Source organism: Bradyrhizobium sp. 61, from assembly GCF_023073075.1.
In the GTDB taxonomy this organism is placed as follows: Bacteria; Pseudomonadota; Alphaproteobacteria; order Rhizobiales; family Xanthobacteraceae; genus Bradyrhizobium; species Bradyrhizobium barranii.
In genome coordinates this window covers 56,942-114,202 of sequence record NZ_JADPIU010000093.1, presented here as the reverse complement: position 1 = coordinate 114,202, position 57,261 = coordinate 56,942, and the positions used below count along the sequence as shown (strand labels likewise).

The following is a 57,261-nucleotide window of genomic DNA, read 5'->3' as shown; positions in this document are numbered from 1 at the left end:
CGCCTGCAGGTCGCGCCGCGCGTACCTGGTTCGCGGTAGAAAGCATCATGATGCTGACCGACACACCGACTGCCGCACACCTGTCGCAGGTCATTTCGCAGGTGACGGCGCCAGCGTTTCTCCTTGGCGCAGTTGCAGCTTTCGTTTCGGTTCTGATCGGACGGATGAACCGCATCGTCGACAGGCTACAGGCACTGCACGCTACAATCGACGACGACATTTCCGCAGTTCACCCCGACGTGCCGCATCTCCAGCGCCGGGCCGTGCTTTTGAACAAAGCGATAATTCTCTCGTCGATCAGCGCCATCGTCACCTCGCTGCTGGTGATCCTGGCGTTTGTTTGCAGCTTCTTCCAGTTTCGGCATGAATACGGGGTCGCCCTGCTCTTCGTTATTGCACTCAGCTTCTTCACGATCTCGCTGGTGGATCTGGTCCGCGAGGCTCGCCTTTCACTGCATGACCTCAGCCACCACAAACAAAGGCAACACCGGCCCAAGGCATCAAATGCTTAGCAAAGGACCGCGTTAGAACTCCAGTGCCCGACCTCGGTCAGTTGACTCCGACCATCCGTGATCCCCCACGATAGCCGAAATCTATCGGTGACCGGATGCGGCGACACTCGACGAAAGCTGGCCCTTTTGTCACATTGATCAGAGGTTGTGCGTGATATTAATCGTAGTTTACTCTTGAAGACGGCGTTACGTTCCAAACGATCTCTCTAACAAAATCTAAATTTTGCGGGAGTAGCAAGTGTTTTGGATTAGGACGATGAGGATCGAAGATCCCCAGCTTTGCCCGAGTGCCGTTCGAGGATGCGAGCTCAACATATTTCCGACAAAGCGTGGCGAGTTTGATCTGAAGATAGAGCAGATTGGATTGAATCGGCTTTGGATGAGTCGATACGAGGTAAATCTGCCTCAAGTTAACAAACTAGCCGTCCGGCCAGGCCGCAGGTCAATCAGCTTTCTGACGCAATTGGAAGGCCCTCCAATTCAACACTGCGGCATGGACGTCTCGCCGGGTGATATCATCATCGACAAGTTCGACGTGTCGCATAAGCGTTCCGGCGCGAACCTTCGCCAGGGCGGGATGTCTCTCTCCGAGGAGGATATGAATGCAACCCTCGCGACCGTCATCGGAGCTGATTTTCTGGAGAAATTGACAACCCGCGTGGTTCGGCCTCGCCCGGAGTTGATGTCACGCCTGTTGAAGATGCATCAGACCGTCGGCGAGTTGGCCCACACACCGGACGCTCTGGACTCGCTGGAGCTGCGTCGCGGGTTCGAACAACAATTGTCTCATCTGATGGTTCGATGCCTAGCCGAGGGCGCCGGCATCGAGATTACCGCCGGCAGGCGGCGTCACGACGCGATTATCGCGCGGCTCGAGGATTATCTGGCTGAAAACCCGGACCGCGCCATCTATCTGACTGAACTCTGCGCTGCGACCGGCGTTTCCGAGCGGACGCTGCGATCAGCTTGCGAAGAACATCTTGGCATGGCTCCCATCCGCTATCTCACGCTGCGAAGAATGCATCTGGTCCGGCGCGCGCTGCTGCGCGCCGACGCATCCAAGGCCACCGTTACCCATATCGTGACCAACTACGGGTTCTGGGAGCTCGGGCGCTTCTCGGTCGCCTATCGCACGCTGTTCGGAGAGTTACCGTCGGAAACACTGCGACGGCCCGCGCAGGATCCCCATGTCCATCTCATGCGTCCCACAACACTGCCAGTCGATGTCATCGTGGGACGGCTTCACTAAAGCGCAATGAGATTGGGATGAATCGTCATCGCGCTTCAGGTTGTTGTTTGAGCATGATCTCCGCGCAAACGCGTTCCGCGTTTGTCGCGAGGGAAAACCGCTGCACACTTTGCACTAACGCGGCCCTTCGGGTCCGGATCATGCTCTAGCGCAGCATTTGCCTTACCTGATCGCGCAAATCGACCGGCCGATTGCGCCAGCGAAGCTTGCGATCGAAATATCCTTCTGCGCTCTTTGAAGCGCCCATTTTTCTCATGGCGCCGGAATTGCATAGTCGAATCTTATCGATTGCCTGATGGTGCCTCATCGACGGGCCCCGTGAGCTTCAAATGGTCGCAAGAGCCATCCGCCCGTCCGATGGGACAAGGGGACATGGCTGAACGCTCCATTTCAAGGTTTGACGATCCCGGAGCGTACGAGGCCGGATTTGGCGATATCGGTGTCACTCTCACGATCACTGGTCCCGGGGATTTCGAAGCGGAGTTGCTGCGGCTGAAACTGGACCATCTCGTCATCATGCGGCTGCGCGAATCGCTGCCGCGCATTGCCTGCATTTCGCTCGCAGCCGATAGGGTCTTTTTGTCTTTTCCGATTGGCCGGACGAGCCTGGAATGCGACGGGTTTGCTTTCCAAAGCGACCAGATCGCGTTTCATGGCCCAGGCCAGCAGATGCACCAGCTATCGAGCGGGAAATGCCAATGGGGCCTGATATCCCTGCCCCTGGATCAACTCGCAAGCAGTGGTGCGGCGTTGACCGGTCTGCCGATCCTGCCCCCGCGCTCCACCAGACTTCTCCATCCTTTCGGCGCGGACCTGTCTCGTTTTCAATGCCTGTTCCGACACGCCTGCTACCTGGCGACTCCCGCAAACAAACTGATTGAACAGCCCGACGTGGCAAGGGCGCTCGAACAGAACATGATTCACGCCGTGATCCATTGCCTCACCTGCGACGGGACGGAAAACAGTTCCAGGACGCGCTCCAACCACACAGCCTTGATGACCCGCTTCGAAACAGCGCTGCGCAAATCCGTCGACCGGAAGATTACGTTGCCCGATCTTTGCGCCGAAATCGGCGTAGCCGAACGCACATTGCGGATGTGCTGTCACGAGTTTCTCGGCGTCAGCCCGATGCGATATCTCCTGTTGCGCAGGCTGAACAAGGCCCGCGCCGCGTTACGGCGCGCCGATGCCTCCACTGCGAGTGTCGCCAGCATCGCGCGGGAGCATCAATTCGTTGAACTCGGACGCTTTGCTGCGACCTACCGTGCAGCTTTCGGAGAAACGCCGCTGACGACGCTTCAGCGCAAGGCTCAGCTGTGTTCGGAAGAGCTGCTCGATGACAGCAGGCGGAGCGCGAGGACGAGTTATCCGAGATCGAGACCGGATTGATGACACCTCGAGCAACTAGCGCCTTAAAATTGCAGGTAGGGACGAGGATGAAACCGACATGGCGACGTCGAACGTTGCCGCGAGCAGGGTCGAGAGCATGCGCCGGGCCGTGCTGACAGCTGCACGTTTTGCCGATTTTGCATAGGCGGCCGGTTTTGGGGTGCCTACGGTCCGTACCTACCAACGTGCCGGAAGCCCCCGGCGGATCGCAAGGAGAACGAGATGCGAAACAAGAAGACCGTGCACATTTGTATGGCATTGCTGGCGGCGACGTTGCTGCTCGACACCGGGACTGCGCGGGCTCAGAGCGCGCCCAACGGACAACTGAAGACGATCGGCGCGCCCTCCTCTGCACACGCTCAAATTGTGCCATCGCTCATCGTTCTCAATTCCCGTAGCGCAACATTGCAAGGCGACAGCCTCGTGCTGACCGGCGTCACGCCGAACTCGATCATATTCGCAGACCGGCCCGTGCGCGCCGCCGGCCATCAGCTCACGGCTGACATTATCGCCGACTGGAGCACGGGCAAGGACAGCTTTGCCAGTGATCCTCCGAACGCGACTGTTTCGGCCTTCAACGCCAAGGATGGCTCCGTCAAGGATGCCGTGGTCGTCCTGAAAAATCCGAAGCTGGATGGGGACAAGCTGATCTTCACCGTCCAGACACTCGAGGGCGATCTCACCGGTGCCGATGGCGCAGCCTCGATCTTCATCGATATTATCGGGCGCCCCTTTACACCGCTTTCCTTTGCGGGCGTCGCGCGGCGCACTGCATATCGGGGCGCGATGTATGCCGGGGCCGCCGCCGTCGGAGCTGCCGCCATCGGAGCCGCCTACGCCCGGCCCTATTGCGGCTATTATCCCTATCCTCCTTGTTATTGAATGCGTCTCGTGCCGGGCGGCACGTAGCTGCCGCCCGTTCCGGTCCGGCCCTTGCAGCAGCCTTGGTCGATCAGGTGTAGTACCTGTATCTTCCACTCGTCCCGTCCTCAGCGTCAACGCGCCACGGAGCGCGAGCGTGATTGCCGCCGCCCACAGCATGCGGCCGCGCGCCGAAGTGGCGCAGTTATGGTAGCTGATCGTCGTGCGCGTTCCTGACTCGCTCGACGCCGACAGTTCGGCTCGAGGCTAGCAGAAACATGGGTTTTCTCGCGTCAGAAGCGTGGATCACGGACTGGCTGTGGGGACTCCCCTTGATCGTCCTTGCATCCGTCATGCATGTCATCGGTCTCGGAGCGATTGAACTTGGCATTGAGCGAAGTTTAAGGCGCGCGAAAAGAGTTCGTGGCCATCTGGCGACGTTTGTAGCGGTGGCGGGAGCGACCGTGCTGTCGGCCACCGCCTTGCACGCCATAGGGGCCGCTGTCTGGGCCGGAGCCTACCTCTGGCTCGGCGCTCTTCCAGACGAGCGCTCGGCGATGCTGTATTCAATTGGTGCGATGACGACCTTCGGCCATGCAAGCCTCCATCTTTCTGACCGTTGGTAGACGTTGGGGGCGCTCGAAGCTCTCAACGGCATGCTGCTGTTTGGGCTGACCACGGCCTTCCTCTACGCCACCATACGCAGCGTTCATGCTGCCATGTTGGGCACGCCGGCTTCCGCTGCAGAGAACGTCGAAGAATTGCTAGCTGGGCAGACTAGCCGCCGAAACAATCAGGCGTCCTGAGGTAGAATGAGAAAATCGCAGCCTATCGCGGATTTGGAGATCGGAGCGCGCAGAGGGCTGGCGGCTTCATAGCGCCACCGCGAACCAATAGTGCTCATCTCCATCGGCCGAGGCGCGCCATCCTCCGCAGATGCAAAAGCCGCTGGTCCACCGGAGGCGCTTCACACGATTGCCCCGTTACGCCTCTCGTCGAGATTCGTGCTTCTGCACCGTCGCTCACCTTTCTTGTTGGCGACGGTGCAGTTGGATCACGAAGCCATTCGGCCATGCCGGCCCACCCGAGGGCCGGCATGCGTTCGAGTTTTCTCAAGTGACCTTCTTGGCGGCCGGAACCGTCCAGGTACCGTTGATGATCGACGGGTCGGTTTCCTGCGGCCAGTACATGCGCAGCATGAGGATGAAATCTCCCTCAGGTGCGGGAAGCCAGTTTGCCTCCTTGTCTTTGCCCGGAGAGTCCTTCTGAATATAGAGATCGGTGGACCCGTCCGGATTTTGCTTGAGGTCTTGCCGCGCGCTGATCGAGTAGCGATTGAGCGGATTGTTCACAAAGAAGTAGCCGCTATCGTACATCGTGAGCGACCAGAAGCCCTCCGCTGGGGGCAGATGCCCCTTAGGGAATCGCATGACGTACTTGTTCGCGCCATTGTACTTTCGGTCATCCGCGTCCTTTTGCGAGGTCGGATAAACCGCGTCTTGCGGACGATTGGCGCCGAGCCCGATCGCGGTGATAAGGGCCCGCATCAGATAGTCGGTGCCGTAGATGCCGGTTCTCGTTGTGAAGGCAAAGCCGTTCTCGTCCTTAACGGCCTTGTTGACCTTGAACTGAAGCATGATCCTGTCGAACGACACCTCCGGTACACGCTTCAGGAAGTCCGCCTTGAGCTTGCTCTCGTCAAAATCCTGCCCGGGGACGATGCCGATGCGGGCCAATTTGGCAAGTTGCGGGGCGTCCGCTTCGTATGGCGGATTGGTTTTCATGAGCTCGCAGAGCAGCTTGAAATACGACACCGCGTCCATGCGATCGACCTGTTCGCGGACAGCCGTCTTCATGTCGATCGAGGGATCGACCTTGCCCGCAGGTGGCGTGTACGGCTTGCCATAGGCGCTGAGCGGAACGAGCTTGCACTCGTCCTGCAGCTTGTGGACGGCCGCGTAGTCCTCTGGCGTGCCAGTGCAATAGATCCGGCCGAGCAGCCACACGATGTTGGTCTGCGACTTGTACTCCTTCACGCCATCCGGCAGTGTGCCTTTCCAGCCAGGTCCGGTGATTGCGTAGGTCTGTGCGCCGGTGCCGGTGGTGCGCTTGCCCGGCACCTGGAACACCGTAGTCCAGCCGTCCAGCATCGGCATCAGGAAGTAGCGTCCCTTCATGTCCGGAATGCTGAGAACCCACGGTTCTTTCCCGACATCCAGAAAGGAAGTCGTGTAGAGCGTGTCCGCGTTCGGTGCCGTGACATCCTTGAACGAGGCATCCGGATATTGGCGCATCTTGATGATCTGCCCCATCGGCGCCTTCGTGCCCACGGGCTCGGCGACGTTGGTGAGAACCCGGCGGGTCATCTCCATCGTCACCAACGGATAGCCGAAAACGTAGGCGTCGCTCGCGAGCCAAAACTCCTCCAGGCCCTGCCCCACGCCAAAGAAGGAATCCTGCGCAAGGGCTGATCGTGTTGCAGCCGCACCTGCCAGCAGACCCATGCCTCCCAGCGCAAGATTACGACGAGTGATCTCCATTTTTTTCTCTCCTTGGCACCTGATTGAAACGACTTCAAACGATTGGCGAGTGGGGCCGACAACGATTTAACTTCCAGGATCCGACCGAAGAAGTTCGCGCTTCATCAGCGCGTACGCTCTGGATCAATCGCTTTTGCATCAAATGCTCACTAGCCATTGTTGAGCGAGCTGGCATACCAGCCACTTCTCGTCCGCTTACCAACTTACGGAGGACTCGGCGGCACGCTATGCGAATTCGGCAACCGCGAGCTTTGGTCGCGGACCAATGGACGATGGATCAGCTTCGGTGCGACTGCGAGGGACTTCTCACGACTTGCTGCCAACGGAATCCGCGCCTGGGCAGAAATTGCATAGCGGATCGGTGAAAGTGCTCTCTAATAACATCCATTGCGCGCGTTCGCCCCGAGGCCTGAGGGCGTGGCGGCGCACTTGGTCGGTTCGCGAGGAAAGCATTCAATGCAGATTGATACTCCGTCAGCCCCGCACCTGTCGCAGGTCATTTCGCAGGTCATCTCGCCGGTGACCGCACGCGAGGCGCGCCTATCGCCGCGTGAGATCACACATCATAAGCAAAGCCAAAAGTCGGTTCACCGCGTCGAATGGGGCTTGATATTCCTGTAACTCTGAGGCGGCGCCAGCGCTCGAACAGCTTCATGCCGTGATCCATTACCTGCCCCGCGACAGAACGGAATACAATTCAGAGACAAGACACGGCTGTGTCAGAGAGGTGCCGTTGATCACGCTTCAGCGCAAGCCTTAGCTTTAGTCGGAGAATTACGCGATGAGCGCCGTCAGACTACCGGCCTGGCTTCGTATCGTGATGGTGAGCGGCGCATTCCTGCTGGCCATTGGCGCGGGGCTGTTCGCCTATCTCTGGTACATCCGACCGGTCACGCTGACCGCTGCAGTTGGATCGCTTGATGGCGAAGCCGCTAAGGTCCTGTCGGCCATCGCAGGTCGCCTGACCACCACGTCAGCGCCGGTGAGGCTGCGGATCGTCAATCAATCGGGTGCGCTCGAAGCCGCCGATGCCTTTTCATCCGGCAAGGCCGACCTCGCCGTCGTCCGCGGCGACGTCGGTGACCTGTCGCAAGCCCAGGCAGTCCTGGTGCTTGCACACGCGGTCGTGCTGATTGTGGCCCCTCCCGGTTCGCCGCTGACCGACATGGCGAGCCTGAAAGGCCACCGCGTTGGCGTGGTCGGCGGAGAGATCAACAGAGCCGTCGTTAACGCACTGCGTCAGCAATATGATCTCGACCGCGCAAACGTGAAATTCAAGGATGTCTCGTTGCCTGAGGCACGCCAGGCAGTCGACTCCGGAAGCGTGGACGCGCTTCTGCTCGTCATTCCCCTGACCCCCAAATACCTGTCGCTCGCGCGCAGCCTCTTCCCGCAAAATCCGAAATCCCTGCCGGTGCTCATTCCCGTTGAAGCAGCCGGCGCGATTGCGGAAGGTCATCGCGCCTACGAAAGCTTCGACGTGCCGAAAGGCACGCTCCGCGGTTCGCCGGCAGTCCCGGATGACGACCTGACGACACTGCGGGTGTCTTTCTACCTGGTCGCGCAGAAAAAGCTCAATCCCGACACCATAGCCGACCTGACAAGATCGCTTCTCGCCGCGCGCCGGGACCTCATCGGCGAATTGCCGATCCTGGCGCAGGTCACCGCCCCTGATACGGATCCAGACGCCTTCCTGCCGGTCCACGCTGGTGCAGCGGAATACTTCAACGGCACCCAAGAAAGCGTTTTGGACGAATGGAGCAATGCGATCTACCTGACGCCGATGATCCTTGGCGGACTGGCTTCGGTCCTTGCCGCAGCCTGGAGGTTTATCGGCTTGCGGACGTCGAAACCTGATGAATCGGCGCTCGACGCGCTCTATGCCCTGGCTCGCCGGGTTCGCAAGGCCCAGCACGAGGATGAATTATCCGACATTGAGAGCCGGATCGATGACATCTTGAGCGACCAGCGGCTCAAGATTGCAAGCGGAGACCAAGATGCCGCCGATATGGCGACATTGAACGTTGCCGCGAACAGGGTCGAGAGTCTGATCCATGCGCGCCGGGCCAAACTGAATACGTCATAGTTGCAGGATTGGCTCGGAAGAGGTGGTAGCCGACGAGCAACCCAACGGGCGGCTTCCGATAGAAGGCAAGGTGTAGTCCGGCCGGTTACTCAATTTGAGCAGGATCAATCGGGAGCCCGGCGCGTTGAAAATTCGACGCTTCTATGCGGGCTCATGAATCGCTCCAATCCATCATGAGGGCGCAACAAAATTTCCAACAGAATCAAAATAGCTATCACATTGTGAAAGGTCAGGGGTGCGATGTGATCGGTTTGATTGGACCTGCTGACCGGCGCGAATCCACCTTCTCAGAACTCGTGGAGAGCCTCGCTGCCGCCGTGGCATTCTGGCTTTAGTCGTGCGCGGTTTCCGCTTTTGGGACAACATGGCGAGCGTGTCGGCACCCGGATGACGACGGGAAACCATGAAGGGGAGCTTGGAATGAGCTCGCAGCGAGTGTGGGGAACCGCCGCGCAACGAACCATTGCCGTCCTGGGCTCGGCGGTTTTCTTCGTGGTCGCCCCATGTACGCTGGCGGGGCTCGTTCCATGGTCGATCACGGGTTGGCAACTCCGGCCGCCGTTCCTTGGTCTGGAGCTGACGCGCGGCATCGGCGCGATAATGATTCTCGCAGGCGTGCCTGGGCTCGTTGACGCATTTGCGCGTTTCGCGCTGCAGGGTCTCGGCACCCCCGCGCCCATCGCGCCGACCCGGAATCTCGTGGTGACCGGTCTCTACCGTTATGTATGTAATCCAATATACGTCGCGGTCGTTGCCATCATCCTGGGTCAAGCGGTGCTGATGGGCGATTGGCGCCTCATCGTCTACGGCGCGCTGTTGTGGCTCGCCTTCCACGTCTTCGTCGTGGCGTACGAAGAACCCACGCTCGAGCGGACGTTTGGGAGAGAGTACGAGGCGTTCCGCGCCGCCGTCCCGCGCTGGATACCGCGGATGACCCCATGGCGGTCGGAATGATCGGTGGCCCGCGGTTGTGCGAGCCTAACGCGTTACTGCGGGAGTGTCGCGCATTTCCGGAACAGGAGAGACAACGGCGCCACACCGAAGAAACCCTTCGATATTCTGCAGCAGGAGCTTGGTCGAGACGGTGTGCACTTCCGGTGCGAACGCCGCCACATGCGGCGTAAGGATCACATTGCTGAGTTCCCTCAATGCCGACGGGATCGACGGTTCCTCCTCAAAGACATCCAGCGCCGCACCCGCGATCCCACCGGCCTTCAGCCTTCGTACAAGCGCATCGGTATCCACGAGACTTCCGCGGCTGACGTTGACCAGAAAGCCGTTCGGCCCCAATGCCGACAGCACTTCATCATCGATGATATGGAATGTATCCGTACCGCCAGGCGCAGCTACGATGAGGCAGTCCACATCTCTCGCCAGGTCGACGACGGAGGAATAATACCGCCAACTAAACTCCGGCTTTTCGCTGCGGGAATGATAGCCAATGTCCATGTCGAAGGCCTCCAGCCTCCGCGCGATGCGCTGCCCGATCGCTCCGAGGCCGATCACGCCCGCGCGCTTGCCAGTCGGGATCGGACGCGGCCCAAGATTGCCGCGCCAGAGATCCTGCTTTGCCACCATGTTGAACATGTAGATGTTGCGCATGATCGCGAGCAGTATCGCCACCGCATGATCGGCGACCGCGGAAGCGTTCGCCCCGGCGCCATGGGTCACGATCACACCGCGTCGGCGTGCAGCCGGAATGTCGACATTCTCGTATCCGGTGCCAATGCAACAGATCAGCGACAGGTTCGGCATCATGCGAATCTCGTCCTCCGATGCACCGGCGAAGCCAGTCGTCACCAGGACCTTTGCCTTCGCCAGGACCTCCCCGCTCACAGGCGGCCGGCCGGCCATCATGTCGTGGATGCTGTACCTCCCCCTCAAGACCTCGCGATATTCCCGCGCCTCAATTTTGAACACCACGTCGTTGAGTAGCGAAGAATCCATTGCTTCCGTCCTGTTGTCATGGGCGCCGGACGACACTGCCGCCGCTTCGGCTGCTTCACGTGACCTTGTTGCATAAGCCCCCAGCCTGAGCGCACTTACGCATGCCGCGATGATCGCGCCGCCCGCGCCGAAGAAGAGGCAGATCGAGGGCGCGCCGTTCGGGCCGAACTCCGTGAGCATGATCGCGACGATGGCGGCCCCGAGCGACTGCCCGACCAGCCGCGCCGAATTCAGGCTGCCGCTGGCCGCCCCGCTCCTCGCCGGAGGCGCGGCGCTGATCAGCGCCCAGTTGTTGGGTGACTGGAACAGGCCGAAACCGACACCGCAGACGGCCATGCTGCAAGCGATGCGGATGGGTGACGCACCAACCTCCAGAACCGCCAGCGAGGCGAGGCCGGCCGCAAGCAACAACAGTCCGCCGGTGCAGAGCTGCGCGGCCGAAAAGCGATCGACCAGATTTCCGGCTACCAACGCGGTGACGATAACCGCCGCGGGCCATGGCGTAGTCAGCAGACCGATGACGGCCGGATCATGATAGCCAATATGCTCGATGAAAAACGGCAGAACCAGGATAGCCGACATCTGCGCGATGAAGGAGCAGATCGACGTCAGCACCGCCATTCGGAAGAGCGGCAGCCGGATCAGATCGATCGGAAGGAGCGGCGTCGGCTTCTGCCCCTCGCGCTGCAGATATGCCCACCAGAACAGCACCGTGCCGAAGACCAAAGCGGCCATCAACCACCAGGACTGCTCGTGACCAAACCCGTTGAACGTGAACAGCAGCAGGCCGAACGCGGCCGAATAGAGAAAAGCGCCGCCAAGATCGAAAGACCGCGCGAACACCGGGGTCTTGGGAATCGAATAGAGCGCGACCAGAAACGCGATGATGCCGGTCGGAACGTTGACCGCAAACAGACCATGCCAGCCGAAATATTTGATGATCAACGACCCGACGGGCGCACCCGCGGTAAAGGCAGAAGCTGCCACGAACGAATTGATGCCGATGCCCTTGCCGAGCTCGTGCTTGGGATAGACGAACCTGATGAGCGCGATGTTGACGCTCAGGATGCCCGCGGCGCCGAGCCCCTGCATGCACCTCGCCAACATTATGGTCAGGAAGCTGTTGGACGCGGCCACCGCGGCCGACGAGATGGTGAACAGCGTCAATCCGCAGAGATAGACCCGGCGATAGCCGAAGATCTCGCCGAGATTCGAGAGCGGCAGCAGCGTCACCGCAAGTGCGATCTGGTAGATGCTCACCAGCCAGATCGCGCTTGCCGGCGGGATGTTCAGGTCGCGCGCGACCGCCGGGACGGCGACATTGACCATGCTGTTGTCGAGGCTGCTCATGGTCACCGCCAGCGTGATCGTGGCGATCGACAAATACCTGAGCGGCGTGGGTACCCCATCGCTGAGATCCACGCGATTCATCCAACCCGGCGTCACTTTTCTTGTCTTTCGTATCTTTGCCGCTAGCGATCAGGAGTCGAGCACGATCCGCGCGCGGTCCGCAGACCAGCTCGCGATCACGTCGGTGCCAGCCGTGAGGCTCGGCACCAGCCGCGCGGCTTCCGTTCCGGAGAGATTGGACAGCAGAATCGCGCCGTCACGCATCTTCATGTGCACGTGGGTGGTCTGGCCCTTGAACACGACGTGCTCGACCGTGGCAATGATCTCGTTCAAGCCAGGGGTCTCGCTGGGCGTGGCCACCCGGAGCATCACGGACTCCGGTCGGATCGAGAGAAGCCGTTCGCCGTCACTCACGCCGGTCTCGGACACCAGCGCCTCAGTTCCGCACGCCATACGCATTTTCGTACCTGTCGAATCTGCCGCGACAACAGACCCCTGAATGAAGTTGGAGAAGCCGATAAAGCTCGCTACAAACCGGCTGACAGGGCCGTCATAAACTTCCTTGGGCGTCCCGACCTGCTCGAGCCGCCCTCCCCGCATCACCACGACACGGTCAGCCATGGTCATGGCCTCCTCCTGATCGTGGGTTACGAGCACGGCGGTGATGCCGAGACGCTGCTGGATCTGGCGAAGCTCGAACTGCATGTTCTCGCGCAAATTCTTGTCCAGCGCGCCCATGGGTTCGTCGAGCAGCAGCAGCGCCGGCTCGATCACCACGGCCCTTGCCAACGCGACCCGCTGTTGCTGTCCTCCGGACAGTTCCGACGGAAGTCGGTCCGCATATTCGCTGAGCCGCACCATGGCGAGCGCCGTGTCGACCTTCTGACGCAATTCCGATTGCCGCAGACGCCGCATCTGCAATCCGAAAGCAACGTTTTGCGCGACCGTCATATGCGGGAACAGCGCATAATTTTGAAACAGCATCCCGATGTTCCGCCTGTGCACGGGCACATGGGTGATGCGGGATCCTCCGATCAGCACCTCGCCGGACGTCGGCTGCACCAAGCCTGCGATCATCCGCAGGGTCGTCGTCTTCCCGCATCCACTCGGACCTAGCAGCGCCACCAACTCCCCGGCCGCGATCCGCAGCGTCACATTATCTACCGCAGTGGACTCGCCAAAGGTCTTGACGAGGCCGGACAGCGCCAGATCGGTTGATGGCGGTCGCATGGCTCAGGCTCCAAAGGTCTGGTTGTACTTCTCGATGATCGCGCCGCGCTGCGGGTTGATCTTCTCCCAGTCGAGCAGGATCAGGTTCTTGACCCGGTCCTCGCCATACGGGATCGCCGCGGCGACCTCCTTCTTCAGGTCAACGTTCTTGATCGAGGGAGCGCCATACGTCTCTTCCGCCAGGATTTTCTGGACCTCGGGTGACAGGAGACGATTGATGAAGGCCGCGCCGAGATCGGGCTCTGGCGCGCCCTTGACGAGGGTGACGCAATTCACGCCGGCAAACGATCCCTCCTTCGGGCGCGACTGCACGATCGGCGCACCCTTGAGGATGTAGGGCTGAACGACCTTGGAGAAATCCGGACCGCCCGCGTCCGCCTGTCCCTGCGCCGCCTGCAACAACGCGGCGCCCGTCGTATCGTAGACGGTCTGGACGTTCGGCTTCAGCTCCGCCATCTTCGCCCAGCCCTTGTCCAGCTCATACTGGGCTTCCAGGATCGGCTTCCCCGTCGCGAGCGAGGCGGCCAGGACGAGCAGCTGCACGCTCTGCGACTGCTTTGGCGTGATCAGCATGAAGCGCCCCTTGAACCGGTCGCTCCACATGTCGGTCCAGCTCTCGATCGGAGGTGACAGCGAGCTCACATACCAGGGCGAAATCTCCGAGATCGCGAACGCGACGCCATGGTCGTCGTTGTAGATGAAGCGCGAGAACGCGTTCTCCAGGTTAGGGATCTTATCCCGCGGCAGCTTGTCGATCAGGCCCTCCCCCTTGGCGATCGGAATACCGAGATCGTCCATCATCATGACGGAATAGTTGGGGTTGGCCTTCTGCGTCCTGAGAATCGCGATGTTGCCGAGCGTGACGTTTTCGGTCTGAAACACCTTGCAGTCGAAATCCGCCTGGAATTTTGGGATGACCTTCTCCTTGATGACCTGCCCCTGGATCGAGGTGTAGGTGCCAATGAAGAGGCTTTTGCCGGCCGCCCATGCGTTCTTCACGAAGAAATTCGGGCTCGCGAGGCCGACAGCTGCCGCGCCCAACAGCGTGCGACGCGAGACCGGACGGATGATCTTATTTGTCATGGCTCATACCCCTTTTGATCAGACACCCATTGCACGTCGAAGTCCGACGATCTTTTCCAGGCCAACGACGGCCAGAATTCCGGTGAGAATCATCAAGCTCGACGTCGCGGCAATCGACGGGTCGAAGATCCTCGTAAGGCTGTCATGCAGATAGACAGGCAGCGGCATATATTCGGCATCACCGAGCCACATCGAAATCGGATAATCGTCGAACGAAATCATGAAGGCGAACAGGCAGCCAGCCGCGATGCCGGGGATGAGCTGCGGCACGGTCACCCGCAGGAAGGCACGCACGGGCGATGCACCGAGCGTGAGCGCTGCTTCCTCGAGGGTCCGGTCGACCAGCTCGAGGCTCACCGTGATGGTGCGAACGACATAGGGCAGCGTGACCAGAATGTGGCCGACGAGCAGATTGATGCTCGCATCGCGCATCTTGGCCTGCGAGAACAGTTTCAGAAGGGCGAGGCCGGTGATCAGGATCGGCAGGATCATCGGCGACAGCAGCATCGTCCGGATCACGCTCGCACTCGGCACCTTCCAGCGATCCAGCGCGTAGGCCGCGGGAAGGCCCAGGCACAGCGAAATCGTCGTCGCGCCGAGGGCGATGAGAATGCTGACGACGAAGGAATGCCGGAAGGCGGCGTCAGACAGCACCTTGCCATACCAAGCGAAAGTAAAGCCCTTTGGCGGAAAGGTCGCGAAGTTGAGCTCCGACACCGACAGCGCCACGATAACCAGGAGCGGCGCAACGATGAACAACAGGATCGCCATCGCCGCCGTATAGGTGACGAAGCCGCCCCCACGGGAAAGCCTGCCGGTCGTCATCTGTGACCTCCCGGCCGCCTGTTTCGTGTCAACAGCCCGATGATCCAGGTCGATGCCGCATTCGAGCAAAGCGCGATCGCGACCATCACCGAGGCGATCGCGCCGGTCATGGGCCAATCGAACACCGTCATGGCCTGCTGCTCCAGCAATATCCCGAGCATCGAGGCATTGGTGCCGCCGAGCATTTGCGGCGTCACGAACGACGACGCCGTCAGCGCGAACACGATGGTGACGCCGGCGGTGAGTCCGGGCACGCTGAGCGGCAGGGTGACACGCAGGAACGTCCGCCAGGCCGGCGCGCCCAGCATGCGGGCCGCCTCGACGAGAGACGGATTAATACGAGCCAGCGACGTTGCAATCGGAAGCACGATCAGCGGCAGGAACACATGCACGGAAGCGATGATCACCGCCCATTCCGTGTACATCAGCTTGATCGTTGGGGGATTCCGGCTCAGCGAAGCGAGCAGCCAGTTCAGCACGCCGGCCTTGTTGTTGCCGAGCAGGAGCTGCCAGCCATAGCAACGCACGATCACGCTGACGACGAGCGGCGCGACCACCAGGATCATCGTCAGACGGCTTAGCGACGGCCGGCCATAGGCGATGACCATGGCCAGCGGGTACGCCAACACGATCGAGATGAGCGAGGTCCAGACCGAGATGCTCAGAGTTCGCAGCACGACCTTCTGGTAGGCGGGGCTGAACAGCAGCCGATCGTAGTTGGCGAAGGTCACGGGCAAACCGATATCGCCAGAGCCGGATTGCGTCAGGACGCTCGCGCTCAGAAGCGATAACGAGGGAACGATGAGGAATATGAGCAGGAAGCCGAGCGCCGGGAGCAACAGGGTCGTCCCGATCGAAACCCGCAGCGCCTTGCGGCCCCGGTGCGGCTGCGCATTAGCCATGCTCTGGTCTGCGGTCGATGCCAGCGTCATAGGCTGCGCTCCGTCGTCCCGGCGGCTCGCTGTCGCAACAATTTCTCCAGGAAGTGAATATCGATCCCGCCGCGGACGAAATCGGCATCGTCGAGGACCACCTGGTGCAACTCGCTATTGGTGCTGACGCCCTCGACACGAAACTGGCCGAGTGCGGCCTTGAGGCGTTCGATGCATTGCGTCCGGTCGTCGGCGCGGACGATCAGCTTGCCGATCAGCGAGTCGTAATAGCTGGGCACGATCGCGCCGGGGCGCATGTGGCTGTCCATGCGGATGCCCTCGCCCGTTGGCACCTCCCAGCCTGTTACCGTTCCTGCTGACGGAACGGACTCGAAGGGGCGTTCGGCATTGATGCGACATTCGATGGCGTGTCCCGTGAACCCGATGTCCTTCTGGCGAAGGCCGAGCGTCAGGCCTCCAGCGACCTTGATCTGCTCGTAGACGATGTCCACGCCCGAGATCTCCTCGGTCACGGGATGCTCGACCTGGACACGAGTGTTCATCTCGATGAAAGCGAAAGCGCCGTCCTGGTAGAGGAACTCGAAGGTCCCTACGCCGCGGTAGCCGAGCTCGCGGCACACGCCGGCGCAGCGCTGGCCCAGTTCCGCAATCAGCACACGATCGATGCCGACGGCGGGCGCCTCCTCGATCACCTTCTGATGCCGCCGCTGCACCGAGCAGTCCCGCTCGCCGAGCCAGATGCAATTGCCGAACTCGTCGCAGAGCACCTGGATCTCGATATGCCGGGGGCGCTCGAGGAATTTTTCGATGTAGAGGTTTCCGTCACCAAAGGCCTTTGCCGCAACCGTGCGCGTGCTGGAGATGGCGGGCGCGAGCTCGGACTTGCTCCGAACGATACTGATGCCGCGGCCGCCGCCCCCGCCAGCAGCCTTCACGATCACGGGATAGCCGATCTTGTCGGCGATAGCCTCGCAAGCCACCATGTCCGCGGGCAGTGCGCCGTCACTGCCGGGAACGCAGGGGATGCCCGCGCGCAGCATGGCTTCTTTTGCCGCGATCTTGTCGCCCATCAGCCGGATCGACTGGGAGCTGGGGCCGATCAAGGTCAGGCCGGCGGCTTCGACCGCTTCCGCGAAGTCGCCGTTCTCCGATAGGAATCCGTAGCCCGGGTGAATCGCTTCCGCGCCGGTCGCTTCCGCCGCGAGCAGAATGGCGCCGATGTCCAGATAGCTCGCGGCGGCCGCGGCAGGACCGATGCACACCGCCCGATCGGCAAGTTCGAGGTAGCTAGCGCCGCGGTCAGCCTCCGAATGGATGGCGACCGTTCTCAAGCCCAACCGCTTGCAGGCGCGGATGATGCGCAAAGCGATCTCTCCGCGGTTGGCTATGAGAACGGTCTTGAACCGCATCGCAATGGGCTCCGCTGTCAGTTCGCCAGTTCCGTCAAGGGGACGATCTTGCCGCCACCCTTCTCGACAGTGGCGCGAACCGCCTTGGCGATCTCGAGCGCGCCAGCGGTGTCGCTGTGAACGAGCACGCAGGCCGCGTCCATCTTGATGCGCTTGCCGGACATCGCCGTGATCGTGCTGTCGTTCATGAACTGGTCGATGCGCTGAACGACCACCGCAAGAGCGGTGATCATTGCGCCCGGAAGCTTGCGGCTGACGAGATGACCTTCGTCGTCGTAGGCGCGGTCGGCAAAAATCTTGCCGACGGTCCTCAAGCCCAGCTTGCGCGCGTATTGCATCGCGCTGCCGTTGGGCTGAAGGGCAACGATCAGGTTCTTGTCGAAGGCTGCAAAGACGTCGAGCATCAGCTCGCGATATTCGGCATTGCGCTTGGACATGTCGCCGAGCGCGCCGTGAGAACTCGCATGCGTCACCTCATAGCCGCCGACCTTGGCGATCGCCGCGAGCGCGCCGAGCTGATACAGCGCGTGCTTCTGCCAGTCCCGCGGATTGATATCCATCGCAACGCGGCCGAAGCCGAGCAGATCCGGTAATCCCGCATGCGCACCGAGCGCGACCTTGTTTTCCTTTGCGGCTTCCGTCATGCGCGTCATGATCACGGCGTCGCCGGCATGGTAGCCGCAGGCAACGTTGGCAGACGAGATCACCTTCATCAGGGCCTCGTCGTCCCCACTCTTCCAGCGGCCAAAGCCTTCGCCCAGGTCGGAATTGAGATCAATCTTCATGATGTTTCACTCCATGGCATCAGACGGCCTCGCCACGCTTCAGAAGGAACAACGGGCGCGCGTGATCGACAACGTCACCCGGACTGGCCAGCCGCTTTACGATCGCACCTGTGAATGGCGCGACGACGGGCCGGTAGATCCTGCCGCTCTGAATCAGAGCGACGCATTCGCCTTCCTGCCTGGTCTCACCGATTGCCACGAAATCTCCGGACATCGCCGGATGCCTCGCAACAAACGTGCCAACTCCCGGTGACAGGATCTCAACCAGGCCGGCTTCAGCATGTGTTGAAGGCGCCAGACCATCATGAGCATCTGCGTTGACGATCGGCTCGAACGAGAGCTTGATGGTCCCGTCAGGGCTCGACAGCTCGAACGTGTCGATCCCATGCCTGCGCATCAGGTCGACAACTGCCGTGATCCTGTGCAGCTTCTCGCTCATCGCGTCACCTGCATTCGGCAATAGCTGCTGAAGCGCGCGACGTCGTCGAGGTACCGCGACACCTGTTTCCGCGCGTGGCCGGCGTCATCGAGCGACACCAGCGAGAAGCGCAGCTTGCGGCCCGGCGTTGATTGCGCCAGACGCCACAAGTCGGACTGAAGGATATAAGCGATCTTGGGATATCCGCCGGCCGAATTGCCATCCGCCAGTTGCACGATCGGTTGCCCAGATGGTGGCACCTGGACCACGCCCTGAACGATCGCCTGCGACCGCATCTCGGTCGGATCCGGTCGCGTCAGTGTCGGGCCCGCGAGCCGATACCCCATGCGGTTGCTCTGCGCGGTGACCGTCCAGGACGCCGTTTTGAAGGCTTTGAGCGAGGCGTCATCGAATTGAGGCGCCTCGGATGCGAGGATGACGCGCAGGACGACATCGCTGTCCGCGGCCCAATCATGCAAATTCGGTTCGATTGCGGCCTCAGGCGGCTCGATGCCGAAGCCAAAGGGGTCCCGGAAGCGACACGGCGCATGCGGCCCCGCGGCAAGAACATCGCCCGCACTCAGCGGTTTTCCCGACAGCCCGCCGAACCCATCGCGCATCTGCGTGCTGCGGGAGCCGAGCACCTCCGGCACATTGATGCCTCCACCGACGCAGAGATAAGTGCGCGCACCGCGCAGGGGCGCGGAGAGCTTCAAGGTCTGCCCTGCCTTCACCGGCAGCACCCACCAGGGCGGAATGGCCTTGCCGTCCAACGTCGCTACGCAGTCAGCGCCAGTCAGCGCAATGGCCCCGTCCTCGCGAAGGCGGATGGTCACGGGAAACAGCTGGAACTCGACGCCCGCTGCGCCTGGCGCGTTTCCGAGCGCGCGATTTCCGGCCGCCAGAGCCAGACGATCCATCGCGCCGGCGGTGCCGATGCCATAGCGCCGGTAGCCGAACCGCCCGAGATCCTGGACCGTATTGAGCGGAGCTGTTTGAGAGATTTCGATCATCGCTCGATCCGCTCCACGCGAAAGCGAACGCGATCGCCCAGCGACACGATGCTCATCGGATCGCGTGCAAGATCGAACGGCTCCGGCACATCGTGTGCCCGTCCAATGACGTACCATCCGGTCGGCGAGACGTCCGCGCCGTTCGGTTTCCTTGGCACCCCCAGCATCGCCTGCGCCCCGGCAAGCGAGACCACACCGCCCACTTTTCGCATCACCGGAATATTCCGGCGCGGAATGAAAAGACGACGGTTGAGCCCGAACAGGTATCCGAAGCCGGGACCAGTGCCAGGCGCGAAGATCGTGTACTCCGCGTCTGAGTGCAATTGGACGACGTCCTCGATGTCGATGCCGTGATGCCGGGCGACATCGGGCAGGTCGAGCCCACCCTCGCCGCCATAGATGACGCCGACTTCAAGCAACTTGCCCTTCCGGGCAACGCTTCGACACTCCTTCCAAGCGCGAAGCAGCCTGTCCGCGCTTTCGACTAGATCGCTCTCATCCGGATTGAGCAGCACCAGCAGGCTGTTCATGCCCGGCTGCGTATCCAGCACGCCTGGCCATTCAAGGACGCGGTCGTTCAGCGCCCAGATTCGCTCCTGGGTCGGCAGCGCCAAATCACCTTCTGCCTCAAGCAGCAATCCCTGGTCACCGCAATGCGTGACCCGCGGCTCGGCGAGAACGTTGATCCTGCCGCTCAAACGCGCTCTCCCGTGCGGGAGAGCCCGACGGTCATGAGCGCCTGTCCGACAGAGACGTCGGCGGCGTTCTCGACGTGGATCTGCACGATCGTCCCGTCAATCGGCGAGACGACCGGCATGAATACCTTCATCGCCTCGAGAATGCCGATCTGCTGATCTTTCGTGACCTTCGCGCCGATTTCGACGAACGGTTTCTCGCTGGGCGCGGGCGCGCGGTGAAACACGCCGTGCATGAAGGCGGGAACAACTTCTTCGGCCTTCGTCGTCGCGAGCGGTGCACCGGTCAGCGCGTTTGATGGCGCCGGAGCGGACGTGCTTGCGGCGGGCGAGACGATCGCGAGCCCTGCCGAGGCGTCCCGTCGAAGCTTGACGCTGACGTCGCCGTCCCTGAACTCGAACTCCGTCGCGCCCGACCTGTTGAAGAGATCGATGACGCCTTCGAGGAAGCTGATCGATGGGACGGTCATGGTGCTTCCCTCGGTTACCTCAGAGCCGAAATCGCCGAGGTGATGCGGCGGCAGGCCTCTTCAAGTCGCTCGAGCGATGTGGCAATCGAAATCCGGAAGTGAGGCGAGAGACCGTAGGCCCCGCCGTTGACGACCATGACCTTTGCGTATTCGACCAGGAATTCGGCAACATCCGTGTCGGCGGCTAAGACCTTACCGTCCGGGGTGCGGCGACCCAGCAGATCCGCGCAGCCGACGAAGAGATAGAAGGCGCCCTGCGGACGGCTGCAAGAAAGACCAGGCACCCAGTTCAGCATGGAAATGACGCGGTCACGCCGGGCCTGGAACGCGGCGGAGCGCTCCAGGAGGAATTCCTGCGGCCCCGTCAGGGCTGCCGCTGCGGCCGCCTGGCTGATCGACGAGCTGCTGCCAAGTGATTGAGACTGAACACGCCGCATCGATTCGATCAGCTCGACCGGTCCGCCGGCGAATCCGGTCCGCCAGCCGGTCATGGCGTAGGCTTTCGACACGCCGTTGATGGTCAGCGTCCGGCTCTTGAGATCGGGTGCAATGGCCGCAAAGCTGTGAAACTTGAGTCCGTCGAAAATGATGTGCTCGTAGATCTCGTCGGTCATCACATGCAGGCGCGGATGGCGCCGGACCACCTCAGCCAGTGCCTCGAGCTCTTCCTTGCTGCAGATCGCGCCGGTCGGGTTGTTCGGCGAGTTGAGGAGAAGCCATTTCGTTCTCGGCGTGATCGCCTTCTCCAGGCTCTCGGCGTCGAGCTTGTAACCATTGTTGTGCGAGCAGCTGACGACGACCGGCGTGCCGCCGACCAGCACCGTCATGTCGGTGTACGACACCCAGTGTGGCGCCGGCACGATCACTTCATCGCCGGCGTCGAGGCTTGCCATCAAGGCCAGAAACACGACGTTCTTGGCTCCCGAGCTCGCAAGGATCTCGTTAGGCGCATATTCAATGTTGTTGTCGCGCACAAATTTCGTCGCGATCGCGCGCTTGAGCTGGACAGTTCCGTCCGACGAGGTGTAGCGCGTCTGGCCGCCGCGCATCGCTGCGATCGCGGCTTCGATGACATGATCGGGCGTATCGAAATCCGGCTCGCCGGTCGCAAGCGAAATCAGGTCCACACCCGCCGAAATCAACTCGCGCGCTTTTCGTGATGCAGCTTCCGAGGCGGATGCTTTGACGCGAGACAGGCGAGCGGCAGTGACTTGCATAAGACAGCTCCGGGATTCGTCGCCTTCACGAAGGCGCCGACAAGATCTCCTCCCGTGCCGTTTCCTGCTCTGATATCGCGGTCACTTCGTTGTGGCTCGCCATGACGAAATGATGCATCGTTCGCGCGCCGGACCGCCAATTTATTCATTCCGTCATGCGATAAGTTCCTGCTAACACCCTGCTTCGATGCGACACATCCGCCTAAAAGAGGATCATCCTCTGCCTAATCTTCGACACGTGCGCCTATTGACGCTCGTCTCTGAAGGGTTGAGCCTGCGCAAGGCCGCACAGCGTCTGCGGCTGAGCCAACCTGCTGTGACGCTTGGGCTTCGTGCGCTCGAGGAGCACTATGGCGTGCACCTGTTCGAGCGCCGCGCAACCGGGCTGGTCGAGACGGAGTTTGGCGCAGCGCTGGTCAGACGCGCAGGGCGCTGTATTTTTTACCTCACGCGCGCGTTGTCGAAATTCTGCCCGGATCCGGACCGGCCTTCGGTCGCGCGCCTGGAACGCCTGCTCAATCTGTTGACAGTGTCACAGGTCCGCGCGCTGACGGCGATGGACGAGTTTGACGGCTTTCGCAATGCCGCCGAACACATCGGCCTGAGCGTTCCGTCGGTCCATCGCGCCATCGGCGGGCTCGAAGCTGTCCTCGGAGCCAAGCTGGTTCATCGGCAGAAATACGGCGGCTCACTCAACGATCTCGGCCACGAGATCGCGATCCTGTTCAGCCTGGCGCTACGAGAGCTTCGCTTTGCGAAAGCCGACATGAGCGCGCTCAATGGGCAGCTCCGAGGCACGATCGCGGTCGGCTGCGTTCGCGTCTCGGCATCCGTGCTCCTGCCGGCCACCATCCAGAAATGCGTCCATGCATTTCCCGGCATCAGCTTCGTGGTCGAGCAGGATCATTACGAAGACATGCTCGAGCATCTGCGCGCGGGGCGCCTGGATTACCTGTGCACCACCGTACGGCCTGACATTCCGCGCGAGTTCAAGTCCGAGAAGCTGTTTGCGAGCGAGCTGTGTGTCGTTTGCGGACCTGACCATCCATTGGCCCGCGAAACCCACCTCGATGGAAAGACGCTTGCATCATATCCCTGGATCGGTGCCCAGCCTGGCACCGGCGCGGCCGCAAGGATGGCGACGATGTTCGAGCTCGAGGGCATGGCCCCGCCGCCTGCGGCGGTGACGACGCTGGAATTCTCGCTCGTTCGCTCGTTACTGTTTCAGACCAACTTCCTTGCGCTCACCACCCGCAGTACCCATGGGATCGACGATGCCCTGACCGGCCTCTGTATCCTCCCAAAGGCAGTGCCCAACTCGCACCGCGATGTCTGGCTGTTGTCGCGACGCGATCTGGAGCCAACAGCGATCCAGGCCGAGTTTGTACGGATCCTGCGCGCAACTGTGCATGAAACTCAGTTGCAGCCGGACGCCGCCGTCGGATCTCCCTGACAAAACGGCCCAGCGGTCGCACTTCGTCTCTAACGAGGAACGTCAACCACGCGCTCCAGCTTCTGCAAGCAACGTGTCGCACGGACCACAGCCGGCATGTCTTCGTCCGGAAAATTCGTCTTCCAGTCGGTAACGCCGACCTCGCCGACGTAGAGGTTGCCCGTGGAATCCAGCGCGATGCCGTGCGGCGCCAGGAATTTTCCGCTCGCAAGACCGGGGCCGTCCTCGCCGCCGAGCCGCGCGATGCGCTGGCCCTTGGCGTCCACGAATGACAGTCGGGGGCCGAGATTGGGGACCTTGCGATTGACGGGCAGGGCGGGCCCAAGTTCACCGACGATGAAGTTCGGCTGCTTGCCGCCACAGCAACAGAGCGCGCAAGGGCGGTGCAAATTGTTCCACTGCGTCTCGTACCTGCCGTTACCGTCGAACACCTGCACGCGGTGGTTTTCGCGGTCGGCGACATAGACGAAGCCGTCGGCGTCCGTCGCGATATTGTGAACGATGTTGAACTGGCCGGGATCGGTGCCGGGTCCGCCCCAGCTCTTGATCAGCTTGCCATCGGGCGTGAATTTATGAACACGCGCGTTGCCGTAGCCGTCCGAGACGTAGATCTCGCCCTTCGGGGACAGCGCCGTGTGGGTGCAGCGGTGGAAGGGATCGCCGCTCATGAACGGCGAAGGTTTTTCGGGGACCCCGATCGTCAGCAGCACCTTGCCGTCGGTCGTGCATTTGCGCACCGTATGGTCGCCGTCGTCGGTGCAATAGAGATTGTCGTCGGCGTCAATGTGCAGGCCGTGGGCGCGGGAGAACAGCCCCTCACCCCAGCTCCGCAGGAAATTGCCGTCGCGGTCGAGCACCACCATCGGATGGGCGCCGCGATTGAAGACGTAGATGCGGTCCTTACTGTCGACCGCGACGGAGGCAACGTCGGTGAGCTGCCAGCCATCCGGCAGCTTCGCCCAATTGTCGGCGACGTGGTACCGATGCTCACCCGAGCCGAGAATGGCCGCCACTGAATTTCCTGTCATTGCGCGCTTGCGTGTGACCGCTCAGGCGAAGGTACAGCCCTTGGACTCCAGCACCTTGCCGATGCCGGACAGCTCGAGAATATCCTCGCCGGCCTTGAGCGCTTTCATCACGGCGGCTTCCTTGTCCTCGCGCGCCGCCGACTTGACGCAGACGTCGGCAATGTTCTCCTTGGGCACAATCACGACGCCGTCGTCATCGGCGCTCACGATATCGCCGGGACGAACAGCAATCCCGCCGATCACGATGGGCTGGTTGATGGTGCCGAGCGTCTCCTTGACCGTGCCCTTCATGCAGAGGCCGTAGGAGAAGACATTGAAGCCGGTGTCGCGCACGGCCGGACCGTCGCGAACACCGGCATCCGTGACCAGGCCAACGATGCCCTTGGCGACGCAGGCCGTCGAGAGCACCTCACCAAAGCCGCCCTGCTCGGGATGATCACCTGCACTTGCCACGAGCACATCGCCCGGCTTGGCCAGCGAAATCGCGGTAATGAGCATCATGTTGTCGCCCGGATGGCAGCTGACCGTCAACGCCGGTCCGCAGGCGCGCATGCCGGGATAGATGGGCTTGATGCGGGAGGTCAGCGCACCCGACCGCCCCTGCGCCTCGTGCAAAGTGGACGGAGGAAACTGCTTGATGCGATCGACAAGTCCGGCGGCTGGCCGATCGAATGTCCTGATCACGTGCACCATGGCAACCTCCTTGCGGACCGATCTCCGTTACACCTCCATAATCAACCGCCCTAGGGCGGCAAATTCGTATTTCAGGATTGCCGCATCGCGTTTCGTTATAGGTCGCCCGCATCACTGCGTATCGCGATCAATGCTCTTCCTGGGATGCCGGGGCGAGAGGTCGCCGGAAGAGCCCGCCCGACGAGCCGCCCCACGTCTCGCCGATGATCTCCAGCAGCACCTTGTAGACGGCAAAGGCCGCGTCCGACAAAGCCGCATTGTCCGAAATGCAGAGTGACATTTGCAGCGACGCGGCCCGCGCATCGATCCGCCGGATGCTGAGCTGGTCCTGGTTCGGCAGCGCATTCGCGATGGAGAGGGGCAGCACGGTCGCGCCCATTCCGGCCGCAATCGCGGACGAAAGGGTCGACTGTGAATGGATCTCCGCGACAATGCGCGGACGAAGCCCAACCTCGGCGCAGACCCGCTCGACCGCCTGCCGCAGGAAGGATTCCCGATACGGTAGAATGAGGTCGCATTGCGCGACCTCGGCCGCGGAGGCGCTGTCCGACTGCGGCTGCTCCGCCAACATGCTGCGCGGCACGACGAGAAAGAACGGCTCCTGCATGAGCGGCTTGTAGTCGAGGCCGGTCACCGGTCGATCGCCGTAGAGAACGGCCATGTCCAGACTGCCTTTCAGCATCATCTCGCTCAGCACGATCCCGAAACTGTCGTAGATGTGCAGCACGATGCCGGGAAAACGTGCACGGACCTGCATCAGCAATGGCGTCGCAAGCACGGTCGCCGAGCTGAGCGGCGCCAGGCCGATCGTGACGTTGCCAGTCAGCTCCGGCTTGTTGTCCAGAATGGTACGGCGGGCCTCTTCGATCTGCCGCTGGATGGACTTGGCGTAGCGATAGAGGATTCGTCCAGCCTCGGTCGGCTTGACCCCGCGTGCGCTGCGATCGAGCAGCTTGCACTTGAAGTCTGCCTCCAGGCTCGCAATGTGCTGGCTCAGGGCCGGCTGCGCGACATTCAGCACCTTCGCCGCGCTCGTCATGCTGCCGAGATCCACGACCTTGATGAAGGCCTCCAAACGTTTCGTGTCCAATACGGCGCCTCCGGATATCCAGACAGGGAGCTATGCACCAGCGATAGGCTGAAGCTATGGGATCAGAAGGAAATGTTCTTACCATCTGGAACCGGCAGGGCCTATAGGTAGCTCTGACCACGTCCGCCGCTCGCGTTGCAGCCGACGCCATTTGGGGGCTGGACGGTAGCAGAGGAGCCCTCGCGGATGGGATTTTCGGACTATCGAACGGCCTTGGTGACGGGTGCATCCTCGGGGATCGGAGCGGCGACGGTGCGCCGCCTGCGTGCGGAAGGGCTCGAAGTCTACGCCGTAGCGCGCGACGCGAGCCGTCTGACTGCCCTCTCCGCGGAGACCGGATGCCGGTCCTGCGCCGTTGATATCAGCGATTTGGATGCGCTTGCGGCCTTGGCGAAGTCGGCCGAGTTCGACGTTCTCATCAACAATGCCGGCCAGTCCCGCCGCGGCAATATCCTGGACACGACGTCCGAGGATGTCGATGCGCTGATCGACGTCAATCTGCGCGCGGTCCTGCATCTGACGCGGCTGGTCGTGCCCGGCATGGCGCGCCGCGACCGTGGCCATGTCGTCAACATCTCCTCCATCGCGGGCCACTACGCATTCGCCGGCGGAAACACCGTGTATCACGCGACGAAGGCGGGCATTCACTCGCTGTCACAGCAATTGCGCGTTGACCTTTTCGGCACGCGAGTTCGCGTCACCGAGATATCGCCGGCGCGGGTCGAGACCGAAGTCTTCGGGCGACTGCTGGGTGACTTGGCCGAGGCCAAGCGCCGCTTCTTCGACGATTATGATGCGCTTCAGCCGGAGGACATCGCCAATTCGATCGCATTCGCAGTTGGATCGCCGGCGCGCATGAATGTCGCGTTCATGGAGGTCTTGCCGACCCAGCAGGTGGTGGGCGGGCTTAATTTCGCACAGAGGGGCCCACGGCCGGCAGAGTGATGCATGAACGCCCCGACCCCGACATGGCGTCAACGCGGAGCCTGACTGTGGACCTCCCCAAGATCGAACAACTCGTGGATCTCGTCGCGCGCTCCGCCGTCGCGGAGCTGGAACTGACGCAGGACGGCACCCGCATCCGCATCCTCAAGCGTTCGCCCGCGGGAGCGCCTCCAGTTCAGGCCCAGCCTGCAACCGAATACAACGCGCAAGCTCCCATCCCCGATCGGCAAAGCAGCCCTCAGCCCGAGCTCACTGCCTCGGCCAGCATCGACATTGTCGTGCCATCGCCGATGCACGGCGTATTCTACCGGGCCGCCGCACCTGACGAACCGCCGCTGGTGGAGGTCGGCGCGCGGATCGAGGCCGGGCAAAAAATCTGCATCATCGAGGCGATGAAGACCTTCATCGACATCACGGCCGAGGCGCCGGGAACCGTGCTTGCGATCCTTGCAGAGAACGGCGGCGAGATCGAAGCGGGCCAGGCCCTGTTCCGGATCGGCCCTGTGGGTTCATCCTGATGTTCGACAAGGTCCTGATCGCAAACCGCGGCGAGATTGCACTTCGCATCCAGCGCGCCTGTCGGGCGATGGGCCTCAAGACAGTCGTCATTTACTCGGAGGCGGACAGCGACGCACGCTACGTCGCGCTCGCGGACCAAGCGCTTTGCATCGGGCCCGCGCCGGCGAGCAGCACCTATCTGAGTGCCGCGGCGATCCTGCTCGCAGCCGAGGTTAGCGGCGCAAATGCAATTCATCCAGGCTACGGCTTCCTGTCGGAAAGCGCGGAGTTCGCCGACCGGGTTGCGCGCGCCGGTCTCACCTTCATCGGCCCTCCCGCAGACTGTATCCGAACCATGGGCGACAAGGTCGCGGCCAAGCGCGCGATGCGGGCCGCCGGCGTGCCTTGCGTGCCCGGACCGGACAGCGCCCTCCCGGATGATCCGGCGGAGGTACGCGCGATTGCGCGGGACATCGGATACCCCGTGATCATCAAGGCTGCCGGTGGCGGCGGCGGGCGTGGCATGCGGATCGTGCGGAGCGAAGACGCACTGGACCAGGCACTCGCACTGACGCGCGCGGAGGCGAGCAAGGCCTTCAAGAACGCTGCGGTCTACATCGAGAAATTCCTGGAAAGACCCCGCCATATCGAGATCCAGGTGCTGTGCGACCAGCACGACAATCATCTCTGGCTCGGGGATCGCGACTGCTCGCTCCCGCGCAGGAACCAGAAGGTCGTCGAGGAAGCTCCCGCGCCCGGCATCGATCGCAAGCTGATCGAACAGGTGGGCGCAAGCTGCATCGAAGCCTGCCGGCGGATCGGCTATCGCGGCGCCGGCACTTTCGAATTTCTCTACGAGGACGGACAGTTCTTCTTCATCGAGATGAACACGCGCGTGCAGGTCGAGCATCCCGTCACCGAAGTGACGACCGGGATCGATATCGTCAAGGAGCAGATCCGAATCGCACAGGGCCAGCCGCTGGGGATCTCGCAAGCCGAAATTGCACGTGTCGGGCATGCCGTGGAGTTCCGCATCAACGCCGAGGACCCCGCCAATTTCGCGCCCTCGCCTGGCACGGTGACGCGCTGGGACGTTCCCGGCGGCATCGGCGTCCGCGTCGATTCGCATATCACGGCCGGCGCCAGCGTGCCGAGTCACTACGACTCCCTGATCGGCAAGTTGATCGTCCATGGCAGCACCCGCGACGAGGCACTGGCGCGCGCACGCGTGGCCTTGTCCGAACTGCGCGCCGAGGGCATCCGAACCAATGTGCCGTTGCATCAGGCGATCCTTTCCGATCCTGAGTTCTGCCGCGGCGGCTACGACATCCACCATCTCGAGCACTGGATGAGCGCGCGGGTGGCTGCACAATGACGGCGTCCGAGCGACCACGGATCAGCCTGCTCGGGACATCGGCCCTGCTGTTCGAGGCCCCCGGAGCATTCGATCTGCCCCATCAGCGACGCGTCTGGGCGCTGGCGGCCACTGCATCGACATGGCCAGGAATTCGCGAGGCGATCCCCGGCATCACCAATCTGATGCTGACCTTCGAGACCCCTCCCAGCAAGCTCGACAGCCTGATTGCCGCCCTTGAAGACGGCTGGGACCAGGCGGAGGGCCTTGCGATCGGCGGCCGCGAGATCAGGCTGCCGGTCACCTATGGCGGCGAGATCGGATCATCTCTGCAATCCGTCGCCGAATATTGCGGCCTGCCGGTAGACGATATCGTGTCGATCCATGCCGCTCCGCTCTACACTGTGTTCGCACTCGGCAGCCATCCCGGTTATTGCTACCTCGGCGGCATGGACCCGCGGATCACCATGCCGCGGCGTCAGACGCCGCTGCAGCGGTCCGCCGGCGGTTCGGTGTCCATTGGTGGGTCGCAGACGGGTGTCTCCGCATCGCCCGGCCCCAGCGGCTGGCACGCCATCGGGCACACCAACTGGACATTCTTCGACCCGTCCTGGCCGATACCCGCCGCGCTGGCACCGGGCGATACCATCCGCTTTGCGATCGAACGGGTGATCCGTTGATCGAGATCCTCTCCGTCGTCGGCCCAGCCAGCGTCCAGGATCTCGGCCGCTTCGACCAATATCGCTTTGGAGTCGGCACGTCGGGCGCGATGGACGACGTCGCCTTGCGCGCCGGCAACATGCTCCTCGGCAACGACGAGAACGCCGCCGGCATCGAGATCCCGATGATGCCGTTCAAGCTCCGTTTCGACCAGGACATGGCCTTCGCGCTCACCGGCGCCGACGTCGTCGCCGAGATCACCGGACGCGCGATCCCGCCATGGTGGCGATCACAGGCCCGAGCCGGCGACGTTCTGACCATCAGGACGATGCCCCGAGGCGCGCGATGCTATCTGACCGTCGGCGGCGGTATCGACGTGCCTGCAGTGCTGGGCTCACGTAGCACGCAGCTTCGCGGAGAGTTTGGTGGGCTGCACGGACGGCCGCTCCAGCCCGGTGACATCCTGCCTTGTGCCGTGTCTGCCGCGGTCATCGGCGAGTTCGGAGTCGAGCCAACCGACATCACACTGGCGCGGCCAAACGCGGCCGACGACGAGACCATCGTCAGGGTCGTGGTTGCCGGCGAGTATGACGGCTTCGATGACGCCACGCAGGCGCTGTTCTGGTCCAGCAGCTGGAAGATCACGCCGCAGAGCAACCGCTACGGCTACCGCCTGCAAGGCCCTGCCGTGAAGCCGCGCGTACCGATCGAGAAACGCTCACATGGCATCGTCCCCGGTGTGATCCAGATTCCGCCTAACGGGCAACCCATCATCCAGATGCGAGACGCGCAGACATCCGGCGGATATCCGAAGATCGCAACCGTGATCGGAGCGGATCTCTGGCGCGTCGGACAGGCGCGGCTCGGCGGAACATTGCGGTTCGAGCAAACCGCTTACGTCAATGCGCTTGCGGCCGAGTCCGAGATGTCCGCCTATCTCGACCGGCTCCGGACCAACCTACGTCTCGTCGAGGAGATCAGAGCATGCCGATAGAGCTGACCGACATCGAGCATCTGGCCCAAATCCTCGAAAAATCCGGCGTCGACGCAATCGAGATCGAGGAGCCGGGACAATCCTTGAAGCTTGTCATCGAGACGCCCGCTGCGTCCCCGGCGCTTGGCGCCGCGGCCAGCCCTGCGGCAGACCACGCCATCATTGCAAAGGCCGATGTCGCGGGCTATTTCCTCGCAGCTCACCCCTGGCGGGACAAACCGTTCGTCGCGCCCGGCCAGCGGATCGAGGCCGGCGCAATCGTCGGCCTTGTCAAGATCGGACTGCTGTATGCGCCCGTCGTTGCACCGACCGCTGGCATCGTCGATGCCGTTGTCGCCGAGGTCGGCGCCACCGTTGGCTACGGAGCGCCGATCGTGCGCATTCACCCGCTCCCCGAGAGCATCGCGATCAATTGAGCAACACGGCCGCGGGAACGACCTCGCCGCCGCCATGCTCGATCACACGACGCACCGTGCCGGCGAGTTCGACTGATCCGGGCGTGTCGCTGTGGATCAGAATCGAGCGCGCCTCGATCTTGATCGACTTGCCCTCGATCGTCTGCACCGTTCCGCTGTCCAGGAAGCGCTTCACCCGCTCGGCCACGGCCTCGCGCGAGGTGATGACCGAATTCGGAAGCTTGCGGGACACCAGACGAGCGTGCTCGTCATAGGCGCGATCGGCTAGAAACAGTGCCAGCACCCTCAGGCCGACCTTGCGCGCGGCGCGCGCGATTTCGGCACCGGGCTGCGAGAAAACAATGAAATCGCGATTGATGGTCGCAATCGCACGCGCAGCGACATCGGCCATGTCAGGGTCCGCGTCCACCATGTTACCCATCGCCGCGTGGAAGCTGACATGGGTCACGCGATGCCCCGCATTGGTCGCGATCGCCTGCAATGCACCGATCTGGTAGACCATGTGCTTCTCGAGCTCGGCGGCATCCATCTGGATCACGCGGCGGCCAAATCCGAGCAAATCCGGGAGGCCCGGATGGGCACCAACCTCGACGCCCTTCTGCTTCGCCAGCCGGACCATGCGATCCATGATGATGGGATCGCCGGCGTGGAATCCGCACGCCACGTTGGCGGACGAGATGATGCCCATCAGCGCCTCGTCGTCGCAGATACGATAATTGCCAAAACCTTCGCCCATGTCCGAATTGATGCCGATTTTCATGCTCGTACCCTGCTCTTGTTGTTGTTGACGTCCACTCAAAGCGCTCGATAAAGATCCGCGGTCGCACGCAGCTTCGCGAGATAGTCATCGACCGGAGCCATGGCCGCAACCGCCTCCTGGTAGCTGACCTCGCTGAAGATGATGGACGATCCCGGCGCCGCCTGGCCGAGACGCCAGAGATCGGCCTGGATCACGGCAGCCATCTTCGGATAGCCGCCCGCCGTGTTGGCGTCGCTCATCTGGATGATCGGTTCACCGGCCGGCGGCACCTGCACGACACCCGCCACGACGCCATGCGAGCGCATCTCGACCGGCGTCTCCAATGTGAGCTTGTTTCCGGCGAGACGGTATCCGCCCCGATCGCTCCGGGCACTGATCTTCCAGGGTGTTGACCAGAACGTCGCCTGCATCGCCTCCGAGAACAGATCGTACTCGCCCGCCCGCATGACGCGCACCGGCAGCACGCGGTCCTTGGACGGACCATGGAGCGGAATCGCTACATCGGGCGGCTCGACGCCAAAATCCGAGCGGCCGGACGCCCCCCGCCCTGCCTCGCCAACCGGTATGATATCGCCTACCTGCAAGGCGCGCCCTTCCATCCCGCCGAATCCGGCGCGCAAATGAGTGCTGCGCGAGCCGAGCACGCGAGGTACGTCGATGCCCCCTCCGAGCGTCAGATAAACGCGTGAACCCCGCCTGGGCGCGCCGATCGAGAGGATATCGCCTGCTCTCGCCCGCCGGCACCACCACGATGGAACCGTCGCACCCGCCAATGTGGCATCGTGATCAGCTCCTGTGAGCGCGAATGGCGTGTCGGATTCGAAGCGCAGGCGGAACGGAAACGTTTGAATCTCGATGCCTGCGGCGTCATCGTCGTTGCCGAGCAACGCATTGCCGGCTGCGAGCGCGACAGGGTCCATCGCGCCGGACGCACTTACGCCAAAACGACGCGCGCCGTTGCGTCCCAGATCCTGGATCGTGTTGAAGGCGGGGCTGGCCAGAATCTCGATCACAGCTCGATCCGATCAATCCTGAATCTGACGCGGTCACCCGGCAGCATGAGCGACGGCTGCTCACGATGCGGATCGAACATCGCGATCGAGGCCCAGCCGATGGCGTTCCACCCATTTGGCCCCGTGAGCACCGCAACGCCGGTCTGCATCCCGCCAATGGTCACGGAGCCTGCCCGCATATTGAGTGACGGCACTGATTTACGCGGCATGTGAATGCCGTGATCAAGGCCGTGGAGGTAGCCAAATCCCGGCGAGCTCGCGACCGCGCACACGGTGTAGTCGCCCTCGCTGTGAATTCTGATGATGTCGCGTTCAGACAGGCCTGCGCGGTGTGCGACCGCCGGCAAATCAAAGCCGAGCTCGCCTCCATAGACGACGGGAATCTCGATGAGCTTGCCATCGGCCTTGCGCCCGGATTGACGGTGCCACAGTTCGACAATTGCGGCGCTGAGCATGCCGATATCCTCGGGCGGTTGCTCAAACGCCAGCATCACATTGGTGACGCCAATGACGGCCTCCTGAACATTTGGCCAGGATGAGAGGGCATCGGCCAAAGCCCAGATGCGTCCCTGCTGAACCAGGTCGAAATCGCCCGGCGCCTCGATCAGCATGGCGAGCGTGCCAATCAGGCTGATCTTCGGGCTTTTCTCGATCGCGCCGACAAAGGGAGCGCTGGGGTGATTAATCGACAAAAATGCCTCGCTCGTCCGACGCCCAAGGCCTCGTCAGTCGCAAATCTAGCCAAGCCCTAAAAGTCGATCCAAGACGATGTTCGTCTGCGGGTATAAGGGATGTCGATTGCCCACCGGGTAATTACTGCCGTGCAATGACGTGATTGCTCGGAGCGCCCCACCGCGCGATGACCTCCTCCCCGACCGAATAGCAAAGCCCCGCCTGCTGCGACTGATTCTGCTCGAACACGATGATCTGCTCGCCGCCGCTCGTCCTCAGATAATACTGACTGACAAACCCTCGATATATCGCCTGGTCGACCCGCGCCGCGACGCTGTTCGCTTCTGGCGTCGCGGCGCCCTGGCCGCCCCTCTCGACGACGATCGACTCGGGCCGTATCGAGATCATGGCATCAGTCGCGGAGGCCGGCATCTCGTCGACCTGCAAGCTCAGTTCCGGAGAGACGCGAATAACCGCACCGCCGCCATTTCTCTGCTCGACGCGCCCCTCGAACAGATTTGAAGCGCCGATAAATTTCGCCACGAACTTCGACACCGGGCGCTGGTAGATCTCGGTCGGCGAGCCGACCTGCTCGAGCTTTCCGTCGCGCATCACCACGATCTTGTCGGCCATGGTCAGCGCCTCGTCCTGGTCGTGGGTGACCATGATCGTGGTGAGACCCAGCCGGCGCTGCAAGGCGCGCAGTTCGACCTGCATGCTTTCACGCAAGCCCTTGTCGAGCGCCCCTAGCGGTTCGTCGAGCAGCAGCATCGCCGGCTCGATGACCAGCGCCCGGCCGAGTGCGACGCGCTGCTGTTGGCCGCCAGAGAGCTGCGCCGGGTATCGCTTTCCGAAGTTCGAGAGCTGGACGAGGCTCAGCGCCGAAGCAACTTTTTTGGCGGCCTCGGCTTTCGCGATCCCGCGCACGTCGAGACCGAACGCGATGTTCTCCTCGACCGTGAGATGCGGGAACAGAGCGTAGCTCTGGAACAGCATTCCGACGTTGCGGCGATGGACCGGGATGTCGGTTACACGCTCGTCGTTGACGAAGACGTCGCCGGATGTCGGGCGGATCAGGCCCGCGATCATGCGAAGGCAGGTGGTCTTGCCACATCCGCTCGGACCGAGCAGCGCGATCAGATGACCTGGCTCGATCGTGAGCGAGACATCGTTGACCGCGATCGTTCGGTTATATTCCTTGCTGAGGCAATCAAGCCTGACTTCGGACGACCTCATGGCAACCCCGCTCAGCTCGTGAACACCTGATTGTAGCGCTCCAACCACGGACCGCGGCGCGGAACGATGAACTTCCAGTCCGGCGTGAACAGCCCGAGATCAGCCGCCTTGGTGTCGGGATAGGCCAGGAATTTGGCCGTTTCGGGCTTGAAATCGATACCGCCAACCGAGGGCGCGCTCAGGGTCTGCTCCGACAGCATCCTGGCGACCGACGGTTCCAGGACGCGGTTGATGAAGGCGCAGCCGAGATCCGGTTCCGGCGCGTTCTTGACCAGCGTCATACTGTTGATCCCGGTGAATGCCCCCTCCTTGGGGAAAGTCATGTCGAGCGGCATGCCTTTGGCGGTGTGCGGATAGATCGCCTTGGAATATTCGATACCGCCGATCGTGGCTTGGCCCTGGGCGACTTGCAGCACTTGCGCCTCGCTGTCGTAAATTGTCAGCACATTCGGCTTCAGCGCGGCCAGCTTGTCCCAGCCGCTGTCGACCAGATATTGCGCCTCCTTGAACGGCTTGCCGGTCACGAGCGACGTCGCGACGATCAGCATCAGGACGCTCTGGGTGTTCTTGGGCGTATTCAGCAGGATCTGCTTGCGGTACTTCGCGTCAAAGATCTGCTCGTAGCTCTCGATCGGCTTCGTGACCTGCGGACTGATGAACATGGCCGCGCTCGAGATGGAGAACCCCACCCCATAGCCGTCCTCGAAAAGGTAGCGCGGATAGACCTTGGCGAGGTTCGGGATCTTGTTTGCGTCGAGCTTGTCGATCAGCTCTTCCTGCTTCGCCTGGGGGATGCCAACATCGTCCATCATCATCACGCTGAAGCGCGGCGTGTCGCGGGTAGCGCGAAGGGCCGCGATGTTGGACAGCGTCGCCCCCTCGATCGTGAAGACGCGGCACTTGAATTCGGCCTCGAACTTCGGGATGACCTCCTTCTGGATCAGCTTGCCGAGCGCGGAGTTGTAGACGCCGACGTGCAACTGCTTGGCGTCCTGCGCCGAAGCGCGGCTGATGATCGTGGGGAACGCGAGCGCGGATGCGCCGGCCTTGATGAGTGTCCTACGCGTCAGGCTCATGAGTCCAATCTCCTTCTACCAGAACACATCAGGCGGCGAGCGCGCGGCGCAGGCCAACCAGTTTCTCCAGAACCAGAACACCGACCATCGCCATCAGGATGATGATGGTCGACATCGCTGGCACGGACGGATCGAAGACGTTGACCAATTGCCGCATCAGGACCAGCGGCACCGGTGAGTACTCGGAGTTCGCGAGCCACATCGTCACCGGATAGTTGTCAAAGGACACCATGAAGGCGAACAATCCACCCGCCGCCACGCCGGAGGCGATCTGTGGCAGCGTCACGCGCCAGAAGGTCAGCAATCGCCCGGCCCCGAGCGTGCGCGCGGCGTCTTCCAGATTCTCGTCCACCAGCTGAAGGCTGGTGACGACGGTCCGGATGACGTAGGGCGACGTCACGACGACGTGCCCGATCAGAAGATTGAGCCGCGCGTCCTGAGAGCCCAGCTTTGTCAGGATCTGAAGCAGTGCCAGGCCCGTCACCAGCGCCGGGAAGATGAGCGGCGACAAAAGGAAGCCCTTGATGGCGGCAAGGCCGACGAAATCGCCGCGCACGAGCGCGAAGGCCGCCGGCACGCCGAGCAAGAGCGATCCGGCCGTCGTGCCGAGCGCAAGCAGGATGCTGAGCCGCATCGCCTCGAGGAAATCGCGATCCTGGAGGACCTTGGCGTACCATTTCAGCGTGAAGCCCTGCGGTGGAAACGTCACGAAATAGGTGTCGGAGACCGACGCCGCCATGACCAGCAGAAGCGGCGCCAGAATGAACACCATCATGCCGGCGGTGATGGTGTAGAGGATGAAGGCCCCGAAGCCCGAGAAACGCTCGTCCATTATTCGGCCCTCCTGAGACGGCGGCCTTCCAGGAGCCACATCGAGACACCGTTGACCGCGAGGACGAGGCCTACGAGGACAACGGCGATCGCGGCGCCGAACGGCCAGTCATAGACGACGAAGATCTGCTGCTCGATCAAATTGCCAAGCATGACCGCCGAGGCGCCGCCCAGGATCGCGGGAATGACGAAGGAGCCCGCCGTCAGCGAAAAGACGAGAGTGAAACCTGCGACGAAGCCGGGCATGCTCAGCGGCAGCGTCACCCGCCAGAACACCCTCCACCAGGGCGCCCCAAGGACACGGGCGGCGTCTTCGAGGTTCGGATCGATCTTGCCGAGCGCCGAGGCCAGCGGCAGGACCATCATCGGGAAGAACACGTGCAGCGATCCGATGATCACGGCCGTTTCCGTGTAGAGAACCGACAACGGCTCGCTGATGATATGCAGGGCCATCAGGATCCAGTTCAGCATCCCCTTCGGACCATTCTGAAGCACCAGTTGCCAGCCATAACCGCGGACAACCACGCTGACGATCAACGGCGCGATGACGATCAGCGTAATGACTCGCGTCACGATCGGGCGGCTTTTGACCATGACCAACGCGACCGGATAAGCGAGCACAGTTGCGAGCACCGACGTGACGATGCTGATCCTGAGCGTCGTCCAGAGTACGCGGGCATAGAGTTCGACGTCGATCAGGCGCGCATAATGTGCAAACGTGTACGGCCGCCCGATGATTCCGCGGCTATCCTGGGTCTGGATGCTCGAGAATAGTAGCTTGATGGCCGGGTAGAAGAAAAAGTAGGTTAGGAAGGCCAGCATCGGGATGGCCAGCAGCCGACCGGCAGGGTCAGCCGCCACCGCGATCCCCGCTGGGCCGCCGGTGGAGCCTCGACACCCAAAACCGCCACCGCATCGTCGCTGGTGGTCATCGCTGGCCGTCCTCGACTGTGCGATACCAAGGCCTACCCCTCTTTCAACCAAGCTTATGCGCCGGCATTCTATGGGGCCAAGAGCATCTTCGATTAGGGGTATTAAGAACGATTATGACAATTGGTTCGGCATAATGCTCCAATCTTGATCGGTAAGTGCTGCTGACAGCATCTTTCTTCCTCACCCTCCCTGGCAGCGAAGCCTCAACGTCCGGCAACCAGTCAGCGCAGGCCCTCGCAGAAGCTTGCGATGCGCCGACAGCCTTCCTTGAGCGATTCGGTATCGGTCGCGTAGGAAATCCGGAAATAGGGGCTCATGCCGTAAGCGCCCCCCGGCACGGCAGCGACATGCTGCTCCTCAAGCAGCGCCGAGATGAAGTCGGCATCGGTTTCAAGCCGCCGGCCGCCCTTCGTGGTCTTGCCGATGCAGCCAGCAATGTTGGGGAACACGTAGAACGCCCCTTGCGGCTTGTGGCAGGTGATGCCGGGAATCTGGTTGAGCAGCTTGACCACGAGATCACGCCGGCCGCGATAGATGTCAGCGCGTTCCTTCAGGTAGTCCTGCGGACCGTCGAGGACTGCAACCGCCGCAGCCTGACTTAGGGTGCAGATGCCGCCGGTCGCCTGGCCATGGGCATTGTTCATCGCCGCGATCAGGCCCTTCGGGCCGCCGCAATAGCCGACCCGCCAACCCGTCATCGCGTAGGCCTTCGACGCGCCGTTGACCGTCACAACGCGATCTTTCAACCGCGGCTCAACCTCCGCGATGGTGCAGAACTCGAAACCATCATAGGTCAGATGTTCATAGATGTCGTCAGTGAGAATCCAGACGTCGGGGTGCTTCAGCATGACGTCTGCAATCGCCCGCATCTCCTCGCGCGTGCAGGCCGCACCGGTCGGATTGTTGGGAAAATTCAGGATCAGCCACTTGGTCCGGGACGTGATCGCCGCCTCCAGATCCGCCGGCCGCAGCTTGAACTGGTTATTCTCTGGGCAAGGTACCGCGATCGGGGTCGCCTCGGCCAACTGCACGATGTCAGCATAGGTGATCCAGCCCGGCGCTGGAATGACAACCTCGTCGCCGGCATTGCAGGTGGCGAGCAGCGCATTGAATATGATCTGCTTGCCGCCATTGCCGATCAGGATCTCGTCGAGCGCGTAATCGAGATTGTTCTCGCGCTTGAACTTGCGCTGCACGGCAGTCCTCAGCGCAACCGTACCCGGCTGCGCCGGATATTTGGTGTCGCCCGCCAGCGCGGCCTGATGAGCAGCCTCGATCGCATGCGGCGGTGTCGGAAAGTCGGGCTCGCCGGACGAAAGGCCAACGATCTTGACGCCTGCGGCGCGAAGGTCGCGCGCCTTGTCCGTCATCGCCGCCGAGGCCGATATCTTCACGGTCTTCAGGCGATTTGCGAGTTCAGGCATTGTCAGCTCCAGTTGTCATGTCTTGCACAGGTGCGGCCTCGGATCGGCGCGCGAATTGGAGGCCGCCGACGACCTGGAAGGTCGGGATCACCTCGATCATCGCGACGTTCATGGGAGTCGGAGCTCCGACCGCAAACGCGATGGCGTCGGCAATGTCCTCGGACTGGAGTGTCTCGAAGCCGGCGACGAAGCGCGCATCCGGATTCTCGACCGCGTTCTGGTTCTGGAAGATGCTCGTCGCGACACGCCCGAGTGAGATTTCGGTAACCCGCACGCGCGTCCCGTAGAGATCGACGCGCAGCTGCTGTGAGAGCGAATGAATTCCGGCCTTGGTGGCGTGATAGGCCACGGATGAATTGAAGGTCGTCGCATTCTCGCCGAAAGCGTAGTGGCCGGCGATCGAGGAGATGTTGACGACGTGGCCGCGATCGCGGCTCGCCATGCCGGGCACGATGAGCCGCGTCAGGTGCAGGACCGCGCGCAGGTTGACGTCGACCAGCGTATCGACATCATCAGGCGCCATCTCCAGGATGGTGCCGCGCCGCGACTGGCCGGCATTGTTGATGAGGATGTCGAACGCGACCAAAGCCGCAAGTTGCTTGACAGCGCCCAGATCGTTGACATCGATCTCGCAGACGCGGCATCCAGTCTCAGCCGACAGCCTGGCCAGCCGCCGCGCATCGCGCGCCAGCGCGTGAACCTCCATTCCCTCGGCGCAGAGACGCCGGACCGTCGCAGCCCCGATGCCAGAGGATGCGCCCGTTACGAGTGCCGTTCGGTAGTCCGAAAATCCCATCCGCAGGGCTCTTTTGCAGTCAGCCAGAGCGTGCGGAAAACTAAGTGCGCCGGCCTATACGGGCATAGAGCGGATTTGTTCTGCCCTCATAAGGACATCCAATATGTCCGCCAGGCCTCCTTCGTTCGGTAGCTATAAGCACGCGCGATGCCGGCAGAGTGGATTTCTCTTACTCGCTTCCGGGCAGGTCCCCTTAGATGTCGCGAGACTGTTTGTTCATCGGGAGAACGCGCAATGCTGGACGTCGACAACCGGATTGTCATGGTCTCGGGCGCCTCGCGCGGCATTGGACGTGCCGTCGTCGACCGGCTGCTCGCATCGGGCTTCCGTGTCTCGGCCGGGCTACGCGACCCAAACCGGCTCGCGGAGAGCGAACGGCTGATGACGCACCGCTATGACGCCGAGGATGCGAACAGCCCGCTCGCATGGGTCAACGCAACGGTCGCGCGATGGGGCGGCGTCAATGCCATCGTCAACGCGGCTGGCATCAACCCGAGGGTCCGCGTTTCCGACGAGGGCGAGAACGCGCTGGACGAGATGTGGCGCGTCAACGTCAAAGGACCTCTGCGCCTCGTGAGAGCCACCCTTCCCCATCTGGCCGTGTGCGGTCATGGGCGCGTCGTCAACCTGGGATCGCTCGCGGGAAAGCGCGTTGGGAGCAATGTCGGCTACGCGATGACAAAGTTCGCCGTGGTCGCCCTCACCCACGGCATTCGCCGCGAGGGGCGCGCGGCGGGCATTCGGGCCACCGTGATCTGCCCAGGCTATGTCGCCACCGACATGACGCTGAACGACGACGAGATTTCCCGCCACGAAATGAGTCAGCCCGGCGATATCGCCCAGCTGGTCGAAACCGCACTCATGCTGCCGAACAACGCGTCGGTTTCCGAGATGCTCGTGCACTGCCAGTTCGAGTCGATGCTCTAAGGCCTACCGGAAGCGCCTCGCGAGGGCGAAACGCAGATCGGATGCAGCCCGCCCCTTCCACCGAGGCGCATTTTGACTCCATGCCCTAATTGGCGGCGATGAAAGTGTCCGGATGCAATTATCATCGGATCATCGTTACCCGCTATCGGCGCCCGAACCCCCCGCCGCCCGGCGTTTCCAGAGTCAGCCGCGAGCCCGGTGCCGCTACGAGCGTTTCGCGCGGGTCGATCGGCGCACCGTCCAGCAACACACGGCCGGTCGCGCCCGGTTCGCCGCCCAGCAGGCCGGGCGCGGCCGTGCGCAAGCGATCTGCCATGAACGACATCGCCACAGGTTCATCGGCCAGGAGATCGAGCTCGAAGACCTGTCCGTCGCCGCCACGGGTCTTGCCCGCTCCGCCGGTACCCCGCCGCAACGCACGACGCACGATCCGGATCGGCGCCTGGGATTCGATGACCTCGATCGGCGTGTTGGCGAGGTTGCTGGGGAAGCTCAGGGCCGGCAGCCCGTCCCCTTTCGCGCCCGCCCCCTGACCGCCGTTGAGGAACAGCGTCGAGGCAAAGCGCCGGCCTTCATGCGCGCCGGCCAATTGCACACACCATAGCGGCGATCCCGCAGCAGCGCGGACACGGTCTGGAACCACCTTTGCGAGCGCTCCCATCACCGCGGTCGGCAGCAGATGGCCCGTCATCGCACGTGCGCTCACCGCCGCAGGGAATTTCGGATTGAGGATCGAGCCCAACGGCGCCGTCGTCGTGATCGGCCGGAACGAGCCGTCATTATTCGGGACGGTCGGCGCAAGCACGCATTTGAGGGCATAGGCCGTATAGGCAAAGGTATAGATCGGCACGACGTTGATGGCGCGCGGCAGCTGCGGAGACGAGCCGGTGTAGTCGACCGACAACGCATCGCCCTTCACCGTGATCCGGCACCGGATCGTGACGGGCTCTATGAAGCCATCCACCCGCGCCTCATACTCGTAGTCACCGTCCGGCAGCGCCTGGATGGCGCTGCGCATGGCGGATTCCGATCGCGTATGCATCTCCTTGCCGACCGCGACGAGATCGCATTCGGTCTCGTCCAGCATCTCGAGCAGGCGCTGCGCCAGCATGCGGTTCGCCGAGACCTGCGCCCACAAATCGCCGAGTACCTGATCCGGGATGCGCACGTTGCTCTCGATCATCTCGATCAGCGTTTCGTTGATGGTGCCGGCGGCGATCAGCTTCATCGGCGGGATACGCAATCCCTCCTCATAGAGATCGCGATTGCCGGGCGAACGAAGGCGCCCGCCGATATCGGGCGAATGCGCGACACTGCCGGCGAACCCCACCAGAACGCCGTCCCGAAACACCGGCATCGCGATGCTGATGTCGGGAAGGTGCCCCGTGCCGAGCCAGGGGTCGTTGGTGATCATGATGTCGCCGGGCTTCAGCGTCTCGCGCGGAAATCGCTTGAGAAAATGCCGTACCGTCTCGGGCAGCGTGCAGATGAACGAGGGAATGCTCTGGCTCGATTGCGCCAGCAGCTGGGCGTCGCGATCGAGCAGCACGACGGCGTAGTCGTTGGATTCACGCACAATCGTCGAGAACGACGTCCGCACCAAGGTTGCGGCGGCCTCGTCGACAAGGCTGACCAGCCTGGTCCAGAGGATCTCAAGCGAAATGGGGTCAATCATCATTCGCCTCCCAAATGGATCAGCACGCTGAGATCACCCAGCACCTCGACATCGGCTGCGACCGGCACGACGATGGTCGATTCAGACTCCTCGAGGATCAGCGGTCCACGCAACCGCGTCCCGCTGCCGAGCGCGTAGCGGTCGTAAACCGGCACGTCCGCCATGCTATCGGCTTGCGTGCAGAGGATGGCGCGGTGGGCCTTGGGCTTCGCCCCAGAGGTCGCGCTGCCTTTGGGCCAGACGAAACGCTTGATGTCCTGCCGCGTCGCGCCGACGATGCGCCAGGTCACGACCTCCAGCGATCCCGCCGGCAGTACGCCGCCGTAGTTGGATTCATAGGCCTTGCGGAAGGCGGCATCGAGCTCGCTCGCAAAGGCTGGGCTGATGCTTCGCCAGGGGAAGGCCACCGTGAGATTGGCGCCCTGCCCGACATAGCGCATCTCGACGGAAATCTGCCACACGACATCGGCCGGACTCGTCAGCGCGGAGTTGAGCTCCTGCTCGGCCTCGCGCTTGAGGTTTGCAAGCGTCGTCGCAAGGTCCTGCCAGTCTACAGTTTCCAGACCTTGCGGCTTGGACCAGGAGCGGTCGACGCGGATCGGCGCGGCAAGGAAGCCGAGGCACGAGCCGGTCCCGGCTGCGATCGGGAACAGGACACGGGGCACGCGCAGCTTGCGAGCGATCTCGACCGCGTGAACGGGACCTGCACCGCCTGTCGCAACCATGGTGAAGCGCCGCGGATCCTGCGCCTTTTCCGCAATATGCACGCGGGCCGCAGCCGCCATCGCCTCGTTGACGACGTTGAAGATGCCCTTGGCGACCTCCAGCGGCTTCAACGACAGACGATCGCCGAGACGCTTGAGCGCGGCCTCGGTGGCGGACGCATCGAGCGTCATCCGGCCCCCCAGGAAGAAGCCGGCATTGAGATAACCGAGCATCAGGTCGGCGTCGGTCACCGTCGCGCTTTGGCCACCTCGCCCGTAGCAGGCAGGTCCGGGATCGGCTGCGGCGCTGTCCGGTCCGACCGTCAGCAGACCGAGGTCGCTGATGCGCGCGATGCTACCGCCACCTGCTCCGATCTCGATCAGGTCGATACTGGCGATCAGAAGCGGCAGGCCGCTCCCTTTCTTGAAGCGGCGAACCCTGGCGGCCTCGAACGTGTGCACGACCGAAGGCACACCAGCCACCACCGTACAGATCTTTGCGGTGGTGCCGCCCATGTCGAAGGCGAGAACATCGTCGAACCCCGCGGCGCGCCCGGCATTGGCCGCGCTCAGCACACCGCCAGCCGGGCCCGATTCCAGCGTCGTGATGGGAACCTCGGCTGCGATGCCTGCCGAGGTCGAGCCGCCGCTCGACACCATGATACGCAGCGGCGCGTCGATGCCGGCCTGCCGCAGCCGCGCCGACAGCTCGTTCAGATATTTTGCGACGATCGGCTGGACGAAGGCATTGGCCGTGGCCGTCGTCGTCCGCTCGTACTCGCGGATCTCGCGGGCAACCCGGGACGACAGCGAGATTGCGACATCGGGCAAGGCAGCCCGGAGCGCATCACCGACGCGGATCTCGTTCTCGGGGTTGACGCAGGAATGCAGGAACGAGACCGCAACGGATTGGGCACCGGATCGCCTGATCTCCTCGACGACGGCGTCGATCTCCGCCTGCCCCGGAGCGGCAAGAACGGCGCCGTCAGCAGCGATCCGCTCTGCAAGCTCGAACCGGTGCTCGCGTTCGACCAGCGGCTTCGGCATCTGGATGTCGAGATCATAGAGATCGTAGCGCACCTCGCGGCCGATATCGATGACGTCGGCGGTGCCTGCGGTCGCAACCAGCGCGGTCCTTGCACCCTTGCGCTCGATCAGCGCGTTGGTCACCGGGGTGCTGCCATGCACGACTTCGCTCACAGCACCCGACGGGCTGCCGCTTCCGTTAACCTGACGAACCGCGGCCAGCAGATCGTCGACCACATCGGCAAGCGCCTCGCCCGGATCGGCTTGAGTCGTCAGGCGTTTGGCCAGCCGCACTTCGCCTGTGGCTGCATTTTCAATGACGCCGTCCGTGAACGTGCCGCCAATATCGATCGCAATCCGATAGCTCATGACTGTCGTCCGCAAATTCCCTGGTTCGTCGTATGTCCCACGATGTTCATCAGCGTCCTTCAAACCTCGGCTTACGCTTGGCGGCGAAAGCGGCCCGGCCTTCGCGATAGTCATGGCTGGCATAGACCTCGTCAGCCAGCTTCTGACAAAGCGCGAGGTCCGCGGGCGCGTCGCGTCGCAGTGCCTCATTGATGGTCGCCTTTGCGGCGGCGAGACTGAGCGGCGCGGCCATGGCAAGCTCACCCGCGAGCTCCGCGACATCGCGGAGAAGCGCCTCACGCGAAGAAGCCAGCCGATGCACAAGGCCGATATCCGCAGCGCGTGCGCCGTCGATCTGACGCCCGCCCAGAACCATCTCGCGCGTGCGAGCCGGCCCGATCACGTCGAGCACCTTGACCATATCCTCGTAGCGATATGGCAGTCCCAGCTTGACGGCGGGCACCGCGAACCGCGACGCCGGCGTGCAATAGCGGAAGTCGCACAGCAGCGCGAACTCCAGTCCGGCCCCAAGGCAATAGCCGTCGATCATGGCGATGGTCGGCTTCAACAATTTCGCAAGGCGTTCGCAGACGCTGCGTTGCAGATCGTTGTAGTGTTCGATCTGCGCCGGCGTGCTGCGGACCTGATCGAACTCGGAGACATCATTGCCGGAGCAAAAGGCCCGCTCTCCGGCTCCGGTCAGAATGAGGACGCGTGTCGCCTGGTCCGCTGCGACCTTCTGCAACAGCTCCGGCAGCGTCCGCCACATCGCGAAATTCATTGCGTTGTGTTTTGCCGGATTGTTCAGTGTCAGCGTTGACACCCCGTCGCTTGTCGTGAGCTGCAAAGACTGCAAGGTCATTTCATCGGTCCCGCAAGCCTAAATGACATTCTGCGCGCGCAAGGCGGCGATTTTCTCGGATGGCACGCCGAGCTCTTTCAACACGGCATCCGTGTGCTCGCCGCGCTCCGGCGTCGGTTCGGCCCGCCGCGTCCCGCGGCTGAGAGAAACGGGGCTGCGCAGCAGATCGAGCGCGCCGAGCCGCTTGTGCTGCACCCGCAAGCACATATCGAGCGCATCGACCTGCGGATCGGAGAACATCTCGTCGACCCCGTAGACCGGACCACAGGGCACCCCGGCCTGGTTGAGGAGACGGACCCAATGGCCGACCGGCTCCTGAATGAAACGCTCCTGAAGGATCGCATTCAACGCGTCCCGGTTCTTCGAACGCAACTCTTCCGATGAGAACTCCGGCCGATCCGCCACATCGCCAAGCTCCAGCGCAGAGCATATGCGGCGCCAGATGGATTCGCCGCCGCCGGCAAGGTTGAGCACACCGTCACGCGCACGAAACAGGCCGGCCGGAATACTGGTCGGATGGTTATTGCCGGCCTGCCCCGGACGTTCCTTGTCGATCAGCCAACGCGTCGCCTGGAAATCCATCATTGCGATCTGCGCTTCCAGGAGAGAGGTGTGCACCCATTGCCCCTCGTCAGATGCCTCGCGTTCCAGCAACGCAATCAGAATGCCGATGGCGGCGTAAAGCCCCGTCGACAGGTCCGCGACCGGAATGCCAGCTCGCACCGGCCCTTGCCCCGGCAATCCCGTCACCGACATCAGCCCGCCCATCCCTTGCGCGATCTGATCGAAGCCGGGACGGCGCGCATAGGGTCCGAACTGCCCGAACCCAGATATGCTGGCAAGCACGATGCGCTTGTTCTCGGCTCTGAGGCTGTCGTAGTCGATGCCAAGACGCTCCTTCACGTCGGGGCGGTAATTCTCGACGACCACGTCCGCCTGTGCGACGAGCGCATAGAACAGCTCGCGCCCTTCCGGCCGCTTGAGATTGAGCGTGATGCTGCGCTTATTCCGGTGCGTATTCTGGAAATCGGAGCCATCGCGTTCGCCGCCCATGCCCTTCGAGCTGTCGACGGCCTCGGGTGCCTCGATCTTGATGACGTTGGCACCCCAGTCGGCGAGCTGACGGACCGCAAGCGGGCCCGAGCGAACCCGCGTGAGATCGAGGACAGTGAAACGCTGAAGAGGCATGGACACGGCGTATTCCTAACGGTGCGCACTCAATCGATCTTGACTTGCGCGGTTTCGATGACGTCATTCCACTTCACGGTCTCGCTGGCGACGAACGCCTTGGCATCCACCACGCTGTTGCCGACGATCACCGCGCCGAGCTTCTTGAAGCGCTCGATCACGTCGGGCTCTGTGAGAATCTTGCAGATGTCAGCGTTGAGCTTCTCGACCGTCGCGGGCGGAACGCCGCCGGCAACGGCGATGGTGAACCAGGCCGTTGCGTCGTAGCCGGGAACGCCGGCCTCGGCGATGGTCGGCAGCGACGGCAGGCTCGGAGAGCGGGTCGCACTGGTAACGCCGAGCGCCCGAACAGTGCCGCTCTCGATAAACGGCAGCGCCGTCGGCAAATTCTCGACCATGAGCTGGATCTGGCCGGCGACGAGGTCATTCAGGGCGGGAGCGCTCCCCCGGTAAGGCACGTGCGTCAGATCCACCTTCGCCTTCAGCTTGAACAGTTCCGCGATCATGTGGGTCGAGGAGCCATTGCCGGCCGAGCCGAAATTGAGCGCGCCGGGCTTCTCCTTCGCCAGAGCCAGGAACTCCTTGACGTCCTTCGCCGGAACGGAAGGATGCACGATAAGCACGTTCGGCACCTCCGCAAGGATCGTGACCGGCTGGAGATCCTTGTTCGGATCGTACGGCAGGGTCTTGTAGATCTTGCTCGCGGCATGAATCCCGATCGTGCCGAGCAACAGGACCGAGCCGTCGGCCGGCCCGCGTGCCACCGAATCCGCGCCGATATTGCCGCCGCTGCCCGGGCGGTTTTCAACAACGATCTGGTTGCCGGTGAGCGTGCCGAGCTCCTGCGCGACGATCCGTCCGAGAACGTCGGCGGTGCCGCCGGCCGCGAACGGAACGATCATGCGCATCTGACCGGCATGAGCCAAAGAGAGGTCGAAGGGACAGCACAGGACGAAGGATAGGACGACCGATATCAACCTCACCGTTGAGGCTCCTTTTCAAAGGGTGGCATCTATCCCGGCACGGCCCGCGCACACCGAGCGGACCGGAAGCGATACTAGACAGAGCGCTGCTATCGCGACCAATCAATTTGCGAGGCTGTACTATACGGAAATGATATACATGGCCTCAGGGCCGGCCGGCGACCGTCGGTCCAGCGGACAGACCGCACGCGCGGGGTCGAACGTTCAGCGCTTGCCGCTTCGGGACGGCCGTGCGTTGTTTCTGAACTGATCGCCGATCTGCGCGATGAACTCGGAAGCAAGGGCCGACATCGAGACGTGCCGTGGATAGGCCACGAATATCTTGACGCCAATTGCCGGCTTGACGGGGACCACGCGCAACCGGTCCGAGAAGACGGACGCGATGTAGGGATTGACCACGCCTATGCCGGCGCCGACCTCGGCGAGACGGCAAATGGTGGCCGAATACGTCGTTTCGATCACCGAGCTCGGCACCACCTTCGCTTGCGCAAGCGCACGCCGCCACTCGTCACTCAGATCGTCCTGCCGGTCCAGCGTCAGCAACGTCTCGGACTGGAAATGGCGTGGCGTAACGTGGGCATTCGTCGCCAGCCGGTGCGAACGGCTCATCACGCAAACCGCGGCCACCTGATCAACGACCTTGGTCTGGAGCTGTGCGCACCCTCCAGCTGGAGCGAGTTGGTGGTGACGCCGAGATCGTACAGCCCGTTCAACAATCCCTCGCGGACGTCGTAGGAGCTGATCGTCCGGAGGGTGATGTGAACGTCAGGCTGGCGCACCTTGAATCTCGCCATGACGGCCGGCATGACGCTCATGCCGAGCGCCGGTGTACAGGCCACGCGCAGCCGCCCGATGCCTGAGCGCCGCAACAGCGCCACTGTCTCCTCGATGGCCTCGAGGCCGAGAAAATTCCGCTGCACGGCCTCGAACAGCATAACCGCCTCCGGCGTAGGTCGCAGCCGGCCACGATCGAGCTCGAACAGCTTGAGCTTTGCCGCCGACTGAATCTGCGCGAGCGAACGGCTGATCGAGGGCTGCGTCGTGTTGAGCATGTTGGCAGCCGCGATCGTCGTGCCGGTAAGCATGACCGCGCGGAAAGCCTCGATCTGACGAAAATTCAGGCGCGCCGACACACCCCGAGCCCCGGTTATGACGATGCGCCATATATCCACGGGACGGGACTGCATGACAACCGTCGTTACGCTAGCGATATTTCGCACGACGTTGAACTGACCGGGCCAGGCGCGCCCCAACTCCCGATCAGCTTGCCGTCCTGCATGAAGACTGGCGCGAATGGCAACCCAAGAACTGCCGCGCCAAGCTGCGTTGCGCCGTCGTTCGACTTTCCGTCCACCTCTGAAGCAGCGGATGCGCGGATCTGCGGTGCCCGCCTCGCCCCCGTTCCTTGAAGCTCCCTCGTACAGTTGCAGATCGGATGAGGCCCCACTTCCCGGGCCTGCTTAGGTTGGCCGACGCAGGATTTTTCTTGATCTCCCGGTGCACACGTCGTGCACGCGCCGCCTTCTAACCAACTGAAAATATTGAACTCTCACTCCAATCCATCATGGGCAAGTTTGAGCTAACTGCGGACGAGAATATCGAAGCCAATCAAAGGTGGTCCGGTTTGCGCCAAGAGCTGCCTTCCACACCTGCTCGCGCTTTGACCTGAAGGGGATTAAGCCGCTGATATACGAACCGCTCGCTTTGCGTGAGGGCGTCGCGCATCCGATTCCGAGAGCGATTATCCATGGCGCGAAGTCCACCTTACAAAGTTTTGATCTGCACCTTGCGGAATTTGATCGTTCCCGCCCCGTGTTGCAGGGCGATCAAGCCTTCATCGAACATCCCGTTCCGCAGTTCGGCCGTTTTCTCTCCGTCGAGCAAGACCGTGATGTCGCGACCCTTCGCCGTGATCTCGAACGTATTCCACTTGCCGCCGGCTTTCGGCATCGAATTGATCTCGACGTAGCGTGTGATCGAGCCAGTGCCGTAACTCGGATCGGGGCGCTGGTCAAAGATGTTCGCTTCATAGTGGGTGCGATCGGTGATCTTCTTGGCATCGAGGCAGCGGAAATAAATGCCGCTGTTTGCATCGTCGCTCGGCCAGAATTCGACGCGCAGCGTGAAGTCCTTCTACGGCTTCTTGCTGACGAGATACCCGGCCTCTTTGCCCTCCATCTTGTCGGCCGTCACCGTGCCGTCCGCCAGATGCCAGTTGGATTGTCCGACCTGATCCCATTGTTCGAGGTCTTTGCCGTCGAAGAGCGTGATCCAGCCGGCTTCCTCGGCTTTAGTCTGTGGGAGCATCTGGCTCACGGCGAAACCCGAGGCGACGAGAGCAAGAGCGAATTGCAAAGAACGCCGTAACGTCATTGGCATGATTAACTCCTCCTGGTCGTCAGCCCTAATGTTTCTCTGAGCGGTGACCTCAATGATAGGGCCGTGCGTGAAATCTGGCTAGGCTTCTCGGTCTTGTATACGTTGCACTGCCGATCGCGACGTAATGGCAAGGCGGTCGCCTAATCTCGGCTGATTGAGCCGTTCCGCGATGCGGGGTCGGAACCGAATGTCCGGTTTGCGCCGCAACGGGCCGGTTCGGCCAGATAGCCCTTTGACCCCAAAGCCAACCTGCGAGAGCTCTATCTTGTCCGGAACCTAGATCGAGTGGTTATTGCGGTAACTTCGTCACAAGTCGGCCAGCAACTTGCGAGCTTCCATGAGATCGCGTGTTTCCAAGCCCTCGCTGAACCAGCTGTAGATCGGCACAAGAGCGTCGCGCGCCTCTCGCCGCATGCCGCGTGCCGCCTGGAGTCTGGCGCGCGCAACGCTTGCGCGAAGCTCGGGCAGCCTTGCTCCCTGGGCGGCGGCAATTTCAATCGCGGCCTCGAACTCCGCGTCCGCTTGATTTTCGGCCTCCTCCCCGGCTGCCAGCAACAGCAGTTCACCGCGCTCCCGGTGAAGTTCGACGGCGCACCAGCTCTCGAGACTTGCGTCCGCAATTGCGACCGCTTCGTCGATGACCCAAAGCCCGGCCATGGCGTTTCCGGCCTTGCGATGAAGCGCCGCGAGCAAGCCAAGATGGTGCGGAATACGTAGCCCCGCACTTGTACGCCGGAAATCCTCAAGCCCAGCATCAAAGTCCGCAAGACCTTCCTCAAGCCTGCCGGATTCAGCGATGGCCCAGGCGCGAACGAGGTTGGCCCATGCGCCATAGTAGTCGAAGCGGTACTCGGCGCAGATGTCGCGTGACTCTGCAGCGGCTTTCAGTGCGGCATCGGGCTCTTGCCGGAATTGATATAGCATCGCCAGATAGTTGAGCGCGAGCGCGACGCTGAATGGATGTGAAATCTCACGCGCCACGGCGAGCCCTTCCTCAGCAATCCTAAGGCTGCGAACGGGATAGCCGAGATGCCAGTCGCAATGGCTCATGTAGGCACGGCAAAATACGCTCATATCGATTCCGTAAACCTCGGAATAATAGCGACCGCGATATTCGCCGGCTTGGGCGCTTCTTGTGAGCCGGTCGCGCGAGAATTGAAACTGGCCGAGGTGGAACGAGAGCACTCCCGCAAGATGATCGGCTTCGGCTTGACGCACGGGGTCACCACTTCGTTTCGCTAGCGCCTCCGTCTCCTCGACGAGGCTTGTGACCTCGCGCAGGTTGGCGCGCACATGATAGACGTGACCGAGCCCCTTCAACGCGGCGGAGAGATCAGCCTCGCTCTGCAGTTCGCGGCTGAGCTCCTGTGCGCGCTGGAACGCCGCTTCTGCCTCGCGTGAAGCAAATCCTTTTGTTGCAATCAGCGGGCCGCCAAGCCCAAGCTGCAGGGCAAGTTCGAAGCGCGAGCGTGATGCTCCAGGAGGAAGTGCTTTGGTGCACTCGAGCCCCGATCGCAGATGGGCAATTGCCTCGATATTCGCCGATCGGGCGGCTGCGAGGCGGCCGGCCCTCAGCCAGTATGGAATGGCCTTCTCGCCCGATCCCGCCTCGCCAAAGTGACGGGCGACGAGCTCCGGCTGTGCTTCGATAAGTTGCGGAAAGAGCGCTTCGATCGATGTGGCAATCCGCGTGTGCAGCTCCTGGCGGCGCCGCTTGAGCAGGCTTTCGTAGGCGGCATCGCGCACCAGGGCGTGCTTGAAGACATAGGTAGCGGCAGGCGCGAGGCCGCGCCGGAAAACGAGTTCTGCCGCTACCAGGCGGTCAAGCGCCGCAGCGAGCTCCCCACCTGGCATCGACACGACCGCAGCAAGCAGCTCGTGATCGAACTCACGCCCGATACAGGCTCCGATCTGGGCGACCTCCTTGACTGGGGCAAGACGGTCAAGCCGCGCCATCAACGAATCGTGGAGCGTCGCCGGGATCGCCAAGGACGGGAATGCTCCGGCGAGCACGTAGCGAGCGCCGGTGTAGCGGAGAATCCCGGCTTCAAGAACGGCCTTCGTGAGCTCCTCGGTAAAGAGCGGCACACCCTCGGTCCGCGCCAGAATCTGGTCGAGGACCTCGGCGGGAAGCGCTTTGCCTTCGGTGATCCGGTCGACGAGTACAACCACCTGCGCCTGTGGCAGGCGATTTAGCATGAGCAACGTGACGTGCGGAAACCCGGTCCATGGCGGTGGGAGTTCCGGGCGGAATGTGGCGACGACCAGCACTGGCAGGTCCTGAAGACGATCCACGATCTGATCGAACAGCTCGCGCGAGGTGGGATCGAGCCAGTGCGCGTCTTCAAGCACCATCAGCACCGGGCCACGAGCGGCAAGTCGATTGAGCCGGGCCAGGAATGTGCGGAACAGGAGCGCCTTCCTTTGCTGCGGCGACATCTCTGGCTGGGTACTCGGCCTCTCAGTTGGAATGCCGAGCAGATCGGCAAGAAGCCGGATTGCATCGCTAGACAGCCCTTCGCCGTTTTCGCCAAGGAGTAATTCGAGGCGCTTGAGCCGTGTTTCCGCGGCATCCTCAGCTGCGAACCGTGCCTCGCGCTCGAGCTGCGAGATGAAGGGAAAGAGCGGGCTGTTTAGGTGATGCGGCGAACAGGCGTAGCTAACGAGCGTGATTTGTTCGGCCTGTAGCCGTTCGCGCAGCGCGAGCACCAATCGTGATTTTCCGATTCCTGGCTCGCCAAAAATCAGGACGACCTGTCCAGCCCGTCCTTTGGCAAGCCGCCACCGTGACAGCGTCAAATCGAGCTCCTCGCTGCGCCCGACGAGTGGCGTGACGTGGGCTCCGTGCAAAGCCTCGAACCTGCTCTCTACCCGGCCTTCGCCGATGACCCGCCAAGCTTGCACCGGCTCGGCAAACCCCTTGAGCCGAAGGGAACCGAGCTCAACAAATTCGAAGAGATCGCCGACCAGGCGGCGCGTGCTGTCGGCGATAACGACCGTACCGGGCTCCGCAACCTGTTGCAGACGGGCCGCGAGATTAGGCGTCTCCCCAGTGACCGCTTCCTCCTTCGCAGCACCTTCCCCGAGCAGATCACCCACCACGACAAGCCCGGTGGCGATGCCGACGCGTGCTGCCAGCAGGCCTCCTGCGCCTGACGACAGGCCGCTGACCGCTGTTGCGACCGCAAGTCCCGCCCGGACAGCTTGCTCTGCCGCATCTTCGCTTGCGCGCGGCCAGCCAAAATAGGCCTGCACTCCGTCTCCCAGAAACTTCGCGACGTGGCCCTCCAGTCGCGCAATCTCTCCCGCTACCGTGTTCGAGTAGGCCCGCATGACCTCGCGCAGCTCCTCGGGATCGAGACGGCGGCTGAGGTCGGTCGAGCCGACGAGGTCGACGAACATGAGCGTGAGCTGACGGCGCTCCACCGACGCGGGGGACCGCGCCGCAGCCAGGTCCGCTGGTAGCAGGCCGATTGCATCGAGAAGCTTCCGTCGGTGGCCGACGGCCTGGACTCCAATCTCCTTGAGATCTTCAGCCGTCAGGTGGGGCAGTATCTCAGGGTCAATTCCGTTGTCGCGGAACGTCTGCTCATAGGTTAGCAGGCCCAGGCTGCGCAGCCATTCTCCGATGTCCAACTTCGTCTCCGTAGCCCCCCTCGATTACGGATCCCCTCCTCCTCTTGTCAGGCGGCCGGTCGCTGTGCGGCGGACGGCCTGACGTTCTGGTTTAGCCGGAACTGGTTGCCGGGATCGTACTTGGCCTTCAGCGCGGCAAGACGAGCGTAGTTCGGGCCGTAGGCGCCGGCTACGCGATCGGTCTCGTCCTCCGGCATGAAGTTGACGTAGACGCCGCCGGTTGCGTGAGGCGCGGTCTCAGTAAAGAGCCTGCGCGCCCAGGCGATCGAACGTTGCTCATCCGCCGGATCGCGCCATCGCGTGTGAACGTTCATGACAAACTTCGCATCGCGGTGGGGGAACGCCGTGGCGTCGACGGCCGTGCGACTGGTGGCGCCACCAAGCTGACCAATGAAAATCTCGCACTCCCCGGTCGGCAGGCTTGTCGTATGGCTCACCAGCATGTCGAGAAGACCATCGTTGAGCTCGACGAAATTGTGCGACTTCCAGTAATTATAGGCGCCGGGCGTGAGCAGTGGGTCAAACGCGGTCTGCCAAGCCGCGAAGGGCTGCATGCCGATCACGTCCGCGATCGGCTCTCCGAGCGCGCGCAAGGGCTCCAATGCACGCTTGCCCTCGTTCTCATCTCCCGCATAGCAGACGGCGAACGCGACGATCTCCTTGCCGTGAACCTCGGCGGGCAAGAACGGCAGCGGCGGCGCCTGCCTGAGCACCACCCACACCGTCAGTTCGTCGGGCGCCTTGACGGCGACGTCGCGATAGCCCGCGAGCAGCTCCTTCGCTCGCGCAAAGGGATGGACGATGAGTCCGGCCAGAACCATTGGGCCAACAGGGTGCAGGCGGAACTCGAACGAACTCACAACCCCGAAATTGGCTCCGCCTCCGCGCAGCGCCCAGAACAGGTCGGTATTCTCGGCGATGCTTGCCCGGACGAGCTCACCTTCGGCCGTCACCACGTCGGCCGAGATCAGGTTGTCGGCGGCAAGCCCGAACTTGCGGCTAAGCCACCCGAAGCCGCCGCCCAGCGTCAATCCCGCAACGCCGGTCGTCGAGTTGATCCCGAGCGGGGTAGCAAGGCCGAAAGCTTGCGCCTCCTTGTCGAAGTCGCCAAGCGTTGCCCCCGGGTCCACGCGCGCGGTGCGGTGAAATGGATCAACCCGGACGGAGCGCATCAGCGAAAGATCGATTAAGAGCCCGCCGTCACAAACAGCATTACCCGCGATGTTATGGCCGCCGCCGCGCACGGCGACCAAGAGGCCGTGCTCACGCGCAAGCCGTACGGCACGAATGATGTCTGCGGCCCCTCTGCAGCGCACGACCGCGCCTGGGCGGCGATCGATCATTGCATTCCAGATCGTGCGTGCTTCATCGTAGCCCGGCTCCTCGGCCAGACAGACGTCGCCTCGCAAGGTTTGGCGAAAGGCAGCAATTGCATCGCTTTCAAGCGTAATCGCCCCGCCCTGCAGCGAGGCCAGCCGGATCTCCGCCATGGCATCTTCTCCGTGACTAGCGGTCAGTATTTCGGCAGTCAGCTCTCATACTCTTGGACGGATCAGCAGAAGGGCGGCCACGCCCACGGACTCTTGCAACCGAAGCGGCGCAGAATCACCCCGCTGCACGCCGTTCGACATTGCGAACGGCAGATTTCCACCTAGAGGTTAGTCCTCCGGCAAAACGAATGGTTCTGCGACAGAGTGTCTCGTGGATGAGGAGCGCCTACAAGCCCGCGCGGGTCGGCTTTCCGTCACCTGCCGACGAAACCAAGAAATCCGGTCCGCCAATAGGCGACATGGGACCGCCCGCCTGTCCCTGTCACACAGAAGGCGCACCAGACATCTGTTACTGCTCAAATCAGTGTCGGCGGCTGGGTCAATATTTCTGACAGGAACTTGCAACATCTCTGTCGCCTTCGAAACTCCGTCAGTGCCCTCTCATTGGCAATACCGATTCTGGGTAGCCCGACGGAGTCGACATCATCCTCTCGCCGCTCTCCCGCCGCAGCCTGACCCGTCCTCAGTGAAGCAGCCTTTGAGGGATCTGCACTTCCTGCCGAATAAAAGAGATCATGTGCAACGCCGTCAGCACGACTGTAAAATAAAGCGTCACCGTGAGGACTTGGTGTACGCGCCAGGTGCATACGTCGAAAACAAATCCTCGAATCTCGCGGCACCTTTTGCAATCGGCGCAAGTGGTGTATTTTACTCTAGGTTTGCGGCACCGACACTCGGCGCTTGATGCATCGCGGGAGCGGCAACATGAGCGGCACCTATTGCGGCGTGCCGGATGGCATGCTTGAGCCCGGCAACATTGACCTCAACACCCGGCTCCTGGTCCGCAATCCCGATGGGCTCGTGCCTTCGATGGTCGTGGATATCGACGGCAAGCAGACATTGTTGCCGGCCAGGTCGCCAGATGGTCGGACCATGCGCTCGGACGAGGCGATCGCGGAGTATCGCAGGACCAGCCGGCACCTGGGCAAATTCTCGAGTTTGCAAGCCGCAAATGAATACGCGCAGCAGCTGCACGAGAACCAAGCGAAGCCGCCGACTGATTTCGACCTTGAGTTCTACAAACTGCACCGGGCTCACGAGGTAGCCCTGAATAATGCTACTGCCACTTATGAACAGTCATTGATACGCCTGATCCTAATTCTCAATGTAGCCTCTATCGGAGGGCTTCTGGCACTTATCGGACCCAAAGATTCAAACGTAAGCTTTGATCCCGTCGGAGTACGCCGGGCAATTTATAGCTGGGGCTTCGGGATATTAGCTGCGATCTTAGCGACCTGCTTTGCGTATTGGTCACAGAGCAAATTTACTCAAGCGTATCGCTCGCGCCGCATGGCAATGGAACTTTTTAAGGCACCACCCGGCGACTGCTCTGGGGTTGAAAGGTCGAAGATGTATGGATTGGCGATGCAGAAGGTCAATAACAGCAAGGTACCGAAAACTGCCCAAGAATATTGCGACGGTGCAGACAGCTTCCGCGAGCGGGCCGACTGTTGGCAGACTGCCGCAATCAGCCTCGGTGTTGTCGCTGTGATCCTCTCGATTGTTGGCTTCTGTTTCGCGATCTACTCGATCGATACGCGAACGTCACCTCAACCCCAAAGGCGGAGTTACTTCTACTTCGGCTTCCTGCCGTCATCTATGCCGCTCGACGACATCGGCACTATCGATCTCACCGGCAAAAGAACCGGCAGGGCCTAAGCCCACCCTCGGCGCATCTCTTAGACGCCCCTTGGCCGAGGATCGCGGCCTACCGCATTTTAACGTGGCAGGCCGCAGCGAATTTGGTGGCCAATGTCTCAGATGGGTCATTCGCGTCATTTTTGGCCTGTTTGCCGGATTTCTGCTTCTCCCCTGACAGCAGCGGAATAGCACACATCCACCAACCGCTGCTTGGGGCCACAAGCAGACATGCGCGGGGGGCGACGGCACCGCGCGGTTCGTCTGTTAGCCCCCGGGACCGTCCTTCATGATGTAGCCCATCAGGTCATCCACGTTGTGCTCCAAATCCCGGATGATGTTCTTGACGACGTCTCCGATCGAGATCACGCCCACGATCTTGCCCGCGTGCAGCACTGGCAGATGGCGAAAAGTGCGCTGAGCCATCATTGCCATGCAGCCCTCTAGCTGATCGTCCGGCTTGACCGTCACGGGGTTGCCCGTCATCACTTGGCCCACCGG

The 57,261-nt window shown here is 62.3% G+C and carries 52 protein-coding genes and 1 pseudogene (1 of these 53 running past the window's edge); 17 read left to right on the top strand and 36 right to left on the bottom strand.

Annotated elements, in window-relative coordinates:
• The first annotated feature begins 47 nt into the window (after positions 1-47).
• The 5 genes from IVB46_RS38485 to IVB46_RS38465 all read left to right on the top strand — a co-directional run bounded on the left by IVB46_RS38485 (position 48) and on the right by IVB46_RS38465 (position 4,637).
• A complete protein-coding gene (locus IVB46_RS38485) occupies positions 48-512 on the top strand; it encodes a DUF2721 domain-containing protein (protein ID WP_247345195.1) in 465 nt (154 codons plus the stop codon).
• Between the two features lie 256 nt (positions 513-768).
• On the top strand, positions 769-1,761 hold the full coding sequence (locus tag IVB46_RS38480; RefSeq protein WP_247345192.1) for an AraC family transcriptional regulator: 993 nt from the start codon (positions 769-771) through the stop codon (positions 1,759-1,761).
• Positions 1,762-2,133: 372 nt separating this feature from the next.
• Positions 2,134-3,150: a helix-turn-helix domain-containing protein gene (locus IVB46_RS38475; RefSeq protein ID WP_247345189.1), complete on the top strand. Its 1,017-nt coding sequence runs from the start codon at positions 2,134-2,136 to the stop codon at positions 3,148-3,150.
• A 222-nt stretch (positions 3,151-3,372) separates the two neighbouring features.
• On the top strand, positions 3,373-4,032 hold the full coding sequence (locus tag IVB46_RS38470) for a hypothetical protein (protein ID WP_247345186.1): 660 nt from the start codon (positions 3,373-3,375) through the stop codon (positions 4,030-4,032).
• Between the two features lie 257 nt (positions 4,033-4,289).
• On the top strand, positions 4,290-4,637 hold the full coding sequence (locus IVB46_RS38465) for a hypothetical protein (RefSeq protein ID WP_247345183.1): 348 nt from the start codon (positions 4,290-4,292) through the stop codon (positions 4,635-4,637).
• Positions 4,638-5,123: 486 nt separating this feature from the next.
• Here the strand turns inward: IVB46_RS38465 and IVB46_RS38460 are convergent, their stop codons facing one another.
• Positions 5,124-6,551, bottom strand: a complete 1,428-nt coding sequence (locus tag IVB46_RS38460; protein WP_247345178.1) for a DUF1254 domain-containing protein — start codon at positions 6,549-6,551, stop codon at positions 5,124-5,126.
• 456 nt (positions 6,552-7,007) lie between these two features.
• On the opposite strand from IVB46_RS38460, the gene IVB46_RS38455 reads away from it, so the two are divergent.
• From IVB46_RS38455 to IVB46_RS38445, 3 genes are all read left to right on the top strand, one after another.
• Entirely contained in the window at positions 7,008-7,172 is a 165-nt protein-coding gene (locus IVB46_RS38455) for a hypothetical protein (RefSeq protein WP_247345175.1), read from the top strand.
• 160 nt (positions 7,173-7,332) lie between these two features.
• Positions 7,333-8,637, top strand: coding sequence for a TAXI family TRAP transporter solute-binding subunit (locus IVB46_RS38450; protein WP_247345172.1), 1,305 nt, complete (start codon positions 7,333-7,335; stop codon positions 8,635-8,637).
• A 420-nt stretch (positions 8,638-9,057) separates the two neighbouring features.
• On the top strand, positions 9,058-9,591 hold the full coding sequence (locus IVB46_RS38445) for an isoprenylcysteine carboxylmethyltransferase family protein (RefSeq protein ID WP_247345167.1): 534 nt from the start codon (positions 9,058-9,060) through the stop codon (positions 9,589-9,591).
• A 24-nt stretch (positions 9,592-9,615) separates the two neighbouring features.
• On the opposite strand, the gene IVB46_RS38440 is transcribed toward IVB46_RS38445, so the two are convergent.
• The 12 genes from IVB46_RS38440 to IVB46_RS38385 all read right to left on the bottom strand — a co-directional run bounded on the left by IVB46_RS38440 (position 9,616) and on the right by IVB46_RS38385 (position 21,972).
• On the bottom strand, positions 9,616-12,015 hold the full coding sequence (locus tag IVB46_RS38440) for an MFS transporter (RefSeq protein ID WP_256468699.1): 2,400 nt from the start codon (positions 12,013-12,015) through the stop codon (positions 9,616-9,618).
• A 48-nt stretch (positions 12,016-12,063) separates the two neighbouring features.
• Entirely contained in the window at positions 12,064-13,089 is a 1,026-nt protein-coding gene (locus tag IVB46_RS38435; protein ID WP_247345164.1) for an ABC transporter ATP-binding protein, read from the bottom strand.
• A 78-nt stretch (positions 13,090-13,167) separates the two neighbouring features.
• Positions 13,168-14,247, bottom strand: coding sequence for an extracellular solute-binding protein (locus IVB46_RS38430; protein WP_247345161.1), 1,080 nt, complete (start codon positions 14,245-14,247; stop codon positions 13,168-13,170).
• A gap of 18 nt (positions 14,248-14,265) precedes the next feature.
• Positions 14,266-15,072: an ABC transporter permease gene (locus tag IVB46_RS38425; protein WP_247345156.1), complete on the bottom strand. Its 807-nt coding sequence runs from the start codon at positions 15,070-15,072 to the stop codon at positions 14,266-14,268.
• Entirely contained in the window at positions 15,069-16,004 is a 936-nt protein-coding gene (locus IVB46_RS38420) for an ABC transporter permease (protein WP_247345153.1), read from the bottom strand. Before IVB46_RS38420 ends, IVB46_RS38425 begins: the two co-directional genes overlap by 4 nt.
• Positions 16,001-17,374, bottom strand: a complete 1,374-nt coding sequence (gene accC, locus IVB46_RS38415; protein ID WP_247345149.1) for an acetyl-CoA carboxylase biotin carboxylase subunit — start codon at positions 17,372-17,374, stop codon at positions 16,001-16,003. The genes IVB46_RS38420 and accC (IVB46_RS38415) overlap by 4 nt, the downstream gene beginning before the upstream one ends.
• A gap of 17 nt (positions 17,375-17,391) precedes the next feature.
• On the bottom strand, positions 17,392-18,159 hold the full coding sequence (locus IVB46_RS38410; RefSeq protein WP_247345145.1) for a 5-oxoprolinase subunit PxpA: 768 nt from the start codon (positions 18,157-18,159) through the stop codon (positions 17,392-17,394).
• 19 nt (positions 18,160-18,178) lie between these two features.
• On the bottom strand, positions 18,179-18,598 hold the full coding sequence (locus IVB46_RS38405) for a biotin/lipoyl-containing protein (RefSeq protein ID WP_247345142.1): 420 nt from the start codon (positions 18,596-18,598) through the stop codon (positions 18,179-18,181).
• Positions 18,595-19,590 (bottom strand): biotin-dependent carboxyltransferase family protein, encoded by a 996-nt coding sequence (locus IVB46_RS38400; RefSeq protein ID WP_247345140.1) that lies wholly within the window; start codon positions 19,588-19,590, stop codon positions 18,595-18,597. Before IVB46_RS38400 ends, IVB46_RS38405 begins: the two co-directional genes overlap by 4 nt.
• Complete coding sequence (locus IVB46_RS38395) at positions 19,587-20,288, bottom strand: carboxyltransferase domain-containing protein (RefSeq protein WP_247345137.1); 702 nt, start codon at positions 20,286-20,288, stop codon at positions 19,587-19,589. The genes IVB46_RS38400 and IVB46_RS38395 overlap by 4 nt, the downstream gene beginning before the upstream one ends.
• The gene (locus tag IVB46_RS38390) at positions 20,285-20,755 is read right to left on the bottom strand and encodes a biotin/lipoyl-containing protein (protein WP_247345134.1); all 471 of its coding nucleotides are present in this window, start codon (positions 20,753-20,755) and stop codon (positions 20,285-20,287) included. The genes IVB46_RS38395 and IVB46_RS38390 overlap by 4 nt, the downstream gene beginning before the upstream one ends.
• 14 nt (positions 20,756-20,769) lie before the next feature.
• Positions 20,770-21,972, bottom strand: coding sequence for an aminotransferase class I/II-fold pyridoxal phosphate-dependent enzyme (locus IVB46_RS38385; RefSeq protein WP_247345130.1), 1,203 nt, complete (start codon positions 21,970-21,972; stop codon positions 20,770-20,772).
• 187 nt (positions 21,973-22,159) lie between these two features.
• On the opposite strand from IVB46_RS38385, the gene IVB46_RS38380 reads away from it, so the two are divergent.
• Positions 22,160-23,425, top strand: coding sequence for a LysR family transcriptional regulator (locus tag IVB46_RS38380; RefSeq protein ID WP_256468698.1), 1,266 nt, complete (start codon positions 22,160-22,162; stop codon positions 23,423-23,425).
• A gap of 29 nt (positions 23,426-23,454) precedes the next feature.
• On the opposite strand, the gene IVB46_RS38375 is transcribed toward IVB46_RS38380, so the two are convergent.
• The 3 genes from IVB46_RS38375 to IVB46_RS38365 all read right to left on the bottom strand — a co-directional run bounded on the left by IVB46_RS38375 (position 23,455) and on the right by IVB46_RS38365 (position 26,236).
• Positions 23,455-24,438 (bottom strand): peptidyl-alpha-hydroxyglycine alpha-amidating lyase family protein, encoded by a 984-nt coding sequence (locus IVB46_RS38375; RefSeq protein ID WP_247345125.1) that lies wholly within the window; start codon positions 24,436-24,438, stop codon positions 23,455-23,457.
• Between the two features lie 36 nt (positions 24,439-24,474).
• Complete coding sequence (locus IVB46_RS38370) at positions 24,475-25,146, bottom strand: 4-carboxy-4-hydroxy-2-oxoadipate aldolase/oxaloacetate decarboxylase (protein ID WP_247345122.1); 672 nt, start codon at positions 25,144-25,146, stop codon at positions 24,475-24,477.
• Positions 25,147-25,273: 127 nt separating this feature from the next.
• Positions 25,274-26,236: a LysR substrate-binding domain-containing protein gene (locus IVB46_RS38365; protein WP_247345119.1), complete on the bottom strand. Its 963-nt coding sequence runs from the start codon at positions 26,234-26,236 to the stop codon at positions 25,274-25,276.
• Positions 26,237-26,422: 186 nt separating this feature from the next.
• Here IVB46_RS38365 and IVB46_RS38360 point away from each other — a divergent pair, with 186 nt between their 5' ends.
• From IVB46_RS38360 to IVB46_RS38335, 6 genes are read left to right on the top strand one after another with little or no spacing between them, the layout of a single operon-like run.
• The gene (locus IVB46_RS38360) at positions 26,423-27,181 is read left to right on the top strand and encodes an SDR family oxidoreductase (RefSeq protein WP_247345116.1); all 759 of its coding nucleotides are present in this window, start codon (positions 26,423-26,425) and stop codon (positions 27,179-27,181) included.
• On the top strand, positions 27,181-27,699 hold the full coding sequence (gene accB, locus IVB46_RS38355) for an acetyl-CoA carboxylase biotin carboxyl carrier protein (protein WP_346016158.1): 519 nt from the start codon (positions 27,181-27,183) through the stop codon (positions 27,697-27,699). Before IVB46_RS38360 ends, accB begins: the two co-directional genes overlap by 1 nt.
• Positions 27,699-29,054: an acetyl-CoA carboxylase biotin carboxylase subunit gene (accC, locus tag IVB46_RS38350; protein ID WP_247345108.1), complete on the top strand. Its 1,356-nt coding sequence runs from the start codon at positions 27,699-27,701 to the stop codon at positions 29,052-29,054. The genes accB and accC (IVB46_RS38350) overlap by 1 nt, the downstream gene beginning before the upstream one ends.
• On the top strand, positions 29,051-29,713 hold the full coding sequence (gene pxpB, locus IVB46_RS38345; RefSeq protein ID WP_247345105.1) for a 5-oxoprolinase subunit PxpB: 663 nt from the start codon (positions 29,051-29,053) through the stop codon (positions 29,711-29,713). Before accC (IVB46_RS38350) ends, pxpB (IVB46_RS38345) begins: the two co-directional genes overlap by 4 nt.
• Positions 29,710-30,687 (top strand): biotin-dependent carboxyltransferase family protein, encoded by a 978-nt coding sequence (locus IVB46_RS38340; protein ID WP_247345102.1) that lies wholly within the window; start codon positions 29,710-29,712, stop codon positions 30,685-30,687. Before pxpB (IVB46_RS38345) ends, IVB46_RS38340 begins: the two co-directional genes overlap by 4 nt.
• Positions 30,678-31,103: an acetyl-CoA carboxylase biotin carboxyl carrier protein subunit gene (locus IVB46_RS38335; RefSeq protein WP_247345099.1), complete on the top strand. Its 426-nt coding sequence runs from the start codon at positions 30,678-30,680 to the stop codon at positions 31,101-31,103. The genes IVB46_RS38340 and IVB46_RS38335 overlap by 10 nt, the downstream gene beginning before the upstream one ends.
• Here IVB46_RS38335 and IVB46_RS38330 read toward each other — a convergent pair.
• The 9 genes from IVB46_RS38330 to IVB46_RS38290 all read right to left on the bottom strand — a co-directional run bounded on the left by IVB46_RS38330 (position 31,096) and on the right by IVB46_RS38290 (position 39,844).
• Positions 31,096-31,863 (bottom strand): 5-oxoprolinase subunit PxpA, encoded by a 768-nt coding sequence (locus tag IVB46_RS38330; RefSeq protein WP_247345097.1) that lies wholly within the window; start codon positions 31,861-31,863, stop codon positions 31,096-31,098. The two genes, IVB46_RS38335 and IVB46_RS38330, sit on opposite strands and share 8 nt — an antisense overlap.
• 35 nt (positions 31,864-31,898) lie before the next feature.
• A complete protein-coding gene (locus tag IVB46_RS38325; protein WP_247345094.1) occupies positions 31,899-32,876 on the bottom strand; it encodes a biotin-dependent carboxyltransferase family protein in 978 nt (325 codons plus the stop codon).
• Complete coding sequence (gene pxpB / locus IVB46_RS38320; RefSeq protein ID WP_247345091.1) at positions 32,873-33,568, bottom strand: 5-oxoprolinase subunit PxpB; 696 nt, start codon at positions 33,566-33,568, stop codon at positions 32,873-32,875. The genes IVB46_RS38325 and pxpB (IVB46_RS38320) overlap by 4 nt, the downstream gene beginning before the upstream one ends.
• 121 nt (positions 33,569-33,689) lie before the next feature.
• Positions 33,690-34,784, bottom strand: a complete 1,095-nt coding sequence (locus tag IVB46_RS38315; RefSeq protein ID WP_247345088.1) for an ABC transporter ATP-binding protein — start codon at positions 34,782-34,784, stop codon at positions 33,690-33,692.
• An 11-nt stretch (positions 34,785-34,795) separates the two neighbouring features.
• On the bottom strand, positions 34,796-35,860 hold the full coding sequence (locus IVB46_RS38310) for an extracellular solute-binding protein (RefSeq protein WP_247345085.1): 1,065 nt from the start codon (positions 35,858-35,860) through the stop codon (positions 34,796-34,798).
• A gap of 28 nt (positions 35,861-35,888) precedes the next feature.
• Entirely contained in the window at positions 35,889-36,692 is an 804-nt protein-coding gene (locus tag IVB46_RS38305) for an ABC transporter permease (RefSeq protein WP_247345082.1), read from the bottom strand.
• A complete protein-coding gene (locus IVB46_RS38300) occupies positions 36,692-37,552 on the bottom strand; it encodes an ABC transporter permease (protein ID WP_247345079.1) in 861 nt (286 codons plus the stop codon). The genes IVB46_RS38305 and IVB46_RS38300 overlap by 1 nt, the downstream gene beginning before the upstream one ends.
• A gap of 293 nt (positions 37,553-37,845) precedes the next feature.
• The gene (locus IVB46_RS38295) at positions 37,846-39,048 is read right to left on the bottom strand and encodes a pyridoxal phosphate-dependent aminotransferase (protein WP_247345075.1); all 1,203 of its coding nucleotides are present in this window, start codon (positions 39,046-39,048) and stop codon (positions 37,846-37,848) included.
• Entirely contained in the window at positions 39,041-39,844 is an 804-nt protein-coding gene (locus tag IVB46_RS38290) for an SDR family oxidoreductase (protein ID WP_247345072.1), read from the bottom strand. The genes IVB46_RS38295 and IVB46_RS38290 overlap by 8 nt, the downstream gene beginning before the upstream one ends.
• Positions 39,845-40,078: 234 nt before the next feature.
• Here IVB46_RS38290 and IVB46_RS38285 point away from each other — a divergent pair, with 234 nt between their 5' ends.
• Positions 40,079-40,771 carry an SDR family NAD(P)-dependent oxidoreductase gene (locus IVB46_RS38285; protein ID WP_247345069.1) on the top strand — a complete coding sequence of 231 codons (693 nt, stop codon included), beginning with the start codon at positions 40,079-40,081 and terminating at the stop codon, positions 40,769-40,771.
• Positions 40,772-40,913: 142 nt separating this feature from the next.
• On the opposite strand, the gene IVB46_RS38280 is transcribed toward IVB46_RS38285, so the two are convergent.
• The 10 genes and pseudogenes from IVB46_RS38280 to IVB46_RS38240 all read right to left on the bottom strand — a co-directional run bounded on the left by IVB46_RS38280 (position 40,914) and on the right by IVB46_RS38240 (position 55,062).
• Positions 40,914-42,446 carry a hydantoinase B/oxoprolinase family protein gene (locus tag IVB46_RS38280; protein WP_247345066.1) on the bottom strand — a complete coding sequence of 511 codons (1,533 nt, stop codon included), beginning with the start codon at positions 42,444-42,446 and terminating at the stop codon, positions 40,914-40,916.
• Positions 42,446-44,545 (bottom strand): hydantoinase/oxoprolinase family protein, encoded by a 2,100-nt coding sequence (locus tag IVB46_RS38275; RefSeq protein WP_247345063.1) that lies wholly within the window; start codon positions 44,543-44,545, stop codon positions 42,446-42,448. The genes IVB46_RS38280 and IVB46_RS38275 overlap by 1 nt, the downstream gene beginning before the upstream one ends.
• A gap of 49 nt (positions 44,546-44,594) precedes the next feature.
• Positions 44,595-45,386, bottom strand: coding sequence for an enoyl-CoA hydratase (locus IVB46_RS38270; RefSeq protein ID WP_247345060.1), 792 nt, complete (start codon positions 45,384-45,386; stop codon positions 44,595-44,597).
• 18 nt (positions 45,387-45,404) lie between these two features.
• A complete protein-coding gene (locus IVB46_RS38265; RefSeq protein ID WP_247345252.1) occupies positions 45,405-46,574 on the bottom strand; it encodes a CaiB/BaiF CoA-transferase family protein in 1,170 nt (389 codons plus the stop codon).
• Positions 46,575-46,603: 29 nt separating this feature from the next.
• Entirely contained in the window at positions 46,604-47,557 is a 954-nt protein-coding gene (locus tag IVB46_RS38260; protein ID WP_247345056.1) for a tripartite tricarboxylate transporter substrate binding protein, read from the bottom strand.
• A 204-nt stretch (positions 47,558-47,761) separates the two neighbouring features.
• Complete coding sequence (locus tag IVB46_RS44785) at positions 47,762-48,166, bottom strand: LysR substrate-binding domain-containing protein (protein ID WP_253075437.1); 405 nt, start codon at positions 48,164-48,166, stop codon at positions 47,762-47,764.
• On the bottom strand, positions 48,166-48,744 hold the full coding sequence (locus IVB46_RS44780; RefSeq protein ID WP_253075436.1) for a LysR substrate-binding domain-containing protein: 579 nt from the start codon (positions 48,742-48,744) through the stop codon (positions 48,166-48,168). Before IVB46_RS44780 ends, IVB46_RS44785 begins: the two co-directional genes overlap by 1 nt.
• A gap of 577 nt (positions 48,745-49,321) precedes the next feature.
• Positions 49,322-49,864, bottom strand: a pseudogene (locus IVB46_RS38250) (DUF1080 domain-containing protein).
• Between the two features lie 378 nt (positions 49,865-50,242).
• Entirely contained in the window at positions 50,243-53,572 is a 3,330-nt protein-coding gene (locus tag IVB46_RS38245) for an adenylate/guanylate cyclase domain-containing protein (protein ID WP_247345053.1), read from the bottom strand.
• 47 nt (positions 53,573-53,619) lie between these two features.
• Positions 53,620-55,062 carry an FAD-binding oxidoreductase gene (locus IVB46_RS38240; RefSeq protein ID WP_247345049.1) on the bottom strand — a complete coding sequence of 481 codons (1,443 nt, stop codon included), beginning with the start codon at positions 55,060-55,062 and terminating at the stop codon, positions 53,620-53,622.
• A 765-nt stretch (positions 55,063-55,827) separates the two neighbouring features.
• On the opposite strand from IVB46_RS38240, the gene IVB46_RS38235 reads away from it, so the two are divergent.
• Positions 55,828-56,781, top strand: a complete 954-nt coding sequence (locus tag IVB46_RS38235; protein WP_247345046.1) for a hypothetical protein — start codon at positions 55,828-55,830, stop codon at positions 56,779-56,781.
• 246 nt (positions 56,782-57,027) lie between these two features.
• Here the strand turns inward: IVB46_RS38235 and IVB46_RS38230 are convergent, their stop codons facing one another.
• Positions 57,028-57,261: the 3' portion of a CBS domain-containing protein gene (locus IVB46_RS38230; RefSeq protein ID WP_247345042.1), read on the bottom strand. 210 nt of this gene lie beyond the right edge of the window; the window shows 234 of its 444 coding nt (coding positions 211-444); its start codon lies beyond the right edge, outside the window — the gene reads right to left on this strand; the stop codon is at positions 57,028-57,030.

Excerpts from the sequence above, each read along its gene's own strand:
- IVB46_RS38485 (WP_247345195.1), top strand. The coding sequence starts at position 48 with ATGATGCTGACCGACACACCGACTGCCGCACACCTGTCGCAGGTCATT.
- IVB46_RS38480 (WP_247345192.1), top strand. The coding sequence starts at position 769 with ATGAGGATCGAAGATCCCCAGCTTTGCCCGAGTGCCGTTCGAGGATGC.
- IVB46_RS38475 (WP_247345189.1), top strand. The coding sequence starts at position 2,134 with ATGGCTGAACGCTCCATTTCAAGGTTTGACGATCCCGGAGCGTACGAG.
- IVB46_RS38470 (WP_247345186.1), top strand. The coding sequence starts at position 3,373 with ATGCGAAACAAGAAGACCGTGCACATTTGTATGGCATTGCTGGCGGCG.
- IVB46_RS38465 (WP_247345183.1), top strand. The coding sequence starts at position 4,290 with ATGGGTTTTCTCGCGTCAGAAGCGTGGATCACGGACTGGCTGTGGGGA.
- IVB46_RS38460 (WP_247345178.1), bottom strand. The coding sequence starts at position 6,551 with ATGGAGATCACTCGTCGTAATCTTGCGCTGGGAGGCATGGGTCTGCTG.
- IVB46_RS38455 (WP_247345175.1), top strand. The coding sequence starts at position 7,008 with ATGCAGATTGATACTCCGTCAGCCCCGCACCTGTCGCAGGTCATTTCG.
- IVB46_RS38450 (WP_247345172.1), top strand. The coding sequence starts at position 7,333 with ATGAGCGCCGTCAGACTACCGGCCTGGCTTCGTATCGTGATGGTGAGC.
- IVB46_RS38445 (WP_247345167.1), top strand. The coding sequence starts at position 9,058 with ATGAGCTCGCAGCGAGTGTGGGGAACCGCCGCGCAACGAACCATTGCC.
- IVB46_RS38440 (WP_256468699.1), bottom strand. The coding sequence starts at position 12,015 with ATGAATCGCGTGGATCTCAGCGATGGGGTACCCACGCCGCTCAGGTAT.
- IVB46_RS38430 (WP_247345161.1), bottom strand. The coding sequence starts at position 14,247 with ATGACAAATAAGATCATCCGTCCGGTCTCGCGTCGCACGCTGTTGGGC.
- IVB46_RS38425 (WP_247345156.1), bottom strand. The coding sequence starts at position 15,072 with ATGACGACCGGCAGGCTTTCCCGTGGGGGCGGCTTCGTCACCTATACG.
- IVB46_RS38420 (WP_247345153.1), bottom strand. The coding sequence starts at position 16,004 with ATGACGCTGGCATCGACCGCAGACCAGAGCATGGCTAATGCGCAGCCG.
- accC (WP_247345149.1), bottom strand. The coding sequence starts at position 17,374 with ATGCGGTTCAAGACCGTTCTCATAGCCAACCGCGGAGAGATCGCTTTG.
- IVB46_RS38410 (WP_247345145.1), bottom strand. The coding sequence starts at position 18,159 with ATGAAGATTGATCTCAATTCCGACCTGGGCGAAGGCTTTGGCCGCTGG.
- IVB46_RS38405 (WP_247345142.1), bottom strand. The coding sequence starts at position 18,598 with ATGAGCGAGAAGCTGCACAGGATCACGGCAGTTGTCGACCTGATGCGC.
- IVB46_RS38400 (WP_247345140.1), bottom strand. The coding sequence starts at position 19,590 with ATGATCGAAATCTCTCAAACAGCTCCGCTCAATACGGTCCAGGATCTC.
- IVB46_RS38390 (WP_247345134.1), bottom strand. The coding sequence starts at position 20,755 with ATGACCGTCCCATCGATCAGCTTCCTCGAAGGCGTCATCGATCTCTTC.
- IVB46_RS38385 (WP_247345130.1), bottom strand. The coding sequence starts at position 21,972 with ATGCAAGTCACTGCCGCTCGCCTGTCTCGCGTCAAAGCATCCGCCTCG.
- IVB46_RS38380 (WP_256468698.1), top strand. The coding sequence starts at position 22,160 with ATGCGACACATCCGCCTAAAAGAGGATCATCCTCTGCCTAATCTTCGA.
- IVB46_RS38370 (WP_247345122.1), bottom strand. The coding sequence starts at position 25,146 with ATGGTGCACGTGATCAGGACATTCGATCGGCCAGCCGCCGGACTTGTC.
- IVB46_RS38360 (WP_247345116.1), top strand. The coding sequence starts at position 26,423 with ATGGGATTTTCGGACTATCGAACGGCCTTGGTGACGGGTGCATCCTCG.
- accB (WP_346016158.1), top strand. The coding sequence starts at position 27,181 with ATGCATGAACGCCCCGACCCCGACATGGCGTCAACGCGGAGCCTGACT.
- accC (WP_247345108.1), top strand. The coding sequence starts at position 27,699 with ATGTTCGACAAGGTCCTGATCGCAAACCGCGGCGAGATTGCACTTCGC.
- pxpB (WP_247345105.1), top strand. The coding sequence starts at position 29,051 with ATGACGGCGTCCGAGCGACCACGGATCAGCCTGCTCGGGACATCGGCC.
- IVB46_RS38335 (WP_247345099.1), top strand. The coding sequence starts at position 30,678 with ATGCCGATAGAGCTGACCGACATCGAGCATCTGGCCCAAATCCTCGAA.
- IVB46_RS38330 (WP_247345097.1), bottom strand. The coding sequence starts at position 31,863 with ATGAAAATCGGCATCAATTCGGACATGGGCGAAGGTTTTGGCAATTAT.
- IVB46_RS38315 (WP_247345088.1), bottom strand. The coding sequence starts at position 34,784 with ATGAGGTCGTCCGAAGTCAGGCTTGATTGCCTCAGCAAGGAATATAAC.
- IVB46_RS38310 (WP_247345085.1), bottom strand. The coding sequence starts at position 35,860 with ATGAGCCTGACGCGTAGGACACTCATCAAGGCCGGCGCATCCGCGCTC.
- IVB46_RS38305 (WP_247345082.1), bottom strand. The coding sequence starts at position 36,692 with ATGGACGAGCGTTTCTCGGGCTTCGGGGCCTTCATCCTCTACACCATC.
- IVB46_RS38295 (WP_247345075.1), bottom strand. The coding sequence starts at position 39,048 with ATGCCTGAACTCGCAAATCGCCTGAAGACCGTGAAGATATCGGCCTCG.
- IVB46_RS38290 (WP_247345072.1), bottom strand. The coding sequence starts at position 39,844 with ATGGGATTTTCGGACTACCGAACGGCACTCGTAACGGGCGCATCCTCT.
- IVB46_RS38285 (WP_247345069.1), top strand. The coding sequence starts at position 40,079 with ATGCTGGACGTCGACAACCGGATTGTCATGGTCTCGGGCGCCTCGCGC.
- IVB46_RS38280 (WP_247345066.1), bottom strand. The coding sequence starts at position 42,446 with ATGATTGACCCCATTTCGCTTGAGATCCTCTGGACCAGGCTGGTCAGC.
- IVB46_RS38275 (WP_247345063.1), bottom strand. The coding sequence starts at position 44,545 with ATGAGCTATCGGATTGCGATCGATATTGGCGGCACGTTCACGGACGGC.
- IVB46_RS38270 (WP_247345060.1), bottom strand. The coding sequence starts at position 45,386 with ATGACCTTGCAGTCTTTGCAGCTCACGACAAGCGACGGGGTGTCAACG.
- IVB46_RS38265 (WP_247345252.1), bottom strand. The coding sequence starts at position 46,574 with ATGCCTCTTCAGCGTTTCACTGTCCTCGATCTCACGCGGGTTCGCTCG.
- IVB46_RS44785 (WP_253075437.1), bottom strand. The coding sequence starts at position 48,166 with ATGAGCCGTTCGCACCGGCTGGCGACGAATGCCCACGTTACGCCACGC.
- IVB46_RS44780 (WP_253075436.1), bottom strand. The coding sequence starts at position 48,744 with ATGCAGTCCCGTCCCGTGGATATATGGCGCATCGTCATAACCGGGGCT.
- IVB46_RS38240 (WP_247345049.1), bottom strand. The coding sequence starts at position 55,062 with ATGGCGGAGATCCGGCTGGCCTCGCTGCAGGGCGGGGCGATTACGCTT.
- IVB46_RS38235 (WP_247345046.1), top strand. The coding sequence starts at position 55,828 with ATGAGCGGCACCTATTGCGGCGTGCCGGATGGCATGCTTGAGCCCGGC.